Raw genomic sequence first — 56,232 nt, 5'->3', positions numbered from 1 at the left:
GGGCTTCGGAGGGTTCCGTCGTCGCATAGACGAAGATCGCGCCCGACTGGGCGAAGATGCGCGGCAGTTCCTCGCGCAGTTCCTCGCGCAGCTTGTAGTCGAGGTTCGCCAGCGGCTCGTCGAGCAGCACAAGGCTGGCATTCTTGACGAGCGCGCGGGCAAGGGCGGTGCGCTGCTGCTGGCCGCCGGAAAGGTTGAGCGGCGTGCGGTCGAGATAGGGCGTCAGCTTCAGAAGCTCGGCCGCCTTGCGCACTTCGAAATCGATCGTCTTCGCATCACGCCCGGCAATGCGCATCGGCGAGGCGATGTTTTCATAGACGCTGAGTGCCGGATAGTTGATGAACTGCTGGTAGACCATCGCGACATTGCGCTTCTGCACCGGCATGCCGGTCACGTCGGCGCCGTCGAAATAGACGGAACCGCTGGTCGGCCGGTCGAGGCCGGCCATCAGCCGCATCAACGATGTCTTGCCGGAGAGCGTCGGTCCGAGCAGGACGTTCAGCGATCCCCGTTCAAATGTCAGGTTCGTCGGGTGAATATGATATTCACCGCCGACCATCTTTGCGGCATTGCGCAATTCGAGCATTCCGGTTCCCGTGCCTCCTCAAGACGGGGACCACATGCCGGCCTAGCCTGCGAGCGTCGCGGGCAGAGCGGCGATGTACTCCTCCAAAATATGCATCTGTTGTTTCGTCATGTGCAGGCCGGCCTTGGTCCTGCGCCAGAGCACGTCGTCAGCGCAGACGGCCCATTCGTTGTCGATGAGATAGCGCACCTCGGCCTCGTAGAGGTCGGAGCCGAACAGCCGGCCGAGATCGTCCGTCTTGCGGGCATCGCCGAGCAGCGTGGCGGCCTTCGTGCCGTAGCGGCGGACGAGCCGGCGCGCATGGGCATCGGCCAGGAACGGATAGCGGCCCTTGAGTTTCGTCACTTCCGCCTCGTAGCCCTGCACCGGAAAGTCGCCGCCCGGCAGATGGCTGCCCGCCGTCCACGGCCCGCCCCTGGCACCGATCGCCTCGCCGATCTTCTCCAGCGCATGTTCCGACAGCCGCCGGTAGGTGGTGAGCTTGCCGCCGAAGACGTTGAGCAACGGCGCCTCGCCCGCCTTGCCCTCCACCTTCAGCACATAGTCGCGCGTCGCCTCCTGCGCCTTCGAGGCGCCGTCGTCAAACAGCGGACGCACCGCCGAATAGGTCCAGACGATGTCCTCGGGCCTGACCGGCTCCTGGAAATATTCCGAGGCCGCATTGCACAGATAGGCCGTCTCTTCCTCAGAGATCGCCACGTCCTTCGGATCGGCGGTGTAGTCGCGGTCGGTGGTGCCGATCAGGGTGAAATCATTCTCGTAGGGGATGGCGAAGATGATGCGGTTGTCGGGGTTCTGGAAGAAATAGGCGCGCGGGTCCTCGAACTTCTTCTTCACGACGATGTGGCTGCCCTGGACGAGGCGCACATGGCGGGCCTCGTTATGGCCGAAGGCAGAGCGGATGACGTGATCGACCCAGGGACCGGCGGCATTGACCAGCATGCGGGCCTGATGGCTTTCGCTCTTGCCGGTCAGCGTGTTGACCGTCTCGATCGTCCAGACGTTCTTGCCCTCGCCATCCTTCTCCTGCCTGGCCGAGACGACCTTGGTGCGCGGCATGACCAGCGCCCCCTTGTCGGCGGCGTCGCGGGCGTTCAGCACCACCATGCGGGCATCGTCGACCCAGCCGTCGGAATATTCGAAGGCCTTGGTGAACAGCGCCTTCAGCGGCCTGGCGGCCGCATCGCTGCGCATGTCGAGCACGGCCGTCGGCGGCAGAAGCTTGCGGCCGCCGAGATGGTCGTAGAGGAACAGGCCAAGCCGGATCATCCAGGCCGGGCGGATGCCGCCCTTGTGATAGGGCAGCACGAAGCGCAGCGGCCAGATGATGTGCGGGGCCATGGCCCAGAGGATCTCGCGCTCCATCAGCGATTCGCGCACCAGGCGGAACTCGTAATATTCGAGGTAGCGCAAGCCGCCATGGATCAGCTTGGTGGCGCCGGACGACGTACCCGAAGCGAAATCGTTCATCTCGGCAAGCGCAACCGCATAACCGCGCCCAACCGCATCGCGCGCGATCCCGCAGCCGTTGATCCCGCCGCCGATGACGAAAATATCGTGAATACGGCCCATGTTCCCCCTCGTTGAGCCAGGACAGCGCAGCGGTTCCCCCAAACCGTTGCGAAAGTGAGGACGATTAAATCGAAAATTTTCCGAATGTCAAACGAATGTTATTGAGCGCTAAAATCAGCGGTTTGTTTTCGCGGTTTCGACAAGCACGACACCGCTCTGCTGACAGATATTGCGGATGGAGGGTGACTCGCATTGGTCGGTGATGAAGGTGTGAACCTGCGAAATCTGGCCGATGCGCACGGGCGCGGTGCGCTCGAACTTGGTGGAATCCGCAACCAGGATGACGTGACGGGCATTGGCGATGATGGCCTGCGCCACCTTCACCTCGCGAAAATCGTAGTCGAGAAGCGCGCCGTCCGGATCGATCGCGGAAGCGCCGATCACGGCATAATCCACCTTGAACTGGCGGATGAAATCGACCGCCGCTTCACCGACGATGCCGCCGTCCGACTGGCGCACCACACCGCCGGCAATCACCACCTCGATATTGTCGATCAATCGCAACCTGTTGGCAACATTGATATTATTGGTAATCACCATCAGTTCGTGGTGATCGGTCAGCGCCTCCCCGACGGCTTCCGTCGTCGTGCCGATATTGATGAAGAGCGAGCTGTTGTTGGGAATGAGATCGGCGGCGGCGACGCCGATCGCCTGTTTTTCGCTGGCGGCGATCTGGCGCCGCGCATCGTAGCGGACATTCTCCGTGCCGCGCGGGAAGGTTGCGCCGCCATGGATGCGCGTCAGAAGCTGCGCATCGCAAAGGTCGTTCAGATCCTTGCGGATCGTCTGCGGGGTCACGGCAAACTGCGCCGCCAGATCGTCGACCAGTACCCGGCCCGACGATCTCGCAAGTGCGATGATCTTCTCCTGACGATCCGACAGAAACATGCGCCCTCCCTTCGTTTCGCTTTCATCTTTAGCGAAACTTCGCTTCGAGGCAAAGCAATCGCCACTGGTGCGATCGGCAGGAGCAATTTCGCCGTGCGGTTCTTTCGAACATGATCGCGTGCTGAAATCCCTTTGGATATTGCAAAGCTCGCCCAGCCTCTGCCTTGTTGCGCGCTTAACCTATAGGCGATTCGCGGTCCGCGACGGGCGGAACACGCACGAGGGACAAAAGGAGAGTTCGATGACAGACGCCAAGAGCGGCATTACGGGATTGCGGCCGCAGATTACGGTGATTGGCGTCGGCGGGGGCGGCGGAAACGCGATCAACAACATGATCGCCGAAAAACTGGCGGGTGTCGATTTCATCGCCGCCAATACCGACGCCCAGGTGCTCGCGACCTCCAAGGCGACGCGCCGCATCCAGCTCGGCGCCCATGTCACGGAAGGCCTCGGCGCCGGCTCCCTGCCGGAGGTCGGCCGTGCTGCGGCGGAAGAATCGCTCGACGAGATCATGGATCACCTGAGCGGCTCGCACATGTGCTTCGTCACCGCCGGCATGGGCGGCGGCACGGGAACGGGCGCGGCCCCCGTGATCGCGCATGCGGCCCGTTCGGCCGGCATCCTGACGGTCGGCGTCGTCACCAAGCCCTTCACCTTCGAAGGCAACCGCCGCATGAAGATGGCCGAAGCCGGCATCGAGGCGCTGCGTCAGGCGGCCGATACCGTCATCGTCATCCCCAACCAGAACCTCTTCCGCATTGCCGACGCCAAGACCACCTTCGCCGATGCGTTCATGACGGCCGATCGGGTGCTTTATGCCGGTGTCGGCTGCATCACCGATCTCATCGTCAAGGAAGGCCTCATCAACCTCGATTTTGCCGACGTGAAATCCGTCATGCGCGGCATGGGCCGGGCGATGATGGGCACCGGGGAAGCCGGCGGTGAAGGCCGCGCCATGAAAGCGGCCGAGGCTGCGATCGCCAATCCGCTGCTCGACGATATCTCGATGAAGGGCGCCAAGGGCGTGCTGATCTCGATCTCGGGCGGCTCCGACATGACCCTCTTCGAGGTCGACGAGGCGGCCAGCCGCATCCGCGACGAAGTGCAGGACGACGCCGAAATCGTCGTCGGCGCCATCTTCGACCGCAGCCTCGACGGCAAGTTCCGCGTCTCGGTCGTGGCGACCGGCCTCGACGGCGCCGGCCAGCCGGCCGCCGTGCCGGACTATGCCGCAGGACAGCTGCAGAACCGCACGCTGCAATAACGATCGCCTCGCTGCCTGCGGGGACGGCGCGCAAGCGGAGGGCTGGCGCCGTCCGCCGCTGCTGCCGACATCAGCCGGCGAGCCGCCGTTCCAGGTCCCGCACGTCCCGGCGGCTCATGCCGATCTGCGCCATGTAGGAGCCCGCCCCGCCATAGCGGCTGGCGAGATGATGGAGCGCGCGGGCCATGCTTTCCGGCGCGGATGCGAGAACGGTATCCACAAATGCGGCGGAAGCGCCGCGCGTGAGCGCCCGCGCCCGCAATTGGCCGAGCAGCGGACCGGATACCGATCCCGTCAGCGCGTAGTCTTCGATGATGACGGCGTCGTCGACCCCGGCATTTGCAAGAATGAGGGCGGCGATGAGGCCGGTACGGTCCTTGCCCGCCGTGCAATGAAACAGGGCGATGCCGTCAGGCGCGCGGGCAATCGTCGCCAGCACTTCGGCGATGGCCGGCTGACAGCTGTCGAGGGCCTGGCAATAGCGCTCGCCCATATCGAAGCCTGCCGCATCGGCCGCGCCCATGTCGATGGGCGCAAGCGCGGCAAATAGCGGTATGTTGGCGTAGACGACCCGCGCGTCCCCCTCGAGCCGGTTGGGCTGGAGGGCGATCTCGTGGCCGTTGCGCAGGTCGATGACGGTCGTCACGTCCTGCGCGACGAGGGCTTCGATATCGGCCGCGCTCAGGCCGTGCAGGGCATCGCCGCGCAGGAGGGAGCGCCAGCGCGTCAGCCCGCCGGCGCCGGTCGCATAGCCGCCGAGGTCGCGCACGTTATGGGCGCCGTCCAGCGCAATCACTCTTTCATAGGTCTGCATTCAACGGATTCCGGATTTCATGAAGGATTCGATGACATGGCGCTGGAGGACGAGATAGATCAGCAGGATCGGCAGGCTGGCGAGCGCGGCCGCCGCCATCAACGGCCCCCAAAGGTTTCCCTCCTGGGTCATGAACATCTGCAGGCCGATCTGCACGACGGAATTCTCGGGCTTGCGCGAAAGAAGCAGCGGCCAGAAATATTCGTTCCAGGCGGAAATGAAGGCGATGATGGAGAGCGAGGCGATCGGCGCTCCCATGTTGGGCGCAACGATCTGCCAGAGAATGCGAAAACTGCGCGCCCCGTCCATGCGCGCCGCCTCCAGCACCTCGGTCGGGAAAGCGCGCATGGCGTGGTAGAGAAGCAGGATCGCGAAGGCATGGGCAGCGTTGGGCACGACGAGACCCGTCAGCGTGTCGAGCAGCCCGAGCCTGGACGCCAGCACGTAGTTCGGGATCATCGTCACCTGGAAAGGCACCAGCCAGGACAGGGCGATCAGGCCATGAACGACCCCTGAAAACCGCAGGCGCCAGCGCACCAGCGCATAGGCGGCCAGCATGCCCGTCGCCACCTGCAGCAGGGCGGTCGCGGCCGAGACGATCGTCGTGTTGACGAGCATCTCGAGCATCGGCACGCGCGTCAGCACGAAGAGGTAGTTGTCGAAGGTCGGACGGGACGGCCAGGGCACCGTCGAGAAGATCTCGTTTTCGGGCCGCAGCGACGTGACGATCATCCAGTAGACCGGAAAGACCGAAACGAGGGAGAGCAGGATCATGACGGCGTGGACGCCGAATGCCCGCGCGGAGCCGCGTAATGGGGACGGCCGGCCCTGCCGGCGATCGTCGATGGCCTCAGTTGTCATAGAAGGCAAACCTCTTCGTCAGCCACATGCAGAAGGCGGCGAGCAGCGCGAAGCCGGCAAAGGCGATCATGCCGGCAGCCGAACTCCAGCCGGCCGAAAGTGTCTGAAAACCGTATTCCCAGAGCAGGTAGAAGATGTTGGTCGTCGACTTCAGCGGCCCGCCATTGGTGAGCACGTTGATATAGGCGAAGCTCCATTGCGCGCCGAAGAGCACCGTCATCATCGACAAGAGCAGGATGGTCGGCGACAGCAGCGGCAGGCGAATGTCGCGGATGATGCGCCATCGGCTGGCGCCGTCGATGCGCGCAGCCTCGATATAGGACGGGTTGATGCCGGCATTGGCGGCGGAAAAAAGCAGGGTGGAAAAGCCGATCAGCTTCCAGCCGGTGATCCAGGTCAGCGTCGGCAGGGCGTAATGCGGATCGGTCAGAAAACCGATGCGGGCAAGCCCAAGCGCCTGGAGGGAAAGCGTGACGAGCCCCTGGTCCTCGTTCAGCAGCCAGCGCCACAGGACGGCCGCGACAACGGGGGCGATGATCATCGGCACGAAGATCATCGCCCGGTAGATCGTACGGGCGCGGCCGCCGAGATCCTGCGTCCAGATCGCCACGAAGAGGGGGATGACGACCGACATCGGAAACAGGCCGATCGTATAATAGAGCGTGTTCCAGAGGGCATTGCGCATTTCCGGCAGCGCCAGCAATCGCTGGTAATTCGTCAGGCCGACGAAGCGCTGCGGCGCCGTCGGCAGCATGTTCCACTGGTAGAAGGACAGCCGGAACGCCTGGGCCAGCGGAATATAGGTCCATACCATTCAGCAGCAGCAGCGCGGGCGTCAGGTAGAGCCAGGGTGAAAGCGCAAAACGTTCGCGCCCCGGGCGCGCGCTCGTCCGGGCTCCGGCAAGCTCGGCGGGGCCGGCGATATCCGCCTGGATATCTGTCATTGGCGAAAGCTCCGATCGACTGGCGATGAAGGGCGGTGGTCTGGCGCCCTTCATCCTCCTGGTTCCTCGTGAAGGCTGCGGGCTTACGGCATCAGGTCCTGGCCCTGCTGTTGCGCGCTCTTCAGCGCTTCGACCGGATCGCCGCTGCCGAAGACGGCTTCGCGAACGCTGTCCATCATCATCTTCTCGACCTGGCGATAGTTCGGGCCGGGGAAGGCCATGTTGGCGGTCAGGTGGTCGAGCTGCCTGATATTGGCCCGGAACATCGGGTTTTCCTTGACCCAGGGGCCGAGATAGTTCGGGTCGTCGACGATATCGAGGCGCAGCGGCAGGTAGCCGATCTTGCTGGTGATAATCGTATAGGCTTCCTTGCTCGTCAGGTATTTGAGCAGCTCGTAGGAGGCGCGCTGCTTTTCGGGGTCCTTGCTGAAGACGAAGAGGGCGCTGCCGGAATTGGTCGGCGCCGTCGGCTTGTCGCCGAAGGCGGGCATCGCCGCCAGGCGCAGCTCGAACTTGCCCTGGGCCGACTTCTTGACGCTGGAAAGCAGCGCGCTCGTATAAAGGAACATGCCCATATTGCCGGCCGCGAACGTGTCCGACGCGCTGGCCGGGTCGATCCTGGCATGCGCCCCGCTGTCGACCATGCCGCGCAGCATCCTGACGGCATCGGCCGCATCCTTGTCGGCAAAGGTCAGCGTGTTGCCGTCGCGGACCTTGCCGCCGTTCGACATGACGATCGACTGATAGACGAAAGTGCCGTCGGTCGGGCCGTAGGCGCCGGGGAAGAAGCCGTTCTTGCCGGTCTTTTCCTTGATCGCCTTGCCGGCGGCGTCAACCTCGTCCCAGGTCCTCGGCGGCTTGTCGGGATCGAGGCCGGCCTGCCTGAAGAGATCGGCATTGTAAAACAGGATCGGCGTCGAGAACGTGTAGGCAAGGCCGTAGGTCTTGCCGTCGACCTTGCCGAGTTCGAGCCCCTGCGGGATCATGCCGGCAAGATGGTCCTTCAGCTCCTTGGCATCGACCATGTCTTCCAGCGCATTGGCGCCGAGGTCGCTGGCGATGTAGATCAGGTCGCGGAAGACCAGTTGCGCCACGTCCGGCTGCTTGCCGGCAACGATATCGGCCTGCACGCGCGACATGATCTCGTTGGACGGGACGGCGACGGTCTCGACCTTGACGTTCGGGAATTTCTTTTCGAAACCGGCGATCAGTTCCTTGGTCGCCTCGGCGCCGGCGCTCGCCGAGGCGAGATTGTAGTTGTAGAAGCTGATCGTCACCGGCTTGTCGACGGTTGCCGGCATCCCGGCGAAGACGCCTGATGGCAAGAGCGAGACGGCGGCGAGCGCGGCCGTGAACTTCAACGTGGTTCTGCGCAACATATCTGTCTCCTGGAATTATTCGGCGGCGACGGGAACGGCCCGCGCCATGAGCATGTCAAGCGGATAGGTGTTGAGCTCGGCGCGATCGGACGGCAGCGGCACGAAGGCCATGGTGAGGCCGGAGGGGCGGATGGTGCCGATGCCGAAGGAGGCGCCGCGCACCATGCGCAGGATGTCCGTGCGCAGAATGTCGGTTGCGGCATGCTGGCCGGTGCCGACGACGACGGGGATGCCGTGCCAGACGGAAACGCGGTCGTGATGGATGTGGCCGCTCAGGATGCCGATGATGTTGCGGCCCTTGAGCAGGGCGCGGAACCGTTCGGACTGCGGGAAGTGAATGGTGCGCCAGTGCGTGGCGTCGGCCTCTTCGCCGAGCGCGGGCGGATGATGAACGACGATCAGCTTCGGCAGTTCCGGATGCGTATCGAGCGTCGAGGCCAGCCAGTCGAACTGTTCGGGATCGATCGTGCCGCCGATCAGGCCGGGGGTCGAGGAATCGATCGTCACGATGTGAATGCCGTCGATGACGGTGTCGTGGTCGTAGGGCGCATCCGGATCGTCGGTGGCGATTTCCATGCCCTCGTAGAAGCCGGGGCGCGTGTCGTGATTGCCGAGCGCGTAGACGACCGGCACGTCGATCCGGGCATCGATGATCTGTTTCAGCCGGCGAAAGCTTTCCGCGTCGCCGCGGTTGGTAAGGTCGCCGCTGGCGACCACGAATTGCGGCTTCGGCGTAACCGTTGCGACCAGATCGAGCACCTTTTCGAGGGTCTCGGTCGTGTCGCTGTAGAGATGGTCGTCATCGGCGGTGCCGATGTGCAGGTCGGTCAGATGAATGAAGGTGGTTTCGCGGCGCATCGGAAGGCTCCCTGACGGTTTTCGCGCGGCAACCGATAGAGGGGGCGTGTTTCGCAGGCGTGACGGATTTCGAATGCTGTTCGAAACCCGACCGGCTGCGGCGGGCCGAGGTCAGCAGGACCGCCGGAACATCGGCGCGATGACCTCCACCATGCGCGCGATGACGAGTTCGGGATTGTCGAGATCCATCTGGTGGTTGGTCAGGATCTCGGTGCGCTGTCGGCTGCGGGTGACCTGCGAACGGATGCCGAGCGCGCAGTTCAGACGCCAGCCGATATCGACCTCGTCGAGCCAGGGCGCGATCCGCTTCAGCTGCGGAATGAAGGCGCGGTGATGCTCGACATCGTCGGTGATGCGGCGGTAGTGCGGCGCCCCGTCGCGGTTCGAATGGGCCATGGAGGTAAAATGCGAAAGCACCGGATAGCTCGATGTCGGATCGGTTGCCCAGCGGATCGACGGGCCGATAAGCGCGGCGATCACCTCCTCGATATCGGGAGGATTGGGCGCCCGCCGGTCGACGGCCTTCTGCAGGAGGCTGAGACGCTCGGCGTTCAGACGACGGTAGACGCGTTCGGCCACCGCGGTGATCAGCTCTTCCTGCGATCCGAAATGATAGGCGATTGCCGAAGGCGTGGCCTGCGCCTGGATCGCGATCCGGCGCGCCGTCAGCTCTTCCGGACTGTGCGCTTCGCAAAGCAGCGACTCGCAGGCATCCATCAGGCGTTTTGCAGTGACGTTGGTTCGACTGGACATGAGGCTGAAACCTCCGCCCAATGGCGTAGGCCGCAAGTGTGTAGTGCAGATGACGCCCCGGTCAGGTTCGGGCAAAAAAGACCGTCGGCGGGCAAAAGCCTGCCGAAGCCGTCGATCTCAGGCCGCAGATTCGATGGCCTGGCCTGCCGCGCGCAGTCCGCTTTCCCAGGCTCCGTGCGCCGTCGAAAAATCGGATTGATGCGTCGCCTCGCCGGCAAAGAACAGGCGCTCGCCGACCGGCCGCGCCAGGATCGCGCGGGCGCCGGCATGGCCGGGCAGCGCGTGGCTGTAGGAGCCGCCGACCCAGTCCGTGCGGCACCAGGAGGAGGCCGCCAACGGCCGCAGATGGCGGCGAATATCGTTTCCGAGAAGCGATGACAGCTGATCGAGCGCGAAAGCGAAGGCTTCGAGCAGGCCCTTGCTTTCGAGAACGACGGCGCCCTTGCCTCCGAAAAAGCCTTCGACGACCGGCCGGCCGAGCGGCCGGATATAATAGCTGCCGGTCTCGTCGCTCCTGGGATCGCCGAGCAGGTGGGTTTCCCGCTCCAGGCCATGATTGCCGGCAAGCTCCATGAAGAGCTTGTCGGCAAGGCCAAGCGGCAGCTGCCCGGCGGCATGGAGATGATCGTCAACATCGGCGTCGAAGGCGATCTTTCCCCCGGCGAGAACCGCGGTCGAAACGGTGACGATCGCCGCGCCCGCCGTCACCGCGCCCCTGTCGGTCGACAGCCGCACGCCCTTGCCGGTCAGCGCAACGCGGCGCACCGGCGTCGAGAGGCGCAGTGCGACGTCGGGGACGGCGGCACCGATCAGGCTGCCGTAGCCTTCGTGCACGCGCCAGTTGGAATCGGTCGCGGCACTGTCATAGGCCAGGAAATCGGCGACCGACAGGCGTTCCAGCGGTGCGCCGTTCAGATAGCCGCTCAGCGACTGGCAATAGGCGTTCCACTCGCCGCCGGGCTCCAGCGCGTCCGAAGCCCTGTCGCTTTGCGGCGGATCGGCGCGAAGCCGCGCCTCCAGCGCCATCCAGGCGGCGGCAGCGGCCGCCTGCTGCTGCGGCGCAAAACCGAGATCGCGCCATTGGCTCTGCCAGGCCGTCGGCCCGCTTTCGATCGTGAAGCCGGTGTCGCGGCCCAGCGCGACAAGCGGGTTGCGCTCTGCCGAATGCAGCCAGCCGCAGCCCATGTCGAGCGGCATGCCTGACAGTTCGATCGTCCAGGCGCGGCCGCCGACGCGGTCGCTCGCTTCGAGGATGACGACCGAGCGGCCGGCAGCGGCCAGCTTTCGTGCCGCGGCAATGCCGGCTGCGCCGGCGCCGATAACGGCCACATCGTAGTCCATCGTCAACCGCCTCGCCCCGTTCTTCGTCATCACCTTGACAGGCTTAAGCTTTACATGGGAGCCGCACCCGCTTCAATGCGCCCGAAAGCCTGCTACTATGCCCGCATGACCTTCTTCGAAACGCTCGTCGCATTGCTGGCTGTTGCGATCCTGCTGCTGCAGATCACCCGGCGCACGCACCTGCCCTATCCCGGCATCCTGGCGGCCGGCGGCGTCGCCGTGGCGATGCTGCCCGGCGCACCGGTCATCCCGATCGATCCGCCGACCGCGCTCGCCCTGTTCATCGCGCCCGTGCTCGTCGATTCCGCCTATGATTTCCCGATGGGGGCGGCGCGGCGCATGCTGCTGCCGCTCATCTTCTACGCCGTCATCGCGGTACTGGTGACGACCGGCGTCGTCGTGTCGATCAGCCTGCTGACCGTCGGCCTGCCGATTGCGGTGGCGGTCACGCTTGGCGCCATCGTTGCGCCGCCCGATGCGGCGGCGGCGACCGCCGTGCTGTCCAACCTGCCGGTAGACCGCCGGGTGGACGCGCTCCTGAAGGGCGAAAGCCTGTTCAACGACGCGACGGCCCTGCTGCTGTTCGGAGCGGCGCTGACGGTCCAGGCACGGGGCGGGCTCGACGGCGCAACGGCGCTGCAGATCGGCTTTGCCGCCCCCGGCGGCATTCTCTTCGGCATCGTCTTCGGCTTCTTCGTCTCCAGGCTTCGGCCCATGACGGAAAATACGGTCGGCGGCACGCTGCTGCAGTTCGTCTATGCCTTTTCGACCTGGCTGATCGCGGAACATCTGCATCTCTCGGCCGTGCTGGCAACGGTTGCGAGCGCCATGACGATCGCCACGCTTTCGACGGTCGAGGATTCGCCGCGCATGCGGGTGCATTCCTTCGCCGTCTGGACCACCGTGGTCTTCCTGCTGAACGTCGTCGCCTTCCTGCTCATGGGCCTGCAGGCCCGCAGCATCGTGGAATCCATGTCCGCCGACGCGCTCGAGCGGGCGCTCGGTTTTGCCGCCATCGTGGTGGCCGGCGTCATCCTTGCGCGTCTCGCCATGGCCTTCCTGCTGCACGCCTTCGTCGCCTCGCGCCACCGGCGCGGAAACGGGCTGGCGCCGTTTACGAACGGGGAGACCTTTCTGGTGGGCTGGTCCGGCATGCGCGGCCTCGTCACCCTTGCGACCGCCTTTGCGCTGCCCGCCGATTTTCCCGAGCGCGATCTCGTCGTGCTGACGGCCTTTGCGGTCGTGCTCGCAACCCTGGTCATCCAGGGGGCGACGCTTGCGCCGATGATCTACTTCCTCAAACTCGGGCGCCAGTCGGAGGTCCGCGACGAGCTGGAAGCGGCCCGGCGATCGCTGGCTGAAGCCGCCTTTCAGCGTCTGGAGACGGAGGGCGGCGCGGAGGCCGAGGCGATCCGCACCGTCTGCCGGGATCACTGGACCGTGCCGTCGGACCTGGGCCAGGCCTCGCCGCTCGAAAGGCGCCGCAAGCTGACGATCGCGGCCGTCATCGCCCAGCGCCAGCGCCTGGAGGAGCTGCGCGACAGGGACCAGATCGGGCCGACGCAATATCTGGAACTGCAGGAAGACCTGGACTGGAAGCAGCTCTCCGTCGGCACCGACGAGGACCGGCGCATCACGGAGAGCTGAAACATGCCGCCTGTCAGCGGATGCTGAACGGGAAATATTTCGCGTTGATCGTATCGTAGATATCGTTGGCCTGGATGGTTTCGAGCGCGGCATTGAGCTTGTCCAGCAATGCCTTGTCGGAGGGGCGCACGGCGATGCCGGCTCCGTCGCCGAAATATTCGGTATTCTTGATATCGGCGCCCTTGAACTCGCAGCAGCTGCCCGCCTTGGTGTTCGCGAGCCAGTCGTAGACCGCCAGCTTGTCTTCCAGGATGATATCGACCTCGCCGTCGGCAAGGCCCTTGTAGAGATCCGGCGACGCCTTGAAGACGGTCGTCGCGACACCGCCATAGAACTTCCTGGCGTAGGATTCCTGGGAAGTCGCCGCCGTTACGCCGAGCTTCAGGGTCTTCAGGTCCTCGGGTGACGTGCCGGCAATCGCAGACGTCTTGGGAGCAATGAAGACAGTGGGGCTGTCGTAATATTTATGGGTGAAGGCGACTTTTTCGCGCCGCTCGGCGCTCATCGACATCGACGAGATGATCGCGTCGTATTTGTTGTCCAGAAGGTTCGGGATCATCGCCGTCCATTCCTGGATGACGAATTCGCATTTCAATTTGGCCGTCTCGCACAGGGCCTTGGCGATATCGACGTCGAAGCCCTGAAGCTGGTTATTGGAATCGAGATAGTTGAACGGAGGAAACGCGCCCTCGACGGCGATGCGGATGGCGTCGTTTTCGGCGGCAGCGACAGAAGCCGGCCCGAAAATACCGATCGAAACGACGGCGGCACAAGCAATGGCGAAGAATTTCGAACGAAAGAGAAAGCCTGATCGCAACATATCAATCACCTTGATGTAGAGCCCGATTGCCAACCTTGCATCGGCAAGCGTTGCGCGACGATCAGCCAATCACAAAACGATTAAAAAGCTCGTCATTGCGAACCCTTCATTTTGATGCTGCTTGAAAAGCTTTTTGTAAACAATCGCGGTCAGTATCAGGGCGCTCGGGAGAAGACGACGTGCCTGCTGATCCGTCTTTAAGATTATTCGCACAAAGAGCGACCAGGACATCGTCCGGGTCGATACTGATCCTGCTTGCAATCAGCGGCCTGGCAATTCTTGGCCTGGTGTTCCTGGCCGCCATCTGGGCCGGCCGGGAAAGCGACGCGGCCGCCCTCGACCGGCAGCGCAAGCTGGTCAACGGCCGCCTCATGGACCAGGTCCAGCGCGTCTCGCAGGACATCCAGCTGATGGGCGCGGGCTACGGCTCGCTGCTGATGGCGGATTCGACCATGGCCAGCGGCAAGAGTGAAGGCGCGGGCGCGACATCGGCAGCGACGTTCGGCAAGATCGCGACAACGGTATTCGGCTATAACGCGGCTTTCCTCGTGACCCCGGCAGGCGAGCTTGCCCTGCAGTCCGATCCCGAAACCAGCCGCCGCTTCAAATGGGTGCGGCCGCTGCTTCAGCCGATGATCCAGGATCTGGAAGCAAGGCAGCAGGGCGCGCCGCACGGGCCGAATTCCGATCCGGAACCCAGCCGGGTGGAACTGATGCGGCTTGAGGGCCGGCCTTCGGTCGCCGGCGTCGTTTCCGTCACCGGCTCTTCGAAGGATGCCGCGCCGGACGGCAATCACGCCAACCGGCTCTACCTCGTGGCATTCCGTTTCCTCGACGGCATCACGCTCGATATGCTGAGCCGCGAACAGGGGCTGGCCGGCGCCCGTTATGCCCGCACCGCCGATCAGGAGCAGGACGAAGTCGCCTTCGAAATCGAGGCCACGGCATCGCGCGAACCGATTGGCTTCATCATCTGGAAGCCGGACCTGCCGGGCTCGCGCGTCATCGGCCGGCTGGTCCCCGTGCTCTCCGTGGCCGGCCTCTTCATCGCCGGCCTCTTCTTCGCCCTGATGGGCCGTCTGCGCGGCAGCCTTCGGGAACTCAGCGCCAGCGAGCACCACGCGCGGCACCTGTCGCTGCATGACGTCCTGACGGGCCTGCCGAACCGCGCACTTTTCGCAGCCCGTTTCGAGCAATGCCTTGCGGCCATGAGATCTCCCGGCAAACGCGCCGTGCTTGCCCTCGTCGATCTCGACAAGTTCAAGGAAGTCAACGACATCCACGGCCATGCCGCCGGCGACGAGCTGCTGCGCGGGGTCGTCGAGCGGATGAATGGGCTGATCGGGGCGGGCGACACGCTGGCAAGGCTCGGCGGCGATGAATTCGCCCTGCTGCTTCCCGACGCTCGCGCGGGCGACGATCGCCATATCCTGCTCTGCAACGCCATTATCGAGGCTCTCGGCAAGCCGTTCCAGCTCCACGGCGGCGACGTCGTCGTGCGCATCGGCTGCTCGGTCGGCATTGCGGCCTTTCAGGACGCGGCCCAGGCGACCAGCGAGATCCTGCGGCGCGCCGACGTCGCCCTTTACGAAGCCAAGACCAAGGGGCGCGGCCGCCTGATCGAATATGATCCCTCCCTCGACCACCGGGTCGAGGCGCGCGAAAACCTCAAGAACGACCTTCGCCTCGTGCTGGAAAACCACGCGAATCCGCCGGGCGGCGCGGACAATCTGCGCCCCGACCATCCCGGCCATCTGGAGGTCTTCTTTCAGGGCGTGCACCGAGCCGACGCCCGGGGCAGGCTTTCGGGTGCGGAAGTTCTCGTGCGGTGGCGCCATCCCGCCCACGGATTGCTGTCGCCGGACAGGTTCATCCCGATTGCCGAAGAGGCCGGCATGATCGACCAGCTCGGCGAATGGGTGTTGCGCAGCGCGGCAAGGACCGCCGCAAGCTGGCCGGCCGACATGTCTGTCGCCGTCAACGTCTCGCCCTCGCAGATCCGGCATCGCGACTTCGACCGCCAGGTCCTGTCGATCCTGGCGGAGACGGGCCTGCCGCCGTCGCGCCTCGAGCTCGAACTGACGGAAGCGGCCCTCTTCAACATCGACGAAAACGCCCAGGGCACGCTCGGCAGGCTGCGCTCTCACGGGATCCGGATCGCGCTCGACGATTTCGGCACCGGCTTCTCTTCGCTCAGCCACCTCATTCAGTTCAACATCGACCGGATCAAGATCGACCGGTCCTTCGTGCGGCTGCTCGGAACGCAGGCCGAGGGTGCCGCCATCGTTTCGGCGATCCTCGGCCTCAGCCGCACGCTTGGAAAAGCGACGACGGCAGAAGGCGTCGAGACGGAAGGGCAGAGGGACTTCCTCGTTGCTGCCGGCTGCAACGACCTGCAGGGCTTCCTGTTTTCCCGCCCCGTGCCCCTGGCCGATTTCCTCTCGTCGCTGCGGTCCGCGCAGGTGATGCGGCCGCAGGCGGCTGCCGCGTCCTCCCCGCGCGATTGACCGAAAGCCAGGGCGCCCCTACGACCGCCTGCCGATCATCCAGACAAGGTAGGGCGCGCCGGCAAAGGCCGCAAAGAGGCCGAGCGGCAGCTCATAGGGAAAGGTGACGGTGCGGGCGCCGAGATCGGCGATCACCATCAGCACGGCGCCGATGACGGCGGCGGCGGGAAGCCCGCTGCCCGGCTTTTCGAAACCGGCGCGGTGGGCGATATGCGGAGCCATCAGGCCGACGAAGCTCAAGGGACCGACGAGCAGCGAGGCCGCGGCGGTCGCAATGCCTGCCGTCAGCACCATCAGCAGACGGGCACCGACGAGCGGCAGGCCGAGCGCAAGCGCGGTGGGTGGCCCGAGCGGCAGGATCGTCAGCCATCGCGCAAAGACCAGGCCGATCATCAGGATCAGAACGGCGAGGCCGGCAAGGAAGGTTGCCGTTTGCGGCGTGGCCGCCGCGGCCGACCCGCCGAGCCAGGCCAGGATCTGCCAGGCGCGCTGGTCGCCGACGGCAAGCAGCGCGCTCAGGATCGCCGAACTGAAGGCGCTGACGGAAATGCCGGCGAGAAGCAGCCGCTCCGGCGGCAGATGCCGGCGGGCGGCAAAGAGCGCGACGATGACGAGCACCAGGATCGCCCCGCCGCCGGCGCCGAGGAAGAGCGCGGGCGCACCGGCATTGGCCGAAACGCTGAGCGCAACGGCATAACCGACGCCGGCTCCGCCGCTGACACCCAGCACTTCCGGGCTTGCCATCGGGTTGCCGGTGAGGCGCTGCAGCATGGCGCCGGCCATGGCGAGCAGGCTGCCGGCCGCGGCCGATGCCAGAAGCCGCGGCCAGCGGGCGGGGAAGAGTTCCCGCAGGAGGTCGCCGCTCAGCAGCGTCCAGCCATCGGGCAGGCGCGCGACGCAGAGCCCGGCCCAGACGAGCGGCGGCAGCAGGCAGAGGATGAGGACGAGGCGTGAGAGCGGCGCCCGCGACACGACAATGCTGTCTGGCGGCTGCGGCGGTTCGACGGCACGCACCTGCGGCAACAGCCAGATGAGCAGCGGCCCGCCGATCAGGGCCGTCACCGATCCCGTCGGGAAGGTTTCGCCGGCCGAAGCGGCGACGAGCTGGACGATACCGTCGCAGAACCAGAGCAGCAGGCCGCCTGCGACCGGCGACAGAAGCAGGATGCCGCGTGTCGTGCGGATCCCGAGCAGGCGCACCAGCGCCGGCGCGGCAAGGCCGACGAAACTGACAAGGCCGACGGCGGCGGCAACGCCGGCGCTCAGCGCCACCGCAAGGCTTGCGGCAGCAATGCGCGTGCCGGCAAGCGCCACGCCCAGCGACCGCGCGCTGCTGTCGCCAAGCCCGAGCAGGGTGAGCGGGCGCAGCAGCAGAAGGGTGACGGCAAGGCCGAGCAGCAGCTCCAGGCCGAGGCTGACCGTCGCCGACCAGTCCTGCTGGCTGAGCGAGCCGCCGTTCCAGGTGACGAGCGACATCAGGTATTCGCCCTGCGAGAGCGTCATTGCCGCCGCCAGCGCGCTGCAGGTAATGCCGACCAGAAGGCCGGAAACCGCCATGGTGATCGGCTCGAAGCTGCGCCGCCAGCCGAGCAGGAAGACGAGGGCCGTGGCCGCGCCGGCACCGGCAAGCGCCACGAAGGCACGGTAGCCGTCAAGGATCTCGGGGAAGAACAGCGTGGCCGTCACGATCGCAAGCTGCGCGCCGGAGGAGACGCCGAGCGTCGAGGGATCGGCGATCGGATTGCGCAGCAGGCGCTGCAGCAGGGCACCGGCAAGGCCGAGGGCGGCGCCGGCGAGAAGCGCGACTGCGCCGCGCGGCAGGACGGCATAGGCGAATATGATCTGCTGCGTCGTCATCCGTCCGGCATCGAACGGCAGGGAGGGCCAGTCGGCGAAAGGCAGATGGTCGAGCGCCACCCACAGGAAGAGGCCGGCGGAAGCGGAAAGGACCGACAGCGCGGTGAGGAAAGCGGCGGGTCTCGTCACGGGCTCTCCCCGGACGACTGCAGCGCCGCCTTGAAAAGCCGCGCGAAGCGGGCGGCGGCCAGGATGCCGCCATAGGGATTGATATTGCCGAGCATCAGGACGCGGCCGGCCCTTACCGGCGGCAGTGACTGCCAGATCATGCTGTTCTTCAGGCCGTTGCGCGCCTCGACCGGGATATCGGAGATGATGACGATGCGCGCCTGCGGCTCGGCCGCGAGGTTTTCGATCGGCACCGGGGCCGCAAACGTGTAGCGGGAGCGGTCCGTCCAGGCATTCGGCAGGCCGAGCCGGGACAGGACATCGCCGAACATGCTGTCGGCGCCGAAGACGCGCACATGCCTGGCATCGCCGATATTGACGAGATAGGTCGGGCGGGAGGCAAATCCCTGCAGGCTGAGGCGCGTCTGCTCGAGGAGGGCTGCCTGCTGCTCCGCCACCACGCGCCCGCGTTCGGCAAGATCCAGTTCCTTCGCCAGCGCCGAGACGGCATCCACCGCCTTCTGATAGGGCGGCTCGCCCCTGTTGTAGAAGGGCAGCGACAGAACGGGCGCAATCGCCCGAAAGCTCGCCTCGAACCTGGTGTAGAAGGGCGAGATCAGGATGAGGTCCGGGCGCAGCAGGCGCAGGAGTTCGAGGTTCGGCGATCCGCGCAGGCCGAGATCGGCAACCGAGGGGTCAAGCGCCGGCTCGACCGCATCCTTGCGGAACTGCACGAGTTCGGTCGCGGCGACAGGCGTGACGCCGAGCGCGACCAGCGTTTCCAGCATCGCCCAGTCGATCGCGGCGATGCGCGTCGGGGCGGCGGCAAGGGTTCTGCCCGGAATGGCGAAAGCCGCCAGCAAGGCAAGTGCCTGCCGGCGGCTGACGAGCGTTGCGCTCCGTTCTCGATCGTCTCTCACCATTGAAAGGTCAGCTTGCCCATCACCGTCCTGCCGTCGCCATAGGTGCAGCCGAAGGAGCTGCAGCTTGCAACATAATCCTTGTCCGCAAGGTTCTTGACGTTCAGCGAGGCCGTCACATTGTCCTTCTTGTAATGCACTGCTGCATCGAGAAGGGTGACGGCGTCAAGATCGAGCGTATTCTTGGTATTGCCGTAACGCTGGCCGACATAACGCACGCCGCCGCCGAAACCGAAGCCTTCGAGAGCCGTATCCTCCGGGAACGTATAGTCGAGCCAGAGGCTGGCGGCGTGTTCCGGCACATTGTCCGGGCGGTTGCCGTCATCGGCGCCGCCGACGATTTCGGCCTGCATGTAGGTGTAGGCAGCGCGCAGGTCGAGCCCGTCTGTGAGGCTGGTCACGCCTTCCAGTTCGATGCCCTTGACGTCGACTTCACCGATCTGCGCGGTCGTCGTCCCGATCGTCGTCAGCACGTTCTTCTGTTTCAGGTCATATCCGGCGACCGTGAAATAGCCGTTCCAGCCCTCCGGCTGATATTTGACGCCGACTTCCACCTGCTCGCCGGTCGTCGGTTCGAGTATCCCGCTCGTTGCGCTCACCGGCACCGGCTCGAAGGAGGTGGCATAGCTGATATAGGGCGCGATGCCGTTGTCGAAGACGTAGCTCAGGCCAGCCCGGCCGGTGAGCTTGTGATCGTCCTGATCAAGCGGGCGAGAAATACCGGTCAGCCGGTTCGTCGAGGTTCCGTCGGTGCTTGCCCAGTCCTGGCGAAGGGCGGCCGTCGCGCGCCAGTTCTCATAGGCAAGCTCGTCCTGCACGTAGAGACCGACCTGGGTCATGGTGGAATCGACATAGGTGTTGAGCGTCGGCGCGATCAGCTTGACCGAGCCATAGACCGGATTGAAGGCATCGAGCGGGGTGGCGCGCCAGAACTGCGTGCCGACATTGTTGCTGTAATAGCGATAGTCGAGGCCGAAGAGCATCTTGTGCCGGATCTCGCCCGTATCGAATTCCGCCAGCAGGTTGTTGTCGACGTTGAAGGTATTGAGCAGCTCGTCCTGGATGGTGGCGTTGCGGTTGATGGTCCGTCCGTCCGCCGCAAGGCCCGAGGTCGACATGCCGAGGGCCTGATAGTTCCAGTCGAAATTCTGGTAGCGAAGGTTCTGGCGGAAGGTCCAGGTATCGTTCAGGCGATGCTCCAGCTCATAACCGAGATTGGTCAGCGTCCGGTCCGACGTGTCGAAGCTCTTGTCGCCGACGAAGAAATCGCGCGACAGGCGGTTGGCGCCACTCGCATCCAGCGTCAGCTGCGGCGGCAGGCCGGACGGCGTGCTGGGATTGTCGTGCTGGACGCTGGTCAGGATCGTCAGCCTGGTATCCTCGTCCGGCTGCCAGGTGAGCGAAGGCGCGATGAAGTAGCGGTCGTTGTCGAGCTCGTCGACCTGCGCCGAGGCGGTCCGCGCCAGACCCGTCAGGCGATAGGCGAAATCGGAATTGCCGGGCACGATGTCGCCGAAATCGAAAAAGGTGCCGTAGGTATCGTAGCTGCCGGCCTGCACGCCCGCTTCGCCGAAACGCTCGAAGACCGGCCGCTTGCTGATGAGGTTGACCAGGCCGCCCGGATTGCCCTGGCCGTACATGACCGAGGCCGGGCCGCGCAGCACTTCGATGCGCTCCAGCTGATAGGGATCGACGGCAGGCGCCCCGGCGGTGCGCATCATGCGCAGCCCGTTCAGGAATTGCGACTGGCGCCCGTCGAAGCCGCGGATGCGCGGGGAATCGAAGCGCGGATCGGCGCCATAGGGCTCGCCGACGACGCCCGGCACATAATCGAGCGCCTGGCCGACGGTTTCGGCATCCTGCGACTTCAGCTGGTCGGCCGTCAGCACCGAGACCGACTGCTGGGTTTCGAGGAGCGGCGTGCCGGTCTTGGTCGCCGTCGCGCTGGTTCTGGCGACAAATCCCTTCACCGGTGCCGTCGGATCCTCGTTGCCCGTGCCGTCGATGACGATCGGCGCAAGCACCGTCGGATTGGCCTCCTGCGCAAGAGCCGGAAGAAGCGGCCCGCAAAATGCGCCGGCGAGCGCCGTGGTGGAGGCGAATGTGAGGAGGCGAAGGGAACCGGTCATCGGGAGCTCGTTATATCGGAAAACTGGATTTTTCTAATCATGTTATTTTTCGGAGGTCCAATAAACGGAGGTCGAATTTTTCATAAGTTCTGATTATGAAATTCGATAAACGTCATAGTTTTGAATTCTTCTAGGAGTGCGCAATGGCACTGACCGACCCCGGCTTCGAACTCCGCCACCTCAGATATTTCGTGACCCTGGTGGAGGAGCGGAATTTCGAGCGCGCCGCCATCAGGCTCGGCATCGCCCAGCCGGGCCTCAGCCAGCAGATCATGAACCTCGAAAAGATCGTCGGCACGTCGCTGCTCGACCGAAGCCGCCGGGCCGTGCAGCTCACATATTCAGGCGAAGTGCTGTTCCAGGAAGCGCGCAAGGTGCTGGCCCAGACGGAGGCGACGGTCGCGGCCATCGACCGCGCCGGACGCGGCGAAAGCGGGCGCATCTCCATCGGCTATGTGGCGTCGGCCGCCTATTCCGGCGCCGTCGTCGGCTCGATCAAGGACTTCAAGCGCGATTTTCCCTATGTCGAGGTCGAGCTGCAGGAAATGGAACTGCGCCAGCAGTTGCAGCGCATCGCCGACGGCCTGCTCGATTTCGGCTATATCCGTGCGCCGGCGCCGATACCGGCGGGCGTTTCCGTGCAGGTCGTGCTGCGCGAGCCGCTGGTCGCCATGATTCCCGCCGGCCATGAATTCGCAGAGCGCCCCATCGACACGCTGGCCCGGCTGGCCGCCAATACTTTCATCACGCCGCGCCAGCCGCCCGAAATCGGCTTCCACCGCAACACGCTGCAGGCCTGCCGGGAAGTCGGCTTCGAGCCGTCCGTCAAGGCCATCGCGCACGACTTCACCGAGATCGCCGCCCTCGTCGGCATCGGCGTCGGCATCGCGCTCGTGCCGCAATCGATGAGCCGGGTGGAACTGCCCGATATCCATTACCGGTCGCTTCGAAGCGTGGCGGTGACATCGGATGTGGCGATCGCCTATCGCAAGGGCGAAGGCGCGCCGGCGGTCAGGGCCTTCATTGCCCGGCATCGCGAGCAGCTGGTGTCTGCGGGCAGCTGACCATCGGCATCCTTTCAAACGAGCCTCGGCGCCGGCACGGTACGAGGAGCCGCACTCGGTTGCGCATTCGCCTCTCACCGATCGCCACCAGTCCAACCGAACCCCAAATTGGCCGCAGCCAACTTTCTCTATCGATGCCCGCCGATCGGTCTTCGCACCGATAGGGGTCAGCGCAGCCCCTCCCTCCTCATGACAATTGCACGACACAATTGGAACAAGGGTGGAAACGCTTGTAACCGGCCTGACATTGGGGCGCTCTAAACAGGCGGCAAGAGCATCGCCTGCCGCCGGACAACCTGCCGCGGGCCAATCGGAGAGCGCCGGCATGAAAATCGTCCAGATCACCGACACGCATTTCAGCCCGTCGAAACCGCATTTCAACGGTAACTGGCAGCCGCTGGCCGATTGGGTCAATGCCAGCGGCGCCGATCTCGTCATCCATACCGGCGACCTTGCCGTCGACGGCGCCGACAGGGACGAGGACCTGACCTTCTGCATGGAGCTGATGCGGCAGGTGAAAATCCCCATGCTGATCGTTCCCGGCAATCACGATGTCGGCCATCTGCCGGGCTCGCTGCAGCCGGTCGATGCAACAAGGCTTGCCCGCTGGCGCGGCCTCGTCGGCCCCGATTACTGGCTGGAAGATGCCGGCGACTGGCGCCTGATCGGCCTCGACAGCCTGCTGATGGGCATGGAAAACGACGAGCAGGAAACGCAGTTCGCATGGCTGGAACGGGCGCTTGCCACGCGCGCCGGCCGCCGCGTCGCGATGTTTGCCCACAAGCCGCTCTTCGTCGACACGCCCGATGAAGGCGACACCGGCTACTGGAGCATCCGCCCGGCCCAGCGCCGGCGCCTCTACGACCTGATCGCCGCCCATGACGTGGCGCTCCATGCCAGCGGCCACCTGCATTGGGCCTGGAAGGGCCGCTTCAACGACACGTCGCTCGTCTGGGGACCGTCGGCCGCCTTCATCATCGGCACGATGGAGCGCGAGATGCCGGGCGAGAAGATCGTCGGCGCGGTCCTCCACGATCTCGGCGATACGGTAACGAGCGAGATCGTCGCCGTGCCCGGCATGGTGGCGCATGTGCTCGACGACGTGGTCGAGCAGGTCTATCCGCACGAAGCCCACAAGGTGCAGAAGGAGCCGGCGCAATGAGTGCGCTCTCCCTTTCGGCCATCCGGAAATCCTATGGCGACAACGCCATCCTCAAAAACATCAGCCTCGACGTTCAGCCGGGCGAATTCATCGCCCTCGTCGGTCCCTCCGGCTGCGGCAAGAGCACGCTACTGCGCATCCTTGCCGGGCTCGACCATGCCGATAGCGGCGAGATCGTCATCGGCGGCAAGGAAATGTCCGACGTGGCGGCGGCCGACCGCAACATCGCCATGGTCTTCCAGTCCTACGCGCTTTATCCGCACCTGACGGCCGGCCAGAACATCGCCGTGCCGCTTGCCATGCGGCGCCTGAGCCGCCTGCAGCGCCTGCCCTTCCTCGGTCCCGCCATGCCCGGCTACCGGGCCATTCGATCCGGCATTTCGAAGGATGTGCAGGAGACGGCCAAGGCGCTCAAGATCGACCATCTGCTGGAGCGCAAGCCCGGCCAGATGTCGGGCGGCCAGCGGCAGCGCGTGGCGCTGGCGCGTGCCATGGTGCGCCACCCCAGCGTCTTCCTGATGGACGAGCCGCTGTCGAACCTCGACGCCAACCTGCGCGTCCACGCGCGCGGCGAGATCGTCGAACTGCATCGCCGCGCCGGCGTGCCGACCGTCTATGTCACCCACGACCAGGCCGAGGCGCTTTCGATGGCCGACCGGGTCGCCGTGATGATCGGCGGCGAGCTTTTGCAGCTGGCCGCACCGCAGGTCATCTATGACGATCCCGCCCATATCGAGGTCGCCCGTTTCGTCGGCCAGCCGCGCATCAATCTCCTGCCCGCACGCGCCGAGCACGGAACAGTCGCCTTCGGCGATATCAGGCTGGCGCTGGAAGGGACCGGCCCCGCCGGTTCGGACGTAACGCTCGGCATCCGCCCGGAATTCGTCCGCCTTGCCGGCGAGGGCGAGACGTCGCTCTCCGCCCGCATCGAGCGCATGGAATTCCTGGGCTCCGAGGTCATCCTGTTCTGCCGGCTGAACGCGATCGGCGAGACCGTGCTGGCCAAGCTTGCGCCTGACGATGCCGCAGGTCTTGTCGCCGGCATGGCCGTCGCGCTCTCCTTCCAGCCCGACAAGGCCATGGTCTTTGCCGCCGATGGCCGCCGCCTGCGCACGAGCGCCCTTCCCGCCGATGCGAGCCGGGAGAAGGCCCATGGCTAGCATCGCTGTCGGCGATATCCGCCCGGCCGCATCGGCCGCCAGGCACGAACGGCGCGAGGCGCAGACCGCCTGGCTGCTGGCGCTGCCGGCAATCATCCTGATCGTGCTCTTCGTGCTCCTGCCGATCGTTGCCGTTCTCGTGCTCGGCTTTACCGATTTCGAGCTTGGCGCCGGCAGGCTCCGCTTCGTCGGCTTCGAGAACTATGCCGAGCTCTTCACCGACCGCACCTTCCGCAAGTCGCTGTGGAACACGACCGTCTATACGGCGATCGTCGCCCCCGTCTCGATCCTGCTCGGCCTCGGCGTCGCCATGCTGATCGAGAGCGAGGGCTGGGGAAAGAGCTTCTTCCGCACCGCCTATTTCCTGCCCGTCGTCTCGCTGATCGTCGCCATGGCGACCGTCTGGCAATATCTCTTCCACCCGACCATCGGCCCGCTCAATGCGCTGATCGGTCTCGCCGGTCTGCCGAAGCCGAACTGGCTCGGCTCTTCGGCAACCGCGCTCTACAGCCTCTCGATCATCGGCGTGTGGCAGACGGTCGGCTTCAACATGGTGCTGTTCCTCGCCGGCCTCACCGCGATCCCGCGCGAGCTTTATGCCGCTGCCGAGATCGACGGCGCCAAATCCCCGCTCGACCGTTTCTTCCTCGTCACCTGGCCGATGCTCGGGCCGACGGCGCTCTTCGTCACCACGATCAGCATCATCAATGCGGTCAAGACCTTCGAGACGGTGAAGACGCTGACCGATGGCGGCCCCAACCACGCCTCCGAAGTGCTGCTCTTCACCATCTACCAGGAGGGCTTCGTCTATATGAAGGTCGGCTATGCCTCGGCCATGACCGTGGTCTTCCTCGCCATCCTCGTGGTGATGATGTTCCTGCAATACCGCTTCCTCGACCGGCGGGTGCATTACTCATGAAGGCGCGCTCCCGCTTCACCCCCGGCCGGCTGATCCGCCTTGCCCTGCTTCTGTCAGGCGCGGTCATTTTCCTCGCCCCCTACATCTTCATGATCTCGGCGGCCGGCAAATCGCAGGACGATATCTTTACCGCTGCGCTGTCGCTGATCCCGACGCATTTCTTCTACGTGCAGAATTTCTCCAAGGCGCTCGACAAGGTGGCGATGGGCACGCTCTTGTGGAACGGTTTCGTCGTCTGCGCGCTGATTTTCGTCTTCCAGGTCCTGGTCGCCATCCCCTGCGCCTATGCCATGGCCAAGCTGAAGTTCCGCGCCGCCCGCCTGATGATGGTGCTGGTTCTGCTCGGCCTGCTGGTGCCGATCCATGCCACAGCGCTGCCGCTCTACGTCGCCTTCGACAGCCTGTCGCTGCTCAACGGCTATACGGCGCTGGTCGCGCCCTTCACCATCTCGGTCTTTGCGATCTTCCTGTTCCTGCAGTTCTTCCGCGCCATGCCTGACGATCTCATCCATGCCGCCCGTCTCGACGGCATGTCGGAACTCGGCATCGTCTCGCGCGTCATCGTGCCGAATGCCTGGCCGGCAGTCACGGCCTTCGCGATCTTCTCGGTCGTCGCCCACTGGAACGACCTCTACTGGCCGCTGATCGTCATTTCGAAGCCCGGCTATGCCACGCCGCCGCTTGGCCTGATGAACTTCCGCGCCGCCGAAGCCGGCGACGATTACGGCGCGCTGATGGCGGCCACCATCATCATCACCATTCCCCTCGTTGCGGCCTTTCTGCTTGCGCAGAAACGCTTCGTCGAGGGCATCACCATGACCGGTCTCAAAGGCTGACCGGCTGAACCCAGGAGAACGAGCGATGAAGCATTTCACCCAGTTCCTCGCAGCGGCGGCTCTGTCCGTGGCGGCAGCCCTGCCGGCCCACGCCGAAACGACGCTGACGATCCACTACCCGATGCCGGGCTTCTTCAAGGACGTGATGGACACGATCTCGAAGAAGTTCATGGAAGAAAACCCCGATATCAAGATCCAGTTCGCCGCTCCCTCGGCGACCTATGAAGACGGCATCCAGCTGATCCTGCGCCAGGCCGGCACCTCGGAAATGCCCGACATCACCTTCATCGGCCTGAACCGCCTGCGCATGCTGAACGAGCGCAATGTCGCCGTCGACATGACGCCGCTCGTCCAGAAGGAAGGCAACATGGCCGAACAGGGCTTCTCGGACACGATCCTGAAGCTCGCCCAGGTCAACGGCAAGCAGGTCGGCCTCGCCTTCGCCACCTCCAACCCGATCATGTATTACAATGCCGATCTGGTGAAGGCAGCCGGCGGCAACCCGGACAGCCCGCCGAAGACCTGGGACGAGGTCATCGCGCTTGCCGCCAAGATCAAGGCGCTCGGCAACGGCGTCGACGGCATGGACTTCCGCTGGCAGGGTGACGACTGGATGTTCTCGGCCCTGCTCTTCGGCGCCGGCGGCAAGATGCTGAGCGACGACGAGCAGAAGGTTGCCTTCAACGGTCCCGAGGGCCAGAAGGCCGTCGATCTCATCAGCCGCTTCGTCAAGGAAGGCGGCATGCCGGTCTTCACCAAGGCTGCCGGCGAACAGGCCTTCGCAGCCGGCAAGGTCGGCTTCGAGTTCCAGACGACGGGCGCGCTCGTCAATACGATCAAGAATGTCGGCACCAAGTTCGATCTGCGCACCGCCCAGATCCCGCTTCTCGACCCGGAAAAGGGCCACCTGCCGACCGGCGGCAACGCCGTCGTCATCCTCGCCAAGGACCCGGCCAAGCAGGAAGCCGCCTGGAAGTTCGCCAAGTTCGCCGCCGGCCCCTATGGCGCCTCGGTCGTCGTTCCCGGCACCGGCTACGTGCCGAACAACGAACTTGCCGCCAAGTCGGCCGAATATCTCGGCGACTTCTACAAGAAGAACCCGCTCTTCCAGGCCGGCCTCAGCCAGATGCCGCGCATGATCCCCTGGTACGCCTTCCCCGGCACCAACGGCGTCAAGGTCACCCAGACGATCGTCGATAACCTGTCGCGCATCGTCGACGGCTCGGCCGAGCCGAAGGAAGCCCTCGACGACGCGGCCGCCGATGTCGAAGGCATGCTGCCGCGCAGCTGATCCTGAATGTTAGGCCGCCCGCGGTCTCGATCCGGAACCGCCGCATCCCAGAGGGGGTGCGGCGGTTCCGTCTTTGCCGAGGTTGCGCACCGTGCCGCCCGAATGCAGCGCATGCGACAGTTCCAGGTGTCGCAGCGGCGCGTCGTTTTCGACGATATCGAGCAGCAGCGAGGCCGCCGTCGCCCCCATGCTGAGATCCGGCATTTCGATCGAGGTCAGCGTCGGGTTGATGAGCCTGCCGATGGCAATACCGTCGAAGCCGGCGACCGAGACGTCGTCTGGCACCCGCAGGCCCTCGCGATGGATGGCGCCGATGACGCCGAGCGCGATCAGGTCATTGGAGCCGATGATGGCCGTCGGCGCGACGCTGCGCAGAACCTGGCCGAGATCCATCTGGTCGTAGCCGCTGACGAAGGAGACTTCCACGGCCTCGAGCGGCGCCACGCCGGCCGCCTCCATCGTCTGCAGATAGCCGCGGTAACGCAAAAGCGCCCGGTCCGAGGCCTTGAAACTGCCGGAGACATAGAGGATGCGCCGGTGGCCCATGGACAGGAGATGCTCGGTCAGCCGGCAGCCTGCCGCATAGTTGTTGACGGTGACGGCGGCCGGATAGCGGGCGGTCGGCGGATTGCCGAGCAGCACGGTCGGCGGCAGCTCCTGGGCGAGCGCGGCACTGGTGCCGGCATCGCAGACGGTAAGGATGAGCCCTGTCGGCCGCTCGCCGAGCAGCCCCGCCACGGCATCGGCCTCCTGATCGGGATCGTAGTTCGATTGCGCGATGAGAACGCTGTGGCCGGCAACCAGCATGCGGTTCTGGATGCCCGAGAGCGACGAGGCAAAGACCGGATTGGTCACGCTCGGCACCAGCACGCCGATGACCGGCCGGCGGCCGCTGCGCGCCGAAGGCGCGGCGGCGCGATAGCCGACTTCGGCTGCGGCGCGGCGCACGCGAAGGGCCGCCGCCTGGCTGACGGGACCGCTGAGGTTCAGCACCCGGCTTGCCGTCGCCATGGAACATCCAGCTCTCAGCGCAACCTGTTTCAACGTCGTCATCGCCGCACCGTCCGCTTCCGTCGAAGTTTGCAGGCTCTTACGGGGCGATTGTCATGAAATGATGACGGCGAGAGGCCTCAGCCGCGCTTGGGCTGGCGGCCGAGGATCTGGCGCACGCCATCCCTGGTGAAGGGTTGCGTCAGCTGGCCGACGAAATCGGGCGCGATCTGCCCCTTGATGCCGATATCGGTCGAAGACGGGCGGTCGGGATTGAAATAGGTGCCGAAGATCTGGTCGAACAGCACGATATTCTCGCCGTAATTGGTGTTGCCCTCGCTGATATCCTTCGAATGGTGCCAGCGATGCAGCCTCGGCGTCGAGAAGACGAGGTCGAAAACGCCTGTGCGCATATCGACATTGCAATGGGTCAGGATGCCGATGAAGGCGGTGACGGCGCCAAGCCACCAGAAGACCTGCAGCGGCGCCCCGAGCAGATAGAGCGGGATCTGGCTCAGCGCCACCTTGAACAAAGAATCCATGACATGGAACCGGCCGGTATTGATGACCCAGAGCCGGGTGACGCTGTGGTGCAGCGCGTGAAAGCGCCAGAAGAACAGCCGTTCATGGGCGATGCGGTGCGCCCAGTAGAGGCCGAACTCGGCAATGACGACGGCAAGGGAGGCCTGCAGGATCATCGGCCAGGACGACGGCCAGAGCGAGAACTGCATGGCCGCGACCGGCTGCAGCAGACGGGCGGCGAGCATCGGAAAGATGACGCCGGCAAGCGCCGCAAGCTCGACCAGCCCCTTGGTCAGCACCGTATGGGCAATATCATTCGCCGTCTCGCCATCCGGCTCCAGCCAGCGCTCTTCATAGGGAACGGCGCGTTCGAGCAGGAAGAGCGAAGACACCGCACCCGCGTAGACGGCCACAAATGCGATCATCGGGGTGTCGCTCGCAAAGGCGAAATATGCGCCCGTCAGGCCGGAGAAAAACACCAGCGGCCAGGACAGATAGGCAAGGACAAGCCTTGCGGCAGCAGCGGCTTTCGACATCGATTTCACGTCCCCTCGTCATTCATAGCGTTCATGCCGGCCGAACGATTGCGCAGGAGCACGAACGGCAGCGGGTCCGAACTCGGATCATCGCCATACTGTACCCAACGACGGGATCCGGGTGCCCAACCCGCATCCCTGCCGCCGCCTGTCAAGCGATCGGCAAGGCGAACAAATCACAACGAACGGCATTCGCATAGCCATCAGTCTCGTTGAAGGATGCGGCACGTCCCGAAGCGGAAGATTGCGGGATTACGCGATAGGACCGATCACAAGCCGACGACCACATTCCCTGCAGTTTTATGACCTTGAGTGAGAAGCCGGACTTCTACGGCCTGTGCTCCGTCCCTTTCAAGGTGGCGGATCGCCCGATCGGTTGATGATTGATATTAACCTTTCATTAACCATGGCTCCTTAGCCTCAGGAACGCTGCAACATTCTCCGGCAATTTTTGAGGAGACCAAAATGTCGCTCGTAACCGTGCCCGGTAAAATCCGCCTTTGTGGCACCCACGCTGTTCTGGTCATGGCCGAAGGAAATCTGCATCAGGCCGTATGCATAGCAGGCGATGCTCTTCCTTCCTTCGCTGGTGACATGATCCAAGGCCTCCTGGAGAGGCTTGACCTGTATGAGGGTATCGCCGACCGCAAGTTTGCGCATGGCGAACTGGCCTATGACGGGCGGGTTTGGATTACCTCATCGGACATCGATCCGCGATCTCCGCAAAACCGGCTTTGACAATTGCCTGAAATCCGAAAAAGCCCCTTGGTGGCCGCCAACCGGTGACGGCTGACTGGCTTATCCGGTCACGTCACCCTCACGAAGCCGATTGTCCCGGATTAACTCATTAATTAGCAATCCCTTGCATGAGCGGCCGATGATGTTAGCCTCATCGCACTGTTGAGGATTGCATATGACGATTGAAGAGCTGATCGATCTGCAGGAAGAAGGTTCACGGGCCTGCGTGCTTGGATTGAAGGCGCACGAGAACCCCTATCTCGAACCGCACAGGATGCCCACTGACGATGCCGGTGCTCTCGGCGATTGGCTTGCGCGGCACGACGCGTGGAAATTCGGCTGGGAGGCGGAAGACGCCAGTCGTGAAGGCCGGATTGCCACTCACTTCAAGGGACTGATCTCGCTTCCCAAACGGCGGGTGCTCGACGCCTGATCCCTTGGAGACCGCGTCCAGGCAGGCCGCGCGCCGAATTCCTCAGCCGTGACGGGAAAGCTCACTTCGTCGAGCGGCTTCAGGAGATCGATGATCAGGCCACGCAACCACGCGTGCTCGCGGTTGCTCATATCGCGTTTGCGCCAGTAGAGATACATGTCGATCAGCGGCATCTCGAACGGCAGGCGGTAAGCCACCAGTCCGAGCTTATCGGCAACCGACAGGGCAAATCGTGCCGGCAGCACGCCGATCAGATCGCTCTGGGCCGCCACGCGGCCGACACCGTAATAGCCCGGCATGGTGAAACGCACATTGCGCGATCGGCCGATCCGCTCCAGCGCGGCATCCTCGAAATGGCTGAAATCGTCGGTGACGGAGAAGATCACATGCGGCAGGCCGCAGAAGAGGTCGAGAGGAAGCACGCTTCCCCATGTTAGGCCGCGCAGCATCGGATGATCCTGCCGTGCGACGACCATATTCGTCGCCTGAAAGGCGCGTTGTTTCTCGATCCAGACCGGCGGATCGATGGAGATCGAAAGCACCACGTCGAACCGGTCCGCCGCCAGCATGGCCGGAAAGCTCGCGGTCGCGGCCGGCAGCATCTTCAGCCGCATGTTCGGCGCGCTCCGCGTCAACAGGTCCGCAAGCTGCGGCATCAGCATCTCGTGGAAATAATCCGACGCCCCGATCACGAACGACCGCTGGCTCCTGGAAGGGTCGAAGCTTCCCCCGCCCGATAATGCGTGTTCGAGGCTTTCGAGCGCTGCGCGCACCGGGACCTGAAGGGAAAGGGCAAAGCCTGTGGGAACGAGAAGATTGCCTTCCCGCACGAATAACGGATCGCCAAGAATATCGCGAAGCCGCCTGAGCGCCGAACTGACGGCAGGCTGGCTGAGGCCGACGGTCTCGCCGACGCGTGTCGTGTTGCGCAGCGCCAGCATCGCATCCAGCACGCGCAGCAGGTTGAGATCGAAGGCACGGAAATTCATATGGTGAATACCTGGAATACGAACTGTCGATTTCATTTATGGCCTCGATTGCGCGAGAAGTCATCTGGCGATACCGGCCGGTCGCGCTCTGGTTCACTTTCCTTGGGACGATCAACATCATGACCCTTTACGCCGACATATTGCCGGCCGGCACGACCGTGTCCTGGCTGCATTCCGTCTATAAGATCCTGCTTACCCCTCATGAGACGAACGGCCTGCTCGGCATGTTCTCCGCTGTCGGCGCGCCCGATAGCGGGCCACCCCGCCACGTTCACGAAAACGAGGACGAAACGATCCACATCGTCGATGGCGAAGCGGAATTCTGGCTGGAGGGAGAGACCTTCCGTCGCGGGGCCGGCGACACTGTCTTCGTGCCGCGCGGCAGGGAGCATGCCTTTCATATCGTCAGCAACACGCCCGCACGCTTCATCACCTGCCTCACACCCGGCGGCTTCGAAAGCTTCTTTGCCGCTGCGGCGCGAGATGGCCTGCAAATCCCGCAGCACGGCAAGGAACTCAACGCTCTGGCGGGGCAATATGGCTGCAGGTTCACCGGCCCTCCGATCCGCCAACGATAATCGCACCGCACATGGTCAGGACGACGCGCCAGTTCCCGATGCCTTCCCGCTCGGCGAGAAGACGGGCGACAGAGGTCCGATCTGCGCCGATCACCTTCCGGTCGCATGGCCCGAGGGCTGGCTTGACGACAGCCTGATGCGCTGGGCCGTCCGGTTATTCAGCATTCGGCTGTGAGCCTGAGGGCCGGACGCGGCCCTCAGGCATGACGAGTGAGTCGCGCCGCCACATATTCGTGTCTTGAGACTGTCGGCAGCCTTTGCCAGATTGGCGGCAGCGGCTTCGGGCTGCTTTAAAATCAAAGGGATTGGTTCATGAAACGCGATATTGAAATCACGACGGCCGACGGCGTTGCCAGGGCGTCGATTTTTCGCCCCGAAGGCAGCGAGGGCAAGGTTCTGCCCGGCATTCTCTATTACATGGACGCGCTCGGGCCGCGCGAGGCGACCGACATCATGGGCGAGCGCCTGGCCGCTGCCGGCTATATCGTGCTGCTGCCCGATCTCTTCTACCGTTTCGGCTCATACGGCCCCTTCGACGGCTCCTCCTTCGGCAACGAGGCTTCGCGCGCCGAGATCATGAAGATGATCCGCGAGACGACGCAGGAGATGACGAAGAAGGACAGCCGGGCCTTTCTCGACGCGCTCGAAGCCGAAGGCGTTTCCGGCCCGGTCGGCGTCGTCGGTTACTGCATGGGCGGCGGTCGTGCCTTGACGGCAGCGGCCACCTATGCCGACAGGATCGCGGCCGCTGCAAGCTTCCATGGCGGCAATCTGGCAAGCGAAGCGCCCGACAGCCCGCATCGCCTGGCCGCCGGCATCAAGGCGCGCGTCTATATCGGCGTTGCCGGGATCGACGGCAGTTTCCCGCCCGAACAGTCCGCGCGCCTAGCCGAAGCGCTGCGCACGGGCGGTGTCGACCACATCATCGAGAACTATGTCGGCATGTCGCACGGCTGGACCGTTCCCGACCGTGGCGCGATCTACAACGAGAAGGGCTCCGAACGGCACTGGAAGCGCCTGCTCGAGCTTTTTGCGGAAACGCTTGCCTGACGATCGGCAAGCGCGAACGGCGCACGGCAGCCCGGCGCTTCGGCAAGGGCCTGCGCTTTCATGACGCAGCCGTGAACGCCCTGCGATTGAAATTGCCGCTGGCCGGCCTAACATCAGCCCCATGAGCGGATTGCGGGCGCGCCTGGCGCAACAGCGACTGATGGCCGAAAGCTTTGATGTGCCGCCCGGCGGCGGCGCATTCGTGCTGCCGCATCTGGCGGTCGGCCTCTTCCTCAACGACCAGCCGGACCATCGCATTGCGGTCGGATCGGATCGTCGCAGGCCGGTGCCGCTTGCGGCCGGCGAGGGCTGGATATTGCCGGCAGGCGCATCCGGCATCTGCGAATATGATGCCCCGCTCTCCTATCTGAAGCTCGCACTGCCCACGGCCTTGCTCGCCGATGTCGGCTTCGAGCGCGCACGGGATGCAGGCCCGGTTGTCGGCCGCATCGATCCGCTGCTGGCCGGGCTGGCGCGCCAGGCGGTCGCGTCGGCGAAAGAGCCGGCATCGCTCTATCGCGATACGATGGAACTCGCGCTTGCCGCCCATCTTGCCCATCTTCTGTCGCCGCGCGCGGCCGGGACGGCAGCGGCCGACGACCGGCGCCTGCAGCGCGCCGTCGCCTATATCCAGGACAATATTGCCGAAGATCTGTCGCTGGAGGAGATTGCGGCCGAGGCCGCGATCAGCCGCTTCCATTTCGTGCGCGCTTTCCGCAATGCTTTCGGCACGTCGCCCTACCAATATGTGATCCGCGAGCGGATGGAGCGTGCCGGGATCCTGCTCAAGACGACGCGGCTGCCGGTCGCGGAAGTCGCAGCCCGGGTCGGTTACGGCGACGTCTCCCGTTTCGGCCGGCATTTCCGACGCCATGCCGGCGTCACACCGGCCGCCTTCCGCACGGGCTGACGGCCGCAAAGCGCAAGAAAGGCCCGTCCTTCGCCAAGAATGACGCCTGTGGCAGGCACCCCTTCCTGCCAGATTTCCTTCGACGCCAATGAGGAGCGGATGGAGGATTTGCCATGAGACGCCTTGTCCTTTCGACGATCGGTGCGGCCCTGATGAGCGCCGGCGCCATTGCCGCCGATATAGAGACGCGGCCTGTTTCCTTCGAGAACGAGGGGACGACGCTCGCCGGCACGCTCTACCTGCCGGCCGATTTCCGGCCCGGCGAGAGGCGCCCCGGCGTGCTGGTCACAGGCGCCTGGACATCGGTGAAGGAGCAGATGTCGGGCCTTTATGCCCGCGAGATGGCCGAGCGCGGCTTCGTGGCGCTCGCCTTCGATTTCCGCGGCTGGGGACAATCGGGCGGCGCGATCCGCTTCAAGGAGGACCCGGCCACCAAGACCCGGGATATTTCGGCCGCCGCCAGCTATCTCGCCGGCCTGCCGGAGATCGATCCGTCCAGGATCGCCGGTCTCGGCATCTGTGCGTCCGCCGGCTATATGGCGGCGGCCGCGACGGGGAACGCGCATTTCCGAAGCGTGTCGCTGGTCGCCCCCTGGCTGCACGATAGCGGCATCGTCGAGCAGGTCTATGGCGGCAAGGACGGTGTCGGCCGGCTGATCGCCCTGTCGCGCCGGGCCGAAGAGGCCGAACGGAACGGCGAGCCCCAGGTCATCACCGCCGCCAGCATGACCGATGAGACCGCGCTCATGTATCGGCTTCCCTATTACACGGAGACCGGCCGCGGGCTGATCCCCGAATATGACAACCGGTTCAACCTCGCCTCCTGGGAGCCGTGGCTGACCTATGATTCCGTCTCGCTCGGCAGCCGTCTCGACAAGCCGGTCCTGATCGTGCATTCGGAGGCGGCCGCCGTGCCGCAGGGCGCCCATGCCTTCTTCTCGCGGCTGACGGGCGAGGCCAGCGAGCTTTGGCTCGACAATGTCAGCCAGTTCGATTTCTACGACAATCCGCCGGATGTCTCACGCGCCGCGGATGCCGCAGCCCGGCATTTCCGGCGCATCAACGCACACTGACCGCACCTTTCCCGAGCCTGGTTTCAAGGAGAGCCCGATGAAGCCCCTGACCCTGATGACGGCGATCTGCGCCCCCTTTGCCTGCCCCGGCACGGCAGGCGCCGAGCCAATCGGCATCGACGACCGCATGGCCATCATCGATCGGATCACGGATATCGCCGCCGGCGCCGACCGGCATCAGTGGGATCGCGTGCGCGGCGCTTTCGCCGAGACGGTCACGCTCGATTATACCGGCCTCTGGGGCGGCAAAGCCACGAGCCAGAGCGCCGACGAGGTGGTGGCCCAATGGTCGGGCTTCCTGCCGGGCTTCGAGCGGACGCTGCATCTTGTCGCCAACCACGCCATCGTCGCGGCCGGCGAGACGACGGCAACGGCCGAGGCCGATTTCCAGGCCGTCCATCGCATCGGCGCCGATAGCTGGACGCTGATGGGCCACTATCGCTACGAGCTTGCAAAACGCGACGGCGCCTGGAGGGTCACGCGGCTGACCATGATGCCGACGCATGAGACCGGCGACCGCGGCCTGGTGGACCGTGCCGCGACGCGCGCCAGGGCCTCTCGCTGAATAATCCCCTCTCGACCCAAGGAGACCGACATGCGCATTTCACAGCTTCCCGCCATCGCCTTCGCGCTGTTTTGCGCAGGCGCATCCATGGCCGCCAGTCCCGGTGAGAACTGGCCCGGTGAGAACAGGCCCGATGAGAACAGAAAGGTGATTGCCGATTATTACGCTGCCTATGCCAGCGGCGACATGAACCGGGTCGCCGGCTTCTTCGCCGACGATATCGAATGGCATATTCCCGGCCATCATCCGCTTGCCGGCACCAAGCGCGGCAGGAGCGAGGTCGCCGCCTTCTTCCGGGAACTCGGCAAGTCCGGCTTCCGGGCCGAGCTCATCGCGCTGGCGGCCGATGAAAACTGGGTGGTCGACATGCATCGCGGCTGGTCCAATCGCGAAGGCGGGGCCAATGTCGATACGGTCTGGGTGCTTGCCTTCCGCATCGAGGACGGCAAGATCCGGGAAGCCCGCAATTTCGCCTTCGACCAGGCCGCGGCCGACAGTTTCTTCTGGCGGACCTATCCGCTGAAACCTCTGCCTGAACGACTGGCGCAATAGGACAGATGCGCAGACCGGCCTATCGGCGGCGATGGTGCCGGACCATGCCTTCAAGCGCGGGGGCCGCGGCACGGGCGACCGCCATGAGGGCGTCCTGCCCGCCGCCGTCGCGGGCCAGCAGCGACATGCCGTTCTGCAGCGTGGCAAAGAAGACGGCAGCGGCGGCGTAGTCGAACGTATCGGCCAGTTCACCCTCACGGACGGCGCGCTCGAACCTTTTCATGATCCGGCTGATGTTTTCGGCGCGGCGCAGCCTGAGATCCTCGCCGATCGCCGCGATCTCGCTTTCGGCGGGATTGGAGCCGAGCACGATCATGCAGCCGGAGGGCTGGTCCGGGCGGCTATAGGCGCGGGCGGTATTGACGAGGAAACCTTCGATCGCCGCGGCAATCGTCTCCCCCTCGAGGGCGTTCCAGATCTCGTTGTTGACCGTTGCCTGATAGAGATCGAGCGCTTCGGTAAAGAGCGCCTCCTTGGAGCCGAAGGCGGCGTAGAGGCTCGGCGGCGCGATGCCCATGGCCTGGGTCAGGTCGCTCATCGACGTCTCCTCGAAACCCTTCTGCCAGAAGAGATGCATGGCGCGCGAAAGCGCCTGCTGCCGGTCGAAGCTTCTCGGGCGTCCGCGTTCGCTCATTTCGGATTTCCTCAGCCTGCCTTCCCCAGCCCGGTCGGCTTCCATTCTGTATCGATCAATACATAAATCGCTTGACGGCGGGATGCAATCGCAGCATGAATTCTGTATCAATCACTACAGAAAGGAAAACCATGTCTGTCCTTGATGGAACGCTGCCTGTTCTGAAGGGAAAAGTTGCGCTCGTCACCGGCGGCAGCCGCGGCATCGGCGCTGCGATCGCCAGGCGGCTTGCGGCCGATGGGGCCGCGGTCGCGCTGACCTATGTGAACGGGGCGCAGGCGGCCGCCAAGGTCGTCAGGGCGATCGAGGCCGCAGGCGGAACGGCGCTTGCGCTCAGGGCCGACGCGGCCGACGCCGCCGAGGTCGAGGCGGCGGTTGCAGCCGTTGCGCAAGGCTTCGGCCGCATCGATATTCTCGTCAACAATGCCGGGATATTCCACGCCGCGCCGATCGAAACCCTGTCGCTTGCCGATTTCGACGCGACCATCTCGATCAATCTCCGCTCCGCCTTCGTGGCCTCGAGGGCGGCCCTTGCCGTCATGCCGGACGGCGGCAGGATCATCTCGATCGGCAGCAATCTCGCGGTGCGGGCCACCTCTCCCGGCCTCAGCCTCTATACGGCGAGCAAGGCTGCGATTGCCGGCCTGTCGCAGGCGCTTGCCCGCGAGCTCGGCCCGCGCGCCATCACGGTCAATGTCGTGCATCCCGGCTCGACGGACACGGACATGAACCCGGCAGACGGCCCGCATGCGCCCAAGCAGAAGGGTCTGATGTCCAATCCGGCGGGTTTTGCCGATCCAGGAGAGATCGCCGATGTCGTCGCCTTCCTCGCCTCGCCGGCCGCCCGCTCGGTCACGGGTGCGGCCTGGACGGTCGATAACGGGGCCAATGCCTGAAACCGGAAAGAAAGGCCCGGCGCAAACCGGGTCCTGATTACGCCGCCGTATGGGCCTCGGCGGCGCTGAGCGCCAGATCCGTGACCTCGCCGGTCGAGGCATAGCCGGAAACGAGCTCGGCGAGCATCAGGCGGGCGGCCGGAATGTCGTTGCGGTCCAGCGCCGCGTCGAGCGCCTTCAGGCGTTTGGAAAGCTCCGGCCAGAAGAGGAAATCCTCGCGCGCCTTCATGATGCGCGGATGCTCGGTCGTCTCGGGATTGTCGCCGATCAGCAATTCCTCAAAAAGCTTTTCGCCCGGCCGCAGGCCGGTGACAGAAAGCTCGATATCGCCTTCCGGGTTGTCTTCGCTGCGCACCGTCAGGCCGGAAAGATCGATCATCCGGCGGGCGAGATCGGCAATGCGAACGGGCTCGCCCATGTCGAGCAGGAAGACGTCGCCGCCATCGGCCATGGCGCCGGCCTGGATGACGAGCTGCGAGGCTTCCGAAATGGTCATGAAATAGCGGGTAATATCCGGATGCGTCAGCGTCACCGGGCCGCCGTCCCGGATCTGCTGGCGAAACAGCGGCACGACCGAACCGGAGGAGCCGAGCACGTTGCCGAAGCGGACCATGGAGAAATTGGTGTGTGTGCCGGCCGGCCTTTCGGCCGACAGGGCCTGCAGCACCATTTCGGCAAGCCGCTTGCTGGCGCCCATCACATTGGTCGGGCGGACGGCCTTGTCGGTGCTGATGAGAACGAAATTCGACACGCCGTATTTTTCCGCCGCCTGGGCGGTAATCAGCGTGCCCATGACATTGTTCTTGATGCCTTCGACGGCATTCTGCTCGACAAGCGGCACGTGCTTGTAGGCGGCGGCATGATAGAGCGTCTGCGGGCGCCAGCTCATGATGATGTGTTCCATGCGGTCGCGGTCGCGCACGGAACAGAGGATCGGCACGATCTGGACCTTCTGCCGGTCGTAGAGCTCCGAAAGCTTCTGCAGTTCGCCGTGGATCGCATAAAGGGCATATTCGTTCTGCTCGACGAGGATGAGATGCGTCGGGCCGCTGCGCAGGATCTGGCGGCAGAGTTCGCTGCCGATCGAGCCGCCGGCGCCCGTCACCATCACCACCTTGCCGAGCGTCGCCTTGTCGAGCAGCTCCTGGCGCGGCGCAACGGCCTCGCGCCCGAGCAGGTCCTCGATTTCGAGTTCGCGGATATCGGAAACGGCGATGCGGCCCTGGGCAAGGGCGGTCAGGTCCGGCAGCGTGCGGACGTTCACCCGCGCCTTGCGGATCTGTTCGAGGATCTCGTTGCGGCGCTGGCGCGATGCCGACGGCAGGGCGAGCAGAACGTTGTGCACGTTAAGCGTCTGGACGAGCATCGGCAGGTCGCCCGGATCATAGATCGGCAGGCCGCCCATGATGCCGCCCTTGAGCTTCGGATCGTCATCGAGATAACCGACGACATTCAGCTCGGCACTGTTCGTCAGCGCAGCGGCAAGCTGCCGGCCGGAACTGCCGGCGCCGTAGATCAGCACCTTTGCCATCGCGCCCCTGCGCAGGATGCGCTGATAGGTGTCGCCGAGCCAGTAGCGGATGCCGAGGCGCGAAAGGCCGATGGCGATCAGAAGCAGGAAGGGCTGCAGGATGCCGACGGTGCGCGGGATGCCGGGAACGCTGAGGGCGGTGAAGATCGTGGCGAAGGCAATGCCATAGATCGCGATCGCCTTCAGGACGGCCAGGAAGGCGGCGATGCCGGCATAGCGGAAGATTGCCCGGTACATGCCCATGACGATGAAGATCGGCAACGCCAGGCACAGCGAGACGAGAACCGCAAGCCATTGCACGCCCGTCAGCACCGTCCATTCGTTCAGGCGGAAACAATAGGCGAGCCAGATCGTCAGGACACAGAAGCTGGAATCGACAATGAGTGCAAGAATGCGCTTGGCCGGACGCGGCATCGCCAAGAGCGGCCCGACCAGTGCCTGCATCGACATCCAGGACCGGCTGGCCGTTGATCCGTCGTTGGAAGGATCATCATGCATGTTTATACTGTCCACCCATCATTCCAGCCTGACTTCTTCTTGTCCTTTTCGATCTTAAGTGCAACCGAAATAATCGTCGGTCGTGCAAGCAACCTGTTTATAACCTTAGGTCGTAGCCTCAATGGGTTATGCCCTTGCTGCCCAATACCTTGCCGACCGTCATGGCCAGAATGCGCATATCCATGACGAAAGAGCGGCGCCTGAGATAATCAACGTCGAACTCCACCTTCTGAGGTATGGGCAGTTCGTCGCGCCCGTTGACCTGCGCCCAGCCGGTCAGCCCCGGCAGCAGCGCATCGACGCCCTTGGCCGTGCGCAGCGCGATGAGGTCGTCCTGGTTATAGAGCGCCGGGCGCGGGCCGACGAAGCTCATCTCGCCCTTCAGGATGCACCAGAGCTGCGGCAGTTCGTCGAGGCTCGATTTGCGCAGGAACCCGCCGATCGGCGTCAGGTAGCGGGAGGGATCCTCGAGCAGGTGCGTCGCGACTGTCGGGGTGTCGATCCGCATGCTGCGGAATTTCGGCATCCGGAAGATCACGTTGCGCCGCCCCACCCGGTTCGACCAGTAAAGCACCGGCCCTGGCGAGGTCAGGCGCACGCAAACCGCCACGACCGCGATCGGAACGATCAGGATTATGGATGCCACCACAGCCAGGAAAAGGTCCACCGCCCGCTTCAAGTCCGTCCTCGTCTTTCGCTCACTCTGCCCGGCCTCCAGCGGCCCGCCCTGCCCTATCGTTTCCGGCCAATTCACGTCAACGATCCTTTCCGGCCTGCGGGCGCTTTATGCGTTGTTTCTCAGGCATTTGCGGCAATTGGGCCACCGTTTTGCGGCAATGCAGTTCACCCAAGCCATTGACATGACATATCTATCTCACGTTTACGGAAGTCAAACCATCTTTCATTTCCGCCACCCGTTTACGGCTTGAAAAGCCCGCGTTGTGCAATCGTCCCATCCGGGTGCCGTTTCCGGCCATGACGGGCCGCCATCGCGGCTCCTCAAGCGCGTTCACGCCCTCCTGCGCGCAACCGGACTGTTCTGCCGCACCAGCGCCATCAGCATCGGCCCAAGCGAGAACTCTCCTCGTGCTCCCTTGCGGGTCAGGTCGCGCAGATAGCCGCCGGGCGAGTTGATATGATTTGCCCGTTCGAGCATGCAGGCGATGACGACGGCGGCATTTTCCCGGCCGAAGCTTTCGCAAGCCGCCTGATAGGTCTCGGCGGTGATCCCGAGCATGGACCGGACGGTGACGGCAGCGGTCACCAGATCCCTCCAGCCCCTGATCGATCCTCCCTGCGCATAATCGGCAATCTGCGGGCAGGCCTGCAGGATGAAGGCAAGAGGGAATATCTGCTGGGGTTCGTTGACCCGAATGCTCCCAGGCATGGGTACGTCTGCGGCCGTTTCCACTTGCGCTGCCGGAGAAGATTCTAATTCAAGAGAGTCTATATCTGAATTCTGTATGTGCGGTTCATTTTGAACCACACTGGCGCTCGTTTTTTGGGAATTATCGAAATCTGTCAACAGATTGACGATATTCGCGCGAAGCACTTCGAGCTTCAGGCGCACGTTGTCGAGATCGCAGGCTTCAGGGTTGCGGGGAAGGCAAGCGAGATGACGGGCATAGGCCGTCTCGATGTCGTCCCAGTTGCCGGGAACACTTTCTTCGATGGCGGCATCGATCAGCTTTCGCACGTCGCGGCGGCAGATCGTCAGCCGCTCTCGGGCGCGCCGCAGTGCGATCCGGTCGGCCTCGATCTTCCGCGCCATGGCGGCCAGCTCCTCGCTGCGGGCAAGGAGAGGCGCCAGGCTGAAGCCATAGGCCTCCTCCAGTTCGCCTGACGTCTTGCGGCGGGCAAAACGTTTTCCGTTGGCGCTATCCCTGCGGGTGATCAGCCCGGCATCGACAAGAGCCGCCAGATGCCGGCGCAGCGTGGTGACTGCAATGCCATGTGCACGCACCATCAGTTGCCGGTTGGAGGGAAAGACGACCATGCTCGCCTCACCGGAGAGATGGCTCTCGGGATAGAAGGAGAGAAGGGCGTTGAGGACCGCAAGCGTGCGGTCGGAAATGTCGAGCAGCGGACGTGCTTCGCAGATATCGCGGAACAGCTTCCACTTGTCGACGGACTTGTCCGGCTTAACTGATTCGGCCTGAAGCTGACCTCTCATCAAGGCAAGCGACATCGGCCGCCGCCCGAAAGGCGTCGTTACGAGTCCCGTATCCATCGTGGTTCACCTTATACAAAGGCAAATCATCAGCGCCCGCCAAAACGGCGTTCAAAAACCTTGACAGTGATTCCGGGAAGTGCGATTCTCTGGGTGCTAAACGAGAGAAGAGGGCTTCCGGATGTTTTGTTCGGGGGCCTTTTTCTTTGCCTATTGGCTCCTTTTCCTAACAGTCAAATCCTCGTCAGCAGGCCTAACCTGCCAACAGTTATCGTTGTGACCGGACGGCGCCGAACTCCTCGAAGAGTTCATCCAGTCGGGTCGTGAGATAGTCGGCAAAGTCAGGCACCATACGCTCGTCGAACGTGATGCGCGTCTTGGTGCCGGAGCGCTCGATCTGTGCCGCCCTCTGTCCTTGCCGTGTCTTCCAGGTTTCGCCCGCCGCCTTTTTCGCGTCACGGGCGGCCATTTTCGACAATATGCGTTGCAGCCGCTGATCGCTGTCGAGATCGGCGAAGCCTTCGTCCTCGATGATCGCCTCGACCTTCTTCGGCGAGGAAGAAACGGCATCGACGAGCGCCAGCCACCGGGCGCGGCCGGCTTTCGGTGCCGGGCCGATGGCCAGGATCACGGTCTGCGGCACGCCACGGGCAACCGAGATGTAGCGGCTGAGATCGGCCTTGTCGGTGGAGAGCGCCGCCATGATGACATCCCGCGCGTAACCCGCCTCTTCCAGGCGATGGGCAAACAGCGCCTTCTCGATGAAGGAAAGATCCTGCCGGTCGAGATTTTCCTTGCCCTGGGCGATGACCAGTTCGTCGTCGCTGAGATTCTGTACGATCGCCTTGACCTTGAGCCCGAGCTTTGCCGCGGCGCGCAGACGGCGACGGCCATAGGCGATCTGGTAATGCCCGTCCTTTTCAGGGTCGGGACGCACCAGGATCGGCACCTTCTGCCCATGTTCGGAAATGCTCGTCACCAGCGCATCGAAATCGGCGTCGCGCTCGATCGGGATGCGGTCGCTGATCGAGGAATTGGAAATATCCGACGGCTCGATTTCCAGAACGGAGAAACCGGAGGAAATCTGCGCCTGCAGGCGGCCGGCGGCGCGCGCCGCCTCCGTCATTTCCTGCAGCGACGCGCCCATGGCCGAAACCGCTCCGGTGCGCACGCGCTCCGGGTTTTTCTCGACACCGGCCGAAGGCAGCGGCGCATCCGCCTTGCGCATGAAGATCGAATTGAGAGTATCGCGTCGGCTCATCAATTCTCTCCTTTCCGGTCAGATACGGGCAAGCCGGACGGGCGCAGTTGGGAGCTCCCAACGCGTTTGCGGATGGCCGCCAGATGGAGGGGCTCTTGCCGGATGCGTTCACGGCAACGGCCTCCGTTGGGAGCTCCCAACAGAGTGGCGGCTGTTTCGCCGAAAGCCGACAGATCGGTGCGGATCGAAGGGAACGTCATGTGCGCCCCCATGCCTGGCGGATCAGCGCCTCGACCTCGCCGTTGACGGCATCGAGAGCTTCCATCGCCCGGTCATAGGTCGAGCGTGTCAGGTTCTCGCGGCCGATCTCATAGAGCGTCTGCTTGGTGAGGCCCGCATCGGAGACGGCTGCCGATTTCACCATTGCGTTGATCATGACGTGATCGTCGAACAGGTTGCGCAGGAGGGCTGCGACCTTCGTCTGCGGCGCGTCCTGCGGTTCGTAGCGGGTCAGCAGGTAGCGGATGAAATCGTAGTTGAGCTCGCCGCCGGCTTCGCGCACGACCGAAAGAAGGTCGTGCGTCATCAGCAGGAACTGGCTCATCGAGGCCACGTCCAGCATCTGCGGATGCACGGTGACGATCATCGAGGTCGCCGCGCAGAGGCCGCTCAGCGTCAGGTATCCGAGCTGCGGCGGGCAATCGAGCACGACGACATCGTAGTTTTCGGCGACATCGTCCAGCGCCTTGGCGACGCGCATGAAGAAGACGCCCTCGCCATCCCTGGAGCCGCGCATCAGCGCGCGCGGCGTCGTATGCTCGAACTCCATGAGTTCGAGATTGCCGGGGATGAGATCCAGGCCGTCGAAATAGGTATTGCGCACCACGTCGGAGAGCGGGCGCCGCTCGTCGTCGTAACGGATCGCCGCATAGAGCGTCTCGTTGGAGCGGACATCGGTTTCCGGCATGACGCCGAGCATGGCGGACATGCTGGCTTGCGGATCAAGGTCAAGGGCGAGCACGCGGTAGCCCTGCAGCGCAAGATATTGCGCAAGATGCACCGAGGTCGTGGTCTTGCCCGATCCGCCCTTGAAGTTGGTGACGGCGATGACCTGGAGATGTTCGTTCTCCCTGCGGCGCGGCAGGAAATCATGGGCCTCACGCCCGCGGGCCGAGGCCGCAAGCAGAACACGCAGCTCGTTGAGCTGGCGCAGGGAATAGAGACGCCGGCCGTTGCTGGCGACATCGGGCTGCGGGCCTTCGCCGGCAAGGGTCATCTTTCGCAGGGTCGAATCCGACACGCCGATCAGCTTGGCCGCCTCGCCGGAGGTGAACCGGCGCAGCGTCTTGCTGGCGGTCGGCGGAAACAGGGCTTCGCTGATCGCCTGCAGCTGCGAGCTGATCGTCGACGCATGGGCGCCGATCGTCTCATCGACGCTACGCTGAAGGGTCCGAGAAGTCCTTTGTGGCTTGCTCACGCTCTAATCTTTCATCACGGAAAAACGCCAGAAACGGCTTTTTAAGCGTGACGATTACCGATCGCAGCGATTCTGGCAAGGTATTCCGATGAAACAAGGCCTTAGCGGGGGCGCCGGAGAACACGAGTTTACGACAAGGGGATTACAATTTCCTCTGATATCTCCATCAGTTAACAGAAATCCGATTCCCTTTGCAAAGCTGTGCCATCCTCACATCATTTTTTGCGCCCGGCATGGCGAAGCCAGCCTTTTGATCCCGCAGACGACACCTCGCGCATCCCCTTGAGAAGAATCAGCTATTACCGATTCCTAATCTTTGCCGGCAAAGGATCTGGCGACACAGGGGACCGGGAGGCCCGCTCCGGCGATCCCGTCGGCCGTGACGAGGTTGCTCGAACACGCCTGCCTCGCCCGTCCGGGAGGCAGGATCGGTGAACGCTGCCTCTGTGCGGGAGGGGAGCAGGCACAAGGATCCGGGCAACGCCCTATTGCGGGGCCGGTCGTATCAAAATCGAACAGGCTGTGGCGGAATCAATCCGCGAAATGGATTCCGTTTCGATGAAAGATGCCAGAAAAAACAGCGAGTTAGAAAAGCGCGAAACAGGCTGTCCGAAGCTCGCGGAAACCGCTCCTGCGAGCCCGTCTCCCTAGACCACGTTTATAAAAGATCCGGCGTGCTTTCGCAATGGCTGGCATGTTTCTATCCCCAGCAGACAGAGGGAAGCCACGATGCTGCCTGCCCTAGCCGCGGAATGTGTAGCCGGCAATCGAGGCCGGTTTCATCTCGATCGAGAAGCCGGGGCGTGTCGGCGGGATATAGGCGGCGCCCCTGATGGTGCAGGGGTCGAGGAAATGTTCATGCAGATGGTCGACATATTCGATGACACGGCCGTCCTTCGTGCCTGATACCGCCACATAATCGATCATCGACAGGTGCTGCACATATTCGCAGAGCCCGACACCGCCGGCATGGGGCCAGACGGGCAGGCCGAATTTCGCCGCCACCAGCAGTACGGCCAGCACCTCGTTCAGTCCGCCCATGCGGCAGGAATCGATCTGCACGATATCGATCGCGCCTTCGGCGATGAACTGCTTGAACATGATGCGGTTCTGGCACATCTCGCCGGTCGCGACCTTCACCGGCGCGATGCCCTGGCGGATCTTGCGGTGGCCGGCAACGTCGTCGGGGCTTGTCGGTTCCTCGATGAAGAAGGGCTTGGCGAAGGCGAGCTGCTTGACCCAGTCGATCGCCTGGCCGACCTCCCACACCTGGTTGGCGTCGATCATCAGATAACGGTCCGGGCCGATCACCTCGCGGGCGATCCGGAGGCGGCGGATATCGTCCTCAAGGTCGCGCCCGACCTTCATCTTGATGTGGTTGAAGCCGGCATCGATCGCTTCCCGGCAGAGCCGGCGCAGCTTCTCGTCCTCGTATCCCAGCCAGCCGGCCGAGGTCGTGTAGCAGGCATAACCTTCCTTCTCGAGCGTGGCGATGCGCTCGGCCTTGCCGGCTTCGGCTCGTCTCAGGATGGCGATCGCCTCGTCGCGGGTCAGGACGTCGGTGAGGTAGCGGTAATCGACGATATCGGCGATTTCCTCTGCCGGCATGTCCGCAACGAGGCGCCAGACCGGCTTGCCGGCCTCCTTGGCAAGCAGATCCCAGACGGCGTTGACGATAGCGCCGGTCGCCAGATGGATCGCGCCCTTTTCAGGCCCGATCCATCGAAGCTGGCTGTCGCTGGTCAGGTGTCGCCAGTATCTGCCGGGATGGGCGAGCACGTCCGAAAGCTCGGTGCCGACGACGAGATGCCGCATGGCCTCGATCGCGGCGCAGCAGATGTCGTTGCCGCGGCCGATGGTGAAGGTCAGGCCGTGGCCTGCGAGATCCTTCCTGTCGGTCTCAAGGATCACATAGGCGGCGGAATAGTCCGGATCGGGGTTCATCGCATCGGAGCCGTCGAGGCTTTGCGAGGTCGGAAAGCGCAGATCGAAGACGCGGAGGTCGGTAATGCGGGTCATGGTGTCTCTCCCGTCTGGCCGGGGCCGTTGGGCGGCCGGCATCCGCTCGTGCGGAGCCGGCCGGGGAATGGTTCAGATCGTCCATCCGCCGTCGATGGCATAGGCCTGGCCGGTCGTGTAGGTCGCGCCGGCGAGATAGACGGCGAGATCGGCGATCTCTTCCGGCGTGCCGAGGCGGCCCAACGGCTGGCGGGCGATGAAGGCGGCGCGCGCCGTCTCGTAATCGCCTTGGGCGCGCATGCGCTCCTGCAGCGAGGGGCTTTCCACCGTGCCGGGGCAGATGCAGTTGCAGCGCACGCCCTGCGCGACGTAATCGGCAGCGACCGACTTGGTCAGCCCGATCACGGCTGCCTTGGTCACGCCATAGGCGAAGCGGTTCGGCACGCCCTTGATGCTCGAGGCGACCGACGACATGTTGATGATTGCGCCATCCTTGCGCTCCAGCATGCCGGGCAGCACCGCGCGGATGGTGCGGATCATCGCCTTGACGTTGAGATCGAAGGCAAATTCCAGGTCGGCATCCTGCATCTCCAGCACCGAACCGTTATGGACGACGCCGGCGCAGTTGAAGAGAATGTCGACGGCGCCGATCTCGGCCACCAGCGTCTTGACCGCATCCTCGTCGAGCACGTTCAGCTTGTGAGTGGCGATCCCGCTCCCGGCGGCCAGGGCTGCCAGCGCATCCCTATTGATATCGGTGGCGTGCACCCTGGCGCCGGCAGCGGCGAAGGCGAGTGCCGTGGCGCGGCCGATGCCCTGACCGGCTGCGGTGATGAGAACGGTCTTGCCGGAAAGATTGCTTGTCATGTCATGGCCTCTTCGGGGATTTTCGCGCGCTGGCGGTGATGCTGGAACCTGTCTCAAAAGGATCGGTCGTGAAGGCCGCGCCCGGTCGAACGCCCTCTCCGGCGAGACCGCGCCGGGCCGCTGGTTTCGATATCCATGCGCTGCATGGCATCCTCCCTCTCCCCTTGTCTCCTGTCTCGCCGGAGCGGGACTTTCCGGGAATTGCGGCGTCCGGCGCCAGAAGCACGCCGGACATCTCCTCACGCTTGATTTGTCTGTTTATAGACAAACAGACGATGGCTCCACGGTCAAGCGAACTTTTTCTTTTCCGCTGCCCTGTCTGCGTATATGCAGAGTGATATTCACAGGAGAGAAAAATGGAGACCGAAGAGGCAGATCGCTATCGCGCTCCGGCGCTCGACAAGGGTCTCGATATTCTCGAACTTCTGGCAGGCGTCGACAGCGGCCTGACGCAGGCGGAAATCGCCAAGCGGCTGGAGCGCAGCCCGAACGAATTTTACCGCATGCTCGACCGGCTGGTAAAGCGCGGTTACGTCACGCGGCTCGACGGCGACCGCTATTGCCTGACGCTGAAGCTCTTCGGGTTGGCGCAGCTGCATGCGCCGGTGCGCCGACTTGCCTCCTACGCCACGCCGCTGATGCGCGATCTTGCCCAGCGCTCCCGCCAGGCAAACCATCTTGCCGTCTTCGACCGGGGTTCCGCCGTCGTCATCGCCCAGCAGGAGGCGCCCGATTATTGGGGCCTCTCGATCCGCGTCGGTTCCCACATCAGCCTCTTCGACACCGGCTCCGGCCATGTGCTGCTTGCCTTCCGCAGCGACGAAGAGCGCGAGATGATGATTTCCGAACATGTGCGCAGCCGCGAAGATGCCGATCTCGGCCCGGAATTCTACGAGCGGCTGAACCAGATCCGCGAGCGTGGCTACGAGATGATGGCAAGCGCGCAGACGGCCGGCGTCTACAATCTGTCGGCACCGGTCCTGGGGCCGGACGGGCGCGGCATTGCGGCGCTGACCTGCCCCTATATCGCGCTGGTCAACGCGCCGGCAGCGCCCGACATTACCCAGGCGATCGCCATGGTGCAGAAAACGGCGGCCGAGCTTTCCGCGCTCGCCGGCGCCACGATCGCCGTGGGGGGTTAGAGCGAGCGGAATTTTTATTTGAACAATCCATTCACCAAGGATAGGTTGCTGCCAACCACTCTTTGGAGGAGAAGAGCGTGTTCATCGATACCCATCTGCACGTCATCGACCGGTCGGCGCTGAGCTATCCGTGGCTTGCCAATGTGCCCGATCTCGACCGCGATTTTCTTTACGGGACCTATGCGGCCGAAGCCAGACGCTGCGGCATTGCCAAGGCGCTGCACATGGAGGTGGATGTCGATCCGGTCATCATGCAGGCCGAGACCGATTATGTCGGCCGCCTCGGCGATCTGGTGGCTGGCGCGATCGTCGCCTGCCGGCCGGAGGAAGCCGGATTTGCCGCCTATCTGGAGCGTCAGAAGGCCGATCCCTTCGTCAAGGGCTTCCGGCGCGTTCTGCATGTGGTGCCGGACGACGTTTCGGAAGGCGCGCTTTTCCGCGAGAATGTCAGAAGGCTTTCCGGCACCGGACTGACCTTCGATCTCTGCACGCTGCCGCATCAGGTCGGCAAGGTCCTCGCGCTCGCCGATGCCGCCCCCGATGTGCAGTTCGTGCTCGATCATTGCGGCAACCCGGATATCAGGTCGAATGCATTCGAGCCCTGGAGCCGCGGCATTGCCGAAATCGCCCGCCGGCCGAATGTCGTCGGCAAGATCTCCGGCATCGTCACCAATGCCGATCCGGCAAGCTGGACGGCGGAAAACCTGCGGCCCTATATCGAGCACGTCATATCGAGTTTCGGCTGGGATCGCGTGGTCTGGGGCAGCGACTGGCCCGTCTGCACGCTGGCAAACGGCCTTTCCACCTGGGTTGCGGCCACCCAGGCAGTGCTGTCGGGCACGGCGGAAACGGAGCGTTCGCGGCTGCTTTTCGCCAACGCCCAGCGTTTGTGGAAGCTCTGAACCTCACTGGGGCTCGCCCCTTTCGCGTTCAATTCTGGCCGATTCCCGTCTGAAGCGATCTGTCGCGGCGTGCAATCCGCAGGGGCTCTCGGATGGCGCGATGTTTTGCCCAGGCTAAACTACATCCAAACAATTGCTAGGTTGAACCAACTCGGCTAAAAGTTGTTGTTGCCGGGCGTGTAAGTTGTCAGCCCGGTTTTCGCAGGAGGGAATATCAGATGAAAGAAGAACCGCATTCCGTGGACGTTCACGTCGGCAAGACGATCCGCATACAGCGACTGCTGAGAAAGGTTTCTCAGACGGAACTGGGCGATCGTGTTGGCGTGACCTTCCAGCAGATCCAGAAATACGAAAAGGGCTCCAACCGCGTTTCTGCCAGCATGCTCGTCGAAATCGCCGGCGCGCTGAACGTCGATGTCAGGACCTTCTTCGACGACCTGACGGCGCCTGCAGCCAATGCGAACGATAATCCCGCTCCGAGCGAAGAATTCGTCATTTCGCGTGAGGGTGTACAGCTCAACGCTGCCTTCTTCTCGATCAAGAACGAGCAGCTCCGCAAGAAAATCCTCAAGCTCGTCCAGGCGATCGCCAATACCGAGCAGATGGAAGCCGACGCCGCGGAATAGCACGCCGGCCTGATTTTCTGGCGCTCAGCGCACCCTGCACCAGGGCTAATGGCGATCGATCACGATCAGATTTTCGCCAGCGTCCTTCATTGCGATCTTGGCTTTGCTGCCGACGAGTTTTTCGAGGTTCGCATCGAGTTCCCTGTCCGGATCGATGCCGTCCCAATCGATGACGACCTGCAGCAGCGCCATGTTTGTCAGGTGCATGAGACTGCGCAGCTGAAGTTTTTCAGCCTCGTCCCTGGCTGCCGACAGCAGCCGGAAGAGTCTTGCGTATTCTCTGCCTGCACCTTCGTCCCTTGTTTCGAACATTGTTTCCGCCCTCGACAACAGTCATTTCCCCACCCAAGGCACATTGGGCCTGGAACCGTTATTCGAGCGTTACAGGCTGCATCTGCTGCGTGACTTCGGCCTGCAGCAGCTCGAAATGCGAGGTCGCCGCAAAGCGCCAGTCACGCTTCGTTGACGCGAATTCTTTCTTTTTCAGCCATTCCAGCACGAGCCTTGCGTCGCCACGTTTGCGTTCGACGCGATTGGCCCGGATGGCGGCCAGGATCTGCTCGCGCCGCAGCTTGCGGGCAAAGTGCGACTCTTCGACCACCCTGGCATAGGTCCGTTCGGAAAAATGCAGGAAGCGGCCGGCCAGCAGCAGCTTCTTGCGCTCGCTGACGGTAATCTCGCCTCTCGCATGCAGGCCCTCGATCGTCGGCTCGAAATCGACCCAGGGGACCGAAAGCGGCAGCCAGCCGAGTTCCTGCGGCGCATGGACGAGGGCGACAGCCTCGTCGTCCATCAGGTCGCCGGATTCGTAATCGTCGAAGATCGAGCCGATGCCGACCATGCCGAAGGCGGCGCATTCGGCAGCGCGCAGCGCCCCCATGCTGGCACCGCCGGCAACGGCCACACCTTTCGCCAGCGCAAAGAGGATTTCCTTGTGCCAGACGGATGGCAGATCGCCGAAATAACCGTCGACCAGGCCGATCGCGGTTGCCCCTTCATAGACGGCCTTGAGGATGTCGCCGCAGGCGGCAGGCGGGCGGAAGTCGATATCGGGATGCTCTTTGCGCGCTGCAGCGATCTCGCTTGCAAGGCTCGGGCCGACGAAGAGGATCTTCATGCCGCGGCCTCCCGGATGACATTGACGGCGCGCAGGCCGAGCTGGATGTACTGGCCGCTGATATCGACCTCCAAGCCCGGCACGATCATGCGCACGACGCAAACCGGAAGGGCCGGATGCGGCAGCGGCACGGCGACGATCTGGCCGATGCCCGCCGCCCTCAGCCGGCCGGCTATGTGGCGGATCGTGTCCTGGATCGTTGCCGGGCGCTGCGGGCGCATGGGGAAGGGTTTCAGCGCCGCGTCGTCGTTGCAGAGATCGACGACCTGGCGCATGCCGGCGCTGCGGTCGATCCGCTGGTAGATCTTCGGCGAGAAATCGTCGCGGCTGCCGGCGATCGCCGTCAACCGGCTCTGGGCGGCCTCGGTGATGGCGCGAAGGGCGGCACGGACGGGATCGGGATGGCAGCCGCAACCGCCGCAGACCTGCGCCCAGCGTGCATCGACGCGGTCCGAGAGGTTGCCGGGAATGATGATGGCGAGAAAAGCCGGTACACCGATATCGGTGGTCATGTCGATCAGGAGCAGGCGCATGCCGGCCTGACGGATGCGATCGACCATGACGTCGATCACGGCGTCGCCGAAGGCGAGCGGATCGATGCGGTTCTGCTTGAGCTGTTCTGGAGATTTGAGCTGGGTCAGCGCCCAGGCATCGCGCTCGACGAGTTCACAGAGCCCGTGCAGCACCGCCTCGGCCGGCGTATTGCCCGACGCAAGGCCGTCGCTCGATTGTTCGAAACCCGGCGGGCGTTCGCCGCGATGGTCGAGGCCGACCAGCCACCAAGGCACGAACGTGGTGCTGCCCGAGAGGAGGTCGAAGCCGGAGCACCAGGGGATCTGGCCCTCGCCGATCTCGTCGGGCGCGCAGCGCGCCACGCTGTCGAGGTCGATCATGGCGGCCCGCTCGGCTTTCATGGTCGCGACACTCGCAAGCGTCAGATCGGCAGGAGCGATTTCGGCGACGCGGGTTTCGATCGCTTCCATGGCCGCCGAGGTCATCGCTGCTTCCTTGTCGATGCCCTTGCCCTGGAAGACCGACAGCGTATGGCTGTTCGGCCGCGTGGCGAAGGCAACCGGAATGTTCAGCACGTCGAGCCCGGTCAGCAGCCCCACGCGGGTGATGCCGAGATCGCGCAGGTGCGGCTTGATGGCCGCAAGGGTCTGCGCCGGCGTCATCGACCGGTCGTGATAGCTGTTGACGCCTGCCGATGACCGCTGGAGGTCTTCGGCAAGCACTGCAAGCTCGGTAGATGCTGACATCAGCTGCTATTCCTTAGCGGAATTTCAGGGCGTGCGTCAGGTTTTCAAGGCCGTTCGGCGAGACGTTGAGTTCATCCTGCTTCACGGCAGCCTTAGCGGCAGCAGAGAAGCGGAGCGTCTGGGTCTGGATTGCGGCGTTGGTTTCAACGGTCTTCATGGTCTCTCTCCAAAAGGTTGGGCGGCCGGCCGCCGTTAACCATTGGAAGAGAGCATTGCCTGCGTCATTCAAGCGTTACAGGCATTGTTAAAATGTGAGGTATCAGGGCAATCCTGCCAGCTGGAGGGCATGAATCAGCCGATTGGTATGAACCTGCTCGCGGTCCGGGATGAAGTGACGGATATCCTCACTGCGGAAATCCGGGAAATTCTCCAGCACGACCTTGGCATATTTCTGCGCCTTCTTGAGGTCGCCGGCCATGGCGTGCGAGGCGGCAAGCAACCGGGCCGTGGCCTGCTTGGTCTTGACGGGCTCCAGCGCCTCGATTGCTTCCTCGTATTCTCCGCGGTCGAAATGAATGCCGCCGAGGTTCCAGTAATAATAATCCGGCGGCAGCGGATTGAGCTTGAAGGCGGCCTTGCTCAATTCGAGTGCCTTGTCGAAATCGGCATTATGCAGCAGCGCATCGGCATAATCGGCGAGGATGTCGGCATCGTTGGGATTGAGCTCGCGCGCCTGTTCGAACATTTCCAGGCTTTCCTCGAAGCGGCGGCGATAAAGCGCCACGAAGCCAAGCTCGCGATAGGCCCGGCCGCTGTTCGGGTCGGTCTGGCGCGCCATCCTTGCGGCGCTATAGGCTTCGTCGAGCAGTTCCCGGTCGTGCATGCCGCGGATCAGCCATTCCATGCCGAGCGCGCGCGACATGCCGGCATGGGCGGGCGAGAAATGCTCGTAACGGCTGAGCGACGACTTGAACCATTTGCGCGCCTGGCGCAGGTGCTGCAGGTCGGTCTGTGAAATCAGCCGCTTGCCCTCCAGATAGAGGCGATAGGCGGAAGCCGGCACGTCGCCGAGCGGCATGGCCAGTTCGTAGCGCTCGATCGTATCGGCAAGCGTCATGACGATGCGCCGGGTCAACTGGCTGAAGGCTTCGCTGATCTTCTGCATCGCAAAGGGAATTTCGACCGCCCAGAGCACTTCCGACGTCGCCGTGCGCGTCAGCCGGCAGGTGGCATAGACATCCTCGTCGCGGCCCTGGATCGTCACATAGACGGCATAATCGAAGGACAGGTCGAGCGGGCCGATGGTCGGGCGCGTCGGGTCGAGCGCGCGGCTCAGCATTTCCAGGCTCGTATGGGCGGCAATCACCTTGAAGCCGCGCTGCTGGCTGAGGCCGATCGTGACATCTTCGAGCAGCGCACGGCCCACCCGCTCCATCAGCGGATCGGTGAAGATGCTTTCGGGCGGCAGGATGACGATGCGCGGCTGGCCGGCCGGATCGATCAGCAGTTCCGAAGCGGGGCGAAGGCGGTCCGCCGCCGGCTGCGCGGCAGCCAGGATGCCGAGTTCGCGGGCAAGGGCGGTGGTGGCCTCGTCCGGCTCGATGTCGAAATCGTCCTTGAGCTGGCTGCGGCATTTCAGATAGGCCTGACGCGCCGCCGGCAGGTCGTTCATGCGGGCATGGGCGCGCATCAACGCCCGGCAGGCGATCTCGTTGGCGGGGTCGAGCTCGATCAGGCGTCTGGCGAAGGCGATCTGGTCTTCGTCCGGCCGCTGGTCTTCACTTTCCAGCAGACGGACAAGATGCGCCGAGCGCGCTTCGTTGATGCGCTGGCGCTCGAATGTCAGCCAGTCCTCGGCGCCCTGCGTCGGAGACTTGACGCTTTCAAGCAGTTCGCCGAGCAGGGCGACGCTTTGCTCAGGCCCCAGCACATCCTTCTGCTTGAGCATATCGAGGTCGATCTCCCAGCCGGGCGCAAGGCCGAGATGGGTGCGCGTAGCGACCAGCAAGGGCGGCAGGCCTTCGGGAATGCTCTGTTCGATGCGCGACAGAAGCTGGCGCAGGCTGCCGGCCCGTTTTTCGGGAAGCTCGGATTGCCAGAGCTGGCATCGGATGGTTTCGCGGTCGACCAGCGGTTCCGACGACAGCGCTAACATTGCCAGCAGGAAATAGGACTTTTCGGGCAAGGGCAGTTCGGTCCCGGCGGCCAGCAATCGCGGCCTGCCGAGCAGACATAATCTGTTCGCTTTCACTTCCCCGGTTGACCCGTCCATTACGGTTCTCACCTTCAAGGGCCGGAACGCCTGCAGCGAACCGACCGGTTCCATGATGTTAGAGTGAATAGCGCGCAACGGGAAGCGCTTTTGCTTTGATGAGGCAATATTTTCATCGAATATTTACGTTCCGGCCGCTGCCTGCTGCCAACACACTTTACGAATACTGCATATGGGCGCGAGACACCGCCCTGTTTCGGAGCATCATCCCGCCATGCGGATCGGCGCTGCGGCCATATATTCATCCAGCGCCGCCGCTTCCGCGCCCGAGAGATAGAGCCCTTTCTTGCTGCGCCGCCAGAGCACATCGTCAGCGCAGACGGCCCATTCGTTGTCGATGAGATAGCGCACCTCGGCCTCGTAGAGATCGGAGCCGAACAGCCGGCCGAGATCGTCCGTCTTGCGGGCATCGCCGAGCAGCGTGGCGGCCTTGGTGCCGTAGCGGCGGACGAGCCGGCGCGCATGGGCATCGGCCAGGAACGGATAGCGGCCCTTGAGTTTCGTCACTTCCGCCTCGTAGCCCTGCACCGGAAAGTCGCCGCCCGGCAGATGGCTGCCCGCCGTCCACGGTTTGCCCCTGGCACCGATCGCCTCGCCGATCTTCTCCAGCGCATGTTCCGACAGCCGCCGGTAGGTGGTGAGCTTGCCGCCGAAGACGTTGAGCAACGGTGCCTCGCCCGCCTTGCCCTCCACCTTCAGCACATAGTCGCGCGTCGCCTCCTGCGCCTTCGAGGCGCCGTCGTCAAACAGCGGACGCACCGCCGAATAGGTCCAGACGATGTCCTCGGGCCTGACCGGCTCCTGGAAATATTCCGAGGCCGCGTTGCACAGATAGGCCGTCTCTTCCTCAGAGATCTTCACGTCCTTCGGATCGGCGGTGTAGTCGCGGTCGGTGGTGCCGATCAGGGTGAAATCATTCTCGTAGGGGATGGCGAAGATGATGCGGTTGTCGGGGTTCTGGAAGAAATAGGCGCGCGGGTCCTCGAACTTCTTCTTCACGACGATGTGGCTGCCCTGGACGAGGCGCACATGGCGGGCCTCGTTATGGCCGAAGGCAGAGCGGATGACGTGATCGACCCAGGGACCGGCGGCATTGACCAGCATGCGGGCCTGATGGCTCTCGCC

52 protein-coding genes (1 of these 52 running past the window's edge) are annotated in these 56,232 nt (G+C 64.0%); 21 read left to right on the top strand and 31 right to left on the bottom strand.

Translation table 11 applies throughout. The annotated features are described in order from the left end of the window. The 3 genes from ACFPWW_RS19215 to ACFPWW_RS19205 all read right to left on the bottom strand — a co-directional run. Positions 1-586: the 5' portion of an ABC transporter ATP-binding protein gene (locus ACFPWW_RS19215; RefSeq protein ID WP_112753188.1), read on the bottom strand. 494 nt of this gene lie to the left of the window's left edge; the window shows 586 of its 1,080 coding nt (coding positions 1-586); its start codon is at positions 584-586; its stop codon lies beyond the left edge, outside the window. Between the two features lie 42 nt (positions 587-628). Beyond that, positions 629-2,158 (bottom strand): glycerol-3-phosphate dehydrogenase, encoded by a 1,530-nt coding sequence (gene glpD / locus ACFPWW_RS19210; RefSeq protein WP_377312964.1) that lies wholly within the window; start codon positions 2,156-2,158, stop codon positions 629-631. A 114-nt stretch (positions 2,159-2,272) separates the two neighbouring features. Then, entirely contained in the window at positions 2,273-3,046 is a 774-nt protein-coding gene (locus ACFPWW_RS19205; protein WP_112567389.1) for a DeoR/GlpR family DNA-binding transcription regulator, read from the bottom strand. Between the two features lie 241 nt (positions 3,047-3,287). On the opposite strand from ACFPWW_RS19205, the gene ftsZ reads away from it, so the two are divergent. Continuing rightward, complete coding sequence (ftsZ, locus tag ACFPWW_RS19200; RefSeq protein WP_377312963.1) at positions 3,288-4,310, top strand: cell division protein FtsZ; 1,023 nt, start codon at positions 3,288-3,290, stop codon at positions 4,308-4,310. A 70-nt stretch (positions 4,311-4,380) separates the two neighbouring features. Here ftsZ and ACFPWW_RS19195 read toward each other — a convergent pair whose 3' ends face one another. The 7 genes from ACFPWW_RS19195 to ACFPWW_RS19165 all read right to left on the bottom strand — a co-directional run bounded on the left by ACFPWW_RS19195 (position 4,381) and on the right by ACFPWW_RS19165 (position 11,260). Beyond that, on the bottom strand, positions 4,381-5,124 hold the full coding sequence (locus tag ACFPWW_RS19195) for a tyrosine-protein phosphatase (RefSeq protein WP_377312962.1): 744 nt from the start codon (positions 5,122-5,124) through the stop codon (positions 4,381-4,383). Beyond that, on the bottom strand, positions 5,125-5,985 hold the full coding sequence (locus ACFPWW_RS19190) for a carbohydrate ABC transporter permease (RefSeq protein WP_377312961.1): 861 nt from the start codon (positions 5,983-5,985) through the stop codon (positions 5,125-5,127). After that, on the bottom strand, positions 5,975-6,799 hold the full coding sequence (locus ACFPWW_RS19185; protein WP_377312960.1) for a carbohydrate ABC transporter permease: 825 nt from the start codon (positions 6,797-6,799) through the stop codon (positions 5,975-5,977). The genes ACFPWW_RS19190 and ACFPWW_RS19185 overlap by 11 nt, the downstream gene beginning before the upstream one ends. Positions 6,800-7,012: 213 nt before the next feature. After that, the gene (locus ACFPWW_RS19180; protein WP_112567404.1) at positions 7,013-8,308 is read right to left on the bottom strand and encodes an ABC transporter substrate-binding protein; all 1,296 of its coding nucleotides are present in this window, start codon (positions 8,306-8,308) and stop codon (positions 7,013-7,015) included. 15 nt (positions 8,309-8,323) lie between these two features. Continuing rightward, positions 8,324-9,166: a metallophosphoesterase family protein gene (locus ACFPWW_RS19175; protein WP_377312959.1), complete on the bottom strand. Its 843-nt coding sequence runs from the start codon at positions 9,164-9,166 to the stop codon at positions 8,324-8,326. Positions 9,167-9,277: 111 nt separating this feature from the next. Further along, a complete protein-coding gene (locus ACFPWW_RS19170; protein ID WP_112567410.1) occupies positions 9,278-9,919 on the bottom strand; it encodes a TetR/AcrR family transcriptional regulator in 642 nt (213 codons plus the stop codon). A gap of 117 nt (positions 9,920-10,036) precedes the next feature. Beyond that, a complete protein-coding gene (locus ACFPWW_RS19165; RefSeq protein WP_377312958.1) occupies positions 10,037-11,260 on the bottom strand; it encodes a flavin monoamine oxidase family protein in 1,224 nt (407 codons plus the stop codon). 105 nt (positions 11,261-11,365) lie between these two features. Here ACFPWW_RS19165 and ACFPWW_RS19160 point away from each other — a divergent pair, with 105 nt between their 5' ends. Next, positions 11,366-12,907, top strand: a complete 1,542-nt coding sequence (locus ACFPWW_RS19160) for a cation:proton antiporter (protein WP_112567507.1) — start codon at positions 11,366-11,368, stop codon at positions 12,905-12,907. Between the two features lie 13 nt (positions 12,908-12,920). Here ACFPWW_RS19160 and ACFPWW_RS19155 read toward each other — a convergent pair whose 3' ends face one another. Next, positions 12,921-13,727 carry a transporter substrate-binding domain-containing protein gene (locus tag ACFPWW_RS19155; protein WP_112703132.1) on the bottom strand — a complete coding sequence of 269 codons (807 nt, stop codon included), beginning with the start codon at positions 13,725-13,727 and terminating at the stop codon, positions 12,921-12,923. Positions 13,728-13,906: 179 nt separating this feature from the next. Here ACFPWW_RS19155 and ACFPWW_RS19150 point away from each other — a divergent pair, with 179 nt between their 5' ends. Next, entirely contained in the window at positions 13,907-16,234 is a 2,328-nt protein-coding gene (locus ACFPWW_RS19150; protein ID WP_377312957.1) for a putative bifunctional diguanylate cyclase/phosphodiesterase, read from the top strand. An 18-nt stretch (positions 16,235-16,252) separates the two neighbouring features. Here ACFPWW_RS19150 and fhuB read toward each other — a convergent pair whose 3' ends face one another. The 3 genes from fhuB to ACFPWW_RS19135 are packed head-to-tail and all read right to left on the bottom strand — an operon-like array spanning position 16,253 to position 21,248. Next, positions 16,253-18,220 (bottom strand): Fe(3+)-hydroxamate ABC transporter permease FhuB, encoded by a 1,968-nt coding sequence (gene fhuB / locus ACFPWW_RS19145; protein WP_377312956.1) that lies wholly within the window; start codon positions 18,218-18,220, stop codon positions 16,253-16,255. Continuing rightward, complete coding sequence (locus ACFPWW_RS19140; protein WP_112758956.1) at positions 18,217-19,122, bottom strand: iron-siderophore ABC transporter substrate-binding protein; 906 nt, start codon at positions 19,120-19,122, stop codon at positions 18,217-18,219. The genes fhuB and ACFPWW_RS19140 overlap by 4 nt, the downstream gene beginning before the upstream one ends. Next, entirely contained in the window at positions 19,116-21,248 is a 2,133-nt protein-coding gene (locus ACFPWW_RS19135; RefSeq protein ID WP_377312955.1) for a TonB-dependent siderophore receptor, read from the bottom strand. The genes ACFPWW_RS19140 and ACFPWW_RS19135 overlap by 7 nt, the downstream gene beginning before the upstream one ends. A 143-nt stretch (positions 21,249-21,391) precedes the next feature. On the opposite strand from ACFPWW_RS19135, the gene ACFPWW_RS19130 reads away from it, so the two are divergent. The 6 genes from ACFPWW_RS19130 (at position 21,392) to ACFPWW_RS19105 (ending at position 27,680) form a co-directional block, all read left to right on the top strand. Beyond that, entirely contained in the window at positions 21,392-22,312 is a 921-nt protein-coding gene (locus tag ACFPWW_RS19130) for a LysR substrate-binding domain-containing protein (RefSeq protein ID WP_377312954.1), read from the top strand. Between the two features lie 325 nt (positions 22,313-22,637). Then, the gene (locus tag ACFPWW_RS19125; protein ID WP_113414564.1) at positions 22,638-23,474 is read left to right on the top strand and encodes a metallophosphoesterase family protein; all 837 of its coding nucleotides are present in this window, start codon (positions 22,638-22,640) and stop codon (positions 23,472-23,474) included. Next, the gene (locus tag ACFPWW_RS19120) at positions 23,471-24,634 is read left to right on the top strand and encodes an ABC transporter ATP-binding protein (protein ID WP_377312953.1); all 1,164 of its coding nucleotides are present in this window, start codon (positions 23,471-23,473) and stop codon (positions 24,632-24,634) included. The genes ACFPWW_RS19125 and ACFPWW_RS19120 overlap by 4 nt, the downstream gene beginning before the upstream one ends. Then, on the top strand, positions 24,627-25,553 hold the full coding sequence (locus ACFPWW_RS19115) for a carbohydrate ABC transporter permease (protein WP_377312952.1): 927 nt from the start codon (positions 24,627-24,629) through the stop codon (positions 25,551-25,553). Before ACFPWW_RS19120 ends, ACFPWW_RS19115 begins: the two co-directional genes overlap by 8 nt. Then, positions 25,550-26,389, top strand: coding sequence for a carbohydrate ABC transporter permease (locus ACFPWW_RS19110; protein WP_377312951.1), 840 nt, complete (start codon positions 25,550-25,552; stop codon positions 26,387-26,389). The genes ACFPWW_RS19115 and ACFPWW_RS19110 overlap by 4 nt, the downstream gene beginning before the upstream one ends. 25 nt (positions 26,390-26,414) lie before the next feature. Further along, the gene (locus ACFPWW_RS19105) at positions 26,415-27,680 is read left to right on the top strand and encodes an ABC transporter substrate-binding protein (protein ID WP_113414567.1); all 1,266 of its coding nucleotides are present in this window, start codon (positions 26,415-26,417) and stop codon (positions 27,678-27,680) included. 9 nt (positions 27,681-27,689) lie between these two features. Here the strand turns inward: ACFPWW_RS19105 and ACFPWW_RS19100 are convergent, their stop codons facing one another. Both ACFPWW_RS19100 and ACFPWW_RS19095 read right to left on the bottom strand, forming a co-directional pair. Further along, positions 27,690-28,733 carry a substrate-binding domain-containing protein gene (locus ACFPWW_RS19100; RefSeq protein ID WP_377312950.1) on the bottom strand — a complete coding sequence of 348 codons (1,044 nt, stop codon included), beginning with the start codon at positions 28,731-28,733 and terminating at the stop codon, positions 27,690-27,692. Positions 28,734-28,810: 77 nt separating this feature from the next. After that, the gene (locus ACFPWW_RS19095; RefSeq protein WP_377312949.1) at positions 28,811-29,728 is read right to left on the bottom strand and encodes a sterol desaturase family protein; all 918 of its coding nucleotides are present in this window, start codon (positions 29,726-29,728) and stop codon (positions 28,811-28,813) included. 465 nt (positions 29,729-30,193) lie between these two features. Here ACFPWW_RS19095 and ACFPWW_RS19090 point away from each other — a divergent pair, with 465 nt between their 5' ends. Next, positions 30,194-30,466 (top strand): hypothetical protein, encoded by a 273-nt coding sequence (locus ACFPWW_RS19090; RefSeq protein ID WP_112567455.1) that lies wholly within the window; start codon positions 30,194-30,196, stop codon positions 30,464-30,466. A gap of 175 nt (positions 30,467-30,641) precedes the next feature. After that, positions 30,642-30,899, top strand: a complete 258-nt coding sequence (locus ACFPWW_RS19085; RefSeq protein WP_112567458.1) for a CrpP-related protein — start codon at positions 30,642-30,644, stop codon at positions 30,897-30,899. On the opposite strand, the gene ACFPWW_RS19080 is transcribed toward ACFPWW_RS19085, so the two are convergent. Continuing rightward, positions 30,848-31,924 carry a LysR family transcriptional regulator gene (locus ACFPWW_RS19080; protein WP_377312948.1) on the bottom strand — a complete coding sequence of 359 codons (1,077 nt, stop codon included), beginning with the start codon at positions 31,922-31,924 and terminating at the stop codon, positions 30,848-30,850. The genes ACFPWW_RS19085 and ACFPWW_RS19080 overlap by 52 nt on opposite strands. A gap of 2 nt (positions 31,925-31,926) precedes the next feature. Between ACFPWW_RS19080 and ACFPWW_RS19075 the strand changes: the two genes are divergently transcribed. The 6 genes from ACFPWW_RS19075 to ACFPWW_RS19050 all read left to right on the top strand — a co-directional run bounded on the left by ACFPWW_RS19075 (position 31,927) and on the right by ACFPWW_RS19050 (position 36,616). Further along, positions 31,927-32,466: a cupin domain-containing protein gene (locus tag ACFPWW_RS19075; protein WP_377312947.1), complete on the top strand. Its 540-nt coding sequence runs from the start codon at positions 31,927-31,929 to the stop codon at positions 32,464-32,466. A 312-nt stretch (positions 32,467-32,778) separates the two neighbouring features. Then, positions 32,779-33,516 (top strand): dienelactone hydrolase family protein, encoded by a 738-nt coding sequence (locus ACFPWW_RS19070; protein ID WP_377312946.1) that lies wholly within the window; start codon positions 32,779-32,781, stop codon positions 33,514-33,516. A 160-nt stretch (positions 33,517-33,676) separates the two neighbouring features. Then, positions 33,677-34,426, top strand: coding sequence for an AraC family transcriptional regulator (locus ACFPWW_RS19065; RefSeq protein ID WP_377312945.1), 750 nt, complete (start codon positions 33,677-33,679; stop codon positions 34,424-34,426). Positions 34,427-34,539: 113 nt separating this feature from the next. Continuing rightward, the gene (locus ACFPWW_RS19060) at positions 34,540-35,499 is read left to right on the top strand and encodes an alpha/beta hydrolase (protein ID WP_377312944.1); all 960 of its coding nucleotides are present in this window, start codon (positions 34,540-34,542) and stop codon (positions 35,497-35,499) included. A gap of 37 nt (positions 35,500-35,536) precedes the next feature. Continuing rightward, positions 35,537-36,064: a nuclear transport factor 2 family protein gene (locus ACFPWW_RS19055; protein ID WP_377312943.1), complete on the top strand. Its 528-nt coding sequence runs from the start codon at positions 35,537-35,539 to the stop codon at positions 36,062-36,064. A gap of 30 nt (positions 36,065-36,094) precedes the next feature. Beyond that, positions 36,095-36,616, top strand: coding sequence for a nuclear transport factor 2 family protein (locus ACFPWW_RS19050; protein ID WP_377312942.1), 522 nt, complete (start codon positions 36,095-36,097; stop codon positions 36,614-36,616). Between the two features lie 19 nt (positions 36,617-36,635). Here the strand turns inward: ACFPWW_RS19050 and ACFPWW_RS19045 are convergent, their stop codons facing one another. After that, entirely contained in the window at positions 36,636-37,250 is a 615-nt protein-coding gene (locus tag ACFPWW_RS19045) for a TetR/AcrR family transcriptional regulator (RefSeq protein ID WP_377312941.1), read from the bottom strand. A gap of 131 nt (positions 37,251-37,381) precedes the next feature. On the opposite strand from ACFPWW_RS19045, the gene ACFPWW_RS19040 reads away from it, so the two are divergent. Further along, entirely contained in the window at positions 37,382-38,146 is a 765-nt protein-coding gene (locus tag ACFPWW_RS19040) for an SDR family NAD(P)-dependent oxidoreductase (protein ID WP_377312940.1), read from the top strand. A gap of 37 nt (positions 38,147-38,183) precedes the next feature. Here ACFPWW_RS19040 and ACFPWW_RS19035 read toward each other — a convergent pair whose 3' ends face one another. The 7 genes from ACFPWW_RS19035 to ACFPWW_RS19005 all read right to left on the bottom strand — a co-directional run bounded on the left by ACFPWW_RS19035 (position 38,184) and on the right by ACFPWW_RS19005 (position 47,849). After that, entirely contained in the window at positions 38,184-40,175 is a 1,992-nt protein-coding gene (locus ACFPWW_RS19035; RefSeq protein WP_377312939.1) for a polysaccharide biosynthesis protein, read from the bottom strand. A gap of 118 nt (positions 40,176-40,293) precedes the next feature. Next, complete coding sequence (locus ACFPWW_RS19030; RefSeq protein ID WP_112758943.1) at positions 40,294-40,854, bottom strand: sugar transferase; 561 nt, start codon at positions 40,852-40,854, stop codon at positions 40,294-40,296. A gap of 330 nt (positions 40,855-41,184) precedes the next feature. Beyond that, positions 41,185-42,405 carry a plasmid replication protein RepC gene (repC, locus tag ACFPWW_RS19025; protein ID WP_377312938.1) on the bottom strand — a complete coding sequence of 407 codons (1,221 nt, stop codon included), beginning with the start codon at positions 42,403-42,405 and terminating at the stop codon, positions 41,185-41,187. Positions 42,406-42,613: 208 nt separating this feature from the next. Then, on the bottom strand, positions 42,614-43,606 hold the full coding sequence (gene repB / locus ACFPWW_RS19020) for a plasmid partitioning protein RepB (RefSeq protein WP_377312937.1): 993 nt from the start codon (positions 43,604-43,606) through the stop codon (positions 42,614-42,616). Between the two features lie 196 nt (positions 43,607-43,802). Beyond that, positions 43,803-45,023 carry a plasmid partitioning protein RepA gene (gene repA, locus ACFPWW_RS19015; protein ID WP_112567487.1) on the bottom strand — a complete coding sequence of 407 codons (1,221 nt, stop codon included), beginning with the start codon at positions 45,021-45,023 and terminating at the stop codon, positions 43,803-43,805. Between the two features lie 741 nt (positions 45,024-45,764). Beyond that, positions 45,765-47,042 carry an L-fuconate dehydratase gene (locus ACFPWW_RS19010; RefSeq protein ID WP_377312936.1) on the bottom strand — a complete coding sequence of 426 codons (1,278 nt, stop codon included), beginning with the start codon at positions 47,040-47,042 and terminating at the stop codon, positions 45,765-45,767. Between the two features lie 72 nt (positions 47,043-47,114). Beyond that, positions 47,115-47,849 carry an SDR family oxidoreductase gene (locus tag ACFPWW_RS19005; RefSeq protein ID WP_112567491.1) on the bottom strand — a complete coding sequence of 245 codons (735 nt, stop codon included), beginning with the start codon at positions 47,847-47,849 and terminating at the stop codon, positions 47,115-47,117. 356 nt (positions 47,850-48,205) lie between these two features. Between ACFPWW_RS19005 and ACFPWW_RS19000 the strand changes: the two genes are divergently transcribed. The 3 genes from ACFPWW_RS19000 (at position 48,206) to ACFPWW_RS18990 (ending at position 50,519) form a co-directional block, all read left to right on the top strand. Beyond that, on the top strand, positions 48,206-48,991 hold the full coding sequence (locus tag ACFPWW_RS19000) for an IclR family transcriptional regulator (protein ID WP_377312935.1): 786 nt from the start codon (positions 48,206-48,208) through the stop codon (positions 48,989-48,991). A 77-nt stretch (positions 48,992-49,068) separates the two neighbouring features. Further along, entirely contained in the window at positions 49,069-49,893 is an 825-nt protein-coding gene (locus ACFPWW_RS18995) for an amidohydrolase family protein (RefSeq protein WP_112567495.1), read from the top strand. A 218-nt stretch (positions 49,894-50,111) separates the two neighbouring features. Then, complete coding sequence (locus ACFPWW_RS18990) at positions 50,112-50,519, top strand: helix-turn-helix domain-containing protein (RefSeq protein WP_112567497.1); 408 nt, start codon at positions 50,112-50,114, stop codon at positions 50,517-50,519. 45 nt (positions 50,520-50,564) lie between these two features. On the opposite strand, the gene ACFPWW_RS18985 is transcribed toward ACFPWW_RS18990, so the two are convergent. The 6 genes from ACFPWW_RS18985 to glpD (ACFPWW_RS18960) form a co-directional block, all read right to left on the bottom strand. Then, positions 50,565-50,831, bottom strand: coding sequence for a hypothetical protein (locus tag ACFPWW_RS18985; RefSeq protein ID WP_112567499.1), 267 nt, complete (start codon positions 50,829-50,831; stop codon positions 50,565-50,567). A 58-nt stretch (positions 50,832-50,889) separates the two neighbouring features. Continuing rightward, positions 50,890-51,636: a TfuA-like protein gene (locus tag ACFPWW_RS18980; protein ID WP_377312934.1), complete on the bottom strand. Its 747-nt coding sequence runs from the start codon at positions 51,634-51,636 to the stop codon at positions 50,890-50,892. Then, the gene (locus tag ACFPWW_RS18975) at positions 51,633-52,895 is read right to left on the bottom strand and encodes a YcaO-like family protein (protein ID WP_377312933.1); all 1,263 of its coding nucleotides are present in this window, start codon (positions 52,893-52,895) and stop codon (positions 51,633-51,635) included. Before ACFPWW_RS18975 ends, ACFPWW_RS18980 begins: the two co-directional genes overlap by 4 nt. Positions 52,896-52,908: 13 nt before the next feature. Next, positions 52,909-53,052 (bottom strand): hypothetical protein, encoded by a 144-nt coding sequence (locus ACFPWW_RS18970; RefSeq protein ID WP_377312932.1) that lies wholly within the window; start codon positions 53,050-53,052, stop codon positions 52,909-52,911. Between the two features lie 102 nt (positions 53,053-53,154). Further along, positions 53,155-55,107, bottom strand: coding sequence for a tetratricopeptide repeat protein (locus ACFPWW_RS18965; RefSeq protein WP_377312931.1), 1,953 nt, complete (start codon positions 55,105-55,107; stop codon positions 53,155-53,157). A 204-nt stretch (positions 55,108-55,311) separates the two neighbouring features. Next, positions 55,312-56,232: glycerol-3-phosphate dehydrogenase (glpD, locus tag ACFPWW_RS18960; RefSeq protein WP_377312930.1), on the bottom strand; the 921-nt coding region annotated here is incomplete at its 5' end.

It is taken from the genome of Rhizobium sp. GCM10022189, assembly GCF_042656325.1.
GTDB lineage: Bacteria > Pseudomonadota > Alphaproteobacteria > Rhizobiales > Rhizobiaceae > Rhizobium.
The sequence above is the reverse complement of the archived record's forward strand: the minus strand, read 5'-3'. Positions and strand labels throughout refer to the sequence as shown.

Coding starts and splice junctions, on each gene's coding strand:
- glpD (WP_377312964.1), bottom strand. CDS start 2,158: ATGGGCCGTATTCACGATATTTTCGTCATCGGCGGCGGGATCAACGGC.
- ACFPWW_RS19205 (WP_112567389.1), bottom strand. CDS start 3,046: ATGTTTCTGTCGGATCGTCAGGAGAAGATCATCGCACTTGCGAGATCG.
- ftsZ (WP_377312963.1), top strand. CDS start 3,288: ATGACAGACGCCAAGAGCGGCATTACGGGATTGCGGCCGCAGATTACG.
- ACFPWW_RS19195 (WP_377312962.1), bottom strand. CDS start 5,124: ATGCAGACCTATGAAAGAGTGATTGCGCTGGACGGCGCCCATAACGTG.
- ACFPWW_RS19190 (WP_377312961.1), bottom strand. CDS start 5,985: ATGACAACTGAGGCCATCGACGATCGCCGGCAGGGCCGGCCGTCCCCA.
- ACFPWW_RS19185 (WP_377312960.1), bottom strand. CDS start 6,799: ATGGTATGGACCTATATTCCGCTGGCCCAGGCGTTCCGGCTGTCCTTC.
- ACFPWW_RS19180 (WP_112567404.1), bottom strand. CDS start 8,308: ATGTTGCGCAGAACCACGTTGAAGTTCACGGCCGCGCTCGCCGCCGTC.
- ACFPWW_RS19175 (WP_377312959.1), bottom strand. CDS start 9,166: ATGCGCCGCGAAACCACCTTCATTCATCTGACCGACCTGCACATCGGC.
- ACFPWW_RS19170 (WP_112567410.1), bottom strand. CDS start 9,919: ATGTCCAGTCGAACCAACGTCACTGCAAAACGCCTGATGGATGCCTGC.
- ACFPWW_RS19165 (WP_377312958.1), bottom strand. CDS start 11,260: ATGGACTACGATGTGGCCGTTATCGGCGCCGGCGCAGCCGGCATTGCC.
- ACFPWW_RS19160 (WP_112567507.1), top strand. CDS start 11,366: ATGACCTTCTTCGAAACGCTCGTCGCATTGCTGGCTGTTGCGATCCTG.
- ACFPWW_RS19155 (WP_112703132.1), bottom strand. CDS start 13,727: ATGTTGCGATCAGGCTTTCTCTTTCGTTCGAAATTCTTCGCCATTGCT.
- ACFPWW_RS19140 (WP_112758956.1), bottom strand. CDS start 19,122: ATGGTGAGAGACGATCGAGAACGGAGCGCAACGCTCGTCAGCCGCCGG.
- ACFPWW_RS19135 (WP_377312955.1), bottom strand. CDS start 21,248: ATGACCGGTTCCCTTCGCCTCCTCACATTCGCCTCCACCACGGCGCTC.
- ACFPWW_RS19130 (WP_377312954.1), top strand. CDS start 21,392: ATGGCACTGACCGACCCCGGCTTCGAACTCCGCCACCTCAGATATTTC.
- ACFPWW_RS19125 (WP_113414564.1), top strand. CDS start 22,638: ATGAAAATCGTCCAGATCACCGACACGCATTTCAGCCCGTCGAAACCG.
- ACFPWW_RS19120 (WP_377312953.1), top strand. CDS start 23,471: ATGAGTGCGCTCTCCCTTTCGGCCATCCGGAAATCCTATGGCGACAAC.
- ACFPWW_RS19115 (WP_377312952.1), top strand. CDS start 24,627: ATGGCTAGCATCGCTGTCGGCGATATCCGCCCGGCCGCATCGGCCGCC.
- ACFPWW_RS19110 (WP_377312951.1), top strand. CDS start 25,550: ATGAAGGCGCGCTCCCGCTTCACCCCCGGCCGGCTGATCCGCCTTGCC.
- ACFPWW_RS19105 (WP_113414567.1), top strand. CDS start 26,415: ATGAAGCATTTCACCCAGTTCCTCGCAGCGGCGGCTCTGTCCGTGGCG.
- ACFPWW_RS19100 (WP_377312950.1), bottom strand. CDS start 28,733: ATGACGACGTTGAAACAGGTTGCGCTGAGAGCTGGATGTTCCATGGCG.
- ACFPWW_RS19095 (WP_377312949.1), bottom strand. CDS start 29,728: ATGTCGAAAGCCGCTGCTGCCGCAAGGCTTGTCCTTGCCTATCTGTCC.
- ACFPWW_RS19090 (WP_112567455.1), top strand. CDS start 30,194: ATGTCGCTCGTAACCGTGCCCGGTAAAATCCGCCTTTGTGGCACCCAC.
- ACFPWW_RS19085 (WP_112567458.1), top strand. CDS start 30,642: ATGACGATTGAAGAGCTGATCGATCTGCAGGAAGAAGGTTCACGGGCC.
- ACFPWW_RS19080 (WP_377312948.1), bottom strand. CDS start 31,924: ATGAAATCGACAGTTCGTATTCCAGGTATTCACCATATGAATTTCCGT.
- ACFPWW_RS19075 (WP_377312947.1), top strand. CDS start 31,927: ATGGCCTCGATTGCGCGAGAAGTCATCTGGCGATACCGGCCGGTCGCG.
- ACFPWW_RS19070 (WP_377312946.1), top strand. CDS start 32,779: ATGAAACGCGATATTGAAATCACGACGGCCGACGGCGTTGCCAGGGCG.
- ACFPWW_RS19065 (WP_377312945.1), top strand. CDS start 33,677: ATGGCCGAAAGCTTTGATGTGCCGCCCGGCGGCGGCGCATTCGTGCTG.
- ACFPWW_RS19060 (WP_377312944.1), top strand. CDS start 34,540: ATGAGACGCCTTGTCCTTTCGACGATCGGTGCGGCCCTGATGAGCGCC.
- ACFPWW_RS19055 (WP_377312943.1), top strand. CDS start 35,537: ATGAAGCCCCTGACCCTGATGACGGCGATCTGCGCCCCCTTTGCCTGC.
- ACFPWW_RS19050 (WP_377312942.1), top strand. CDS start 36,095: ATGCGCATTTCACAGCTTCCCGCCATCGCCTTCGCGCTGTTTTGCGCA.
- ACFPWW_RS19045 (WP_377312941.1), bottom strand. CDS start 37,250: ATGAGCGAACGCGGACGCCCGAGAAGCTTCGACCGGCAGCAGGCGCTT.
- ACFPWW_RS19040 (WP_377312940.1), top strand. CDS start 37,382: ATGTCTGTCCTTGATGGAACGCTGCCTGTTCTGAAGGGAAAAGTTGCG.
- ACFPWW_RS19035 (WP_377312939.1), bottom strand. CDS start 40,175: ATGCATGATGATCCTTCCAACGACGGATCAACGGCCAGCCGGTCCTGG.
- repC (WP_377312938.1), bottom strand. CDS start 42,405: ATGGATACGGGACTCGTAACGACGCCTTTCGGGCGGCGGCCGATGTCG.
- repB (WP_377312937.1), bottom strand. CDS start 43,606: ATGAGCCGACGCGATACTCTCAATTCGATCTTCATGCGCAAGGCGGAT.
- ACFPWW_RS19010 (WP_377312936.1), bottom strand. CDS start 47,042: ATGACCCGCATTACCGACCTCCGCGTCTTCGATCTGCGCTTTCCGACC.
- ACFPWW_RS19005 (WP_112567491.1), bottom strand. CDS start 47,849: ATGACAAGCAATCTTTCCGGCAAGACCGTTCTCATCACCGCAGCCGGT.
- ACFPWW_RS19000 (WP_377312935.1), top strand. CDS start 48,206: ATGGAGACCGAAGAGGCAGATCGCTATCGCGCTCCGGCGCTCGACAAG.
- ACFPWW_RS18990 (WP_112567497.1), top strand. CDS start 50,112: ATGAAAGAAGAACCGCATTCCGTGGACGTTCACGTCGGCAAGACGATC.
- ACFPWW_RS18985 (WP_112567499.1), bottom strand. CDS start 50,831: ATGTTCGAAACAAGGGACGAAGGTGCAGGCAGAGAATACGCAAGACTC.
- ACFPWW_RS18980 (WP_377312934.1), bottom strand. CDS start 51,636: ATGAAGATCCTCTTCGTCGGCCCGAGCCTTGCAAGCGAGATCGCTGCA.
- ACFPWW_RS18975 (WP_377312933.1), bottom strand. CDS start 52,895: ATGTCAGCATCTACCGAGCTTGCAGTGCTTGCCGAAGACCTCCAGCGG.
- ACFPWW_RS18970 (WP_377312932.1), bottom strand. CDS start 53,052: ATGAAGACCGTTGAAACCAACGCCGCAATCCAGACCCAGACGCTCCGC.
- ACFPWW_RS18965 (WP_377312931.1), bottom strand. CDS start 55,107: ATGGACGGGTCAACCGGGGAAGTGAAAGCGAACAGATTATGTCTGCTC.